Source organism: Streptomyces lomondensis, from assembly GCF_014651035.1.
Lineage (GTDB): Bacteria > Actinomycetota > Actinomycetes > Streptomycetales > Streptomycetaceae > Streptomyces > Streptomyces lomondensis.
This window is the reverse complement of sequence record NZ_BMWC01000009.1, coordinates 230,092-285,731: the sequence shown is the minus strand read 5'-3', so window position 1 is coordinate 285,731 and position 55,640 is coordinate 230,092. Positions and strand designations below refer to the sequence as shown.

The window sequence follows — 55,640 nt, the reverse complement described above, 5'->3', positions numbered from 1 at the left end:
AGTAGATCCACTTGATCGGATCGGCGTTGATCTCCGCCATCCGCTCGTCCTTGTCGGGGATGACGTTGATGCGGCCGATCTTCCCGAAGTCACCGGACGATCTGATGACATCGGCCGTGCCGTCCCAGTTGTTGCCCACGAACATCACCTCGCGCAACGCGGCGGCGGCGCCCGGGGTGGCCGCCTGGGCGGCGGTCGCGGGGACGGTGGCGGTCAGGGCGAGGGCGGCGCCCAGGGAGCACAAGTGCCGTCGTCGGAAGACGGGCATGGCTGATCCCTCCTCTGCGGTGGGGTGAGGAATCTGAACACACGTGCTTTCAGAGTCAACTTACTGAAAAGTAAGGAAGGGGTGGCCTTCTCCACAAGACCACGTGCACGACAAAATCAGTGTTCGAACAACGAAAGGGGAGCCGGTGCCGGGCAGACTCAAAGCGCCGACCGGCCGCTACGGCGGCAAGACCGCCCAGGAGCGGCAGGCAGAGCGGCGCCGGAGGTTCCTCGACGCCGCGCTCCAACTGTTCGGCGACACCCCCGGCTTCCGCGCCACCACCGTCGCGGCGCTCAGCGAGGCGGCCGGGCTGTCCACCCGACAGTTCTACGAGGAGTTCCGCACCCTGGAGGACGTGCTCGCCGCGCTGCACCTCCAGGTCAACGGCTGGGCCGAGGCGGCGGTGCTGGAGGCCGCCGCCGGCGCGGCGGACCTGCCGCTCGTCGAGCGCGCCACCGCGATCTTCCGCGCCTACGCCGGGAACGTCGCCGCCGATCCGCGCCGGATCCGCATCACCTTCGTCGAGATCATCGGCGTCAGCCCGCGCCTGGAGGAACAGCGGCTGGCCCGCCGCGCGGGCTGGATCGACCTCATCTGCGCCGAGGCCGAGGCGGCCGCCGCGCGCGGGGAGGCGGCACCCCGCGACTACCGCCTCGCGGCGACGGGCTTCATCGGCAGCGTCAACGGCCTGCTGCACGACTGGAGCGCCGGCTGGGTCGACGCCACGCTGGACGAGGTCGTCGACGAACTGGTCCGGCAGCTGCTGGGGATCCTCCGGCCGCCGGGATGGGCTCCGCGGAGCTGAGTCAGACCCGGAGGTGCGCGCGCCCGCTCGCCTGCGCCCCGGGAAAGGCCCGCCGGTAGTCCCCGGGCGACACGCCGAGGTGCTTGAGGAAGTGGTGGCGCAGGTTGTTGGCCGTGCCCAGGCCGCTCAGTTCGCCGACCTTCTCGATCGGCAGATCCGTCGACTCCAGCAGGGACCGGGCGCGCCCGAGCCGCTGGTCGAGGAGCCACTGGAGCGGGGTCGTCCCGGTGGCCGCCTGGAGCCGCCGGTAGAACGTGCGCGGGCTCATCGAGGCCCGGCGCGCCAGGTCCGCGACCGTCAGCGGCCGGTCCAGCCGGGCCCGCGCCCACTCCAGGACGGGGGCCAGCCCCTCGTCGTCGCCGGCCGGCACCGGCAGCTCGATGAACTGCGCCTGCCCGCCCGGCCGGTGGGCGGGCACCACCATGCGGCGGGCCAGCTGGTTGGCGACGTGCGCGCCGAGGTCGCGCCGCACCAGGTGCAGACACAGGTCGAGTCCGGCGGTCAGTCCGGCACTGGTGAGGACGTCGCCGTCGTCCACGTAGAGCACCGACGCGTCGACGTCCACCTTCGGGTAGCGCTCGGCCAGTTGGGCGGTGTGCATCCAGTGGGCGGTTGCGCGCCGCCCGTCGAGCAGCCCCGCCTCGGCGAGCGCGAAGGCGCCGGTGCACAGGGACACCATGCGGGCACCCGCCGCATGGGCGCGGCGCAGGGCGTCGGTCAGCTCCCGCGGCAGCGGCCTGCCTTCCTCGACGCACGGGTCGGGCACGGAGGGCACGATGACGGTGTCGGCGCCGACCAGATCGTCCAGCCCGTAGGGCGTGCGCAGACTCAGGCCCTGACCGGTCGCCTCCTCGGCCCCGGCCGCGCACAGTCTCAACTCGTACCAGGGATCGCCGAGATCGGGCTGCGGTGTGCCGAACACCGTGCAGGGGATGCTCAGTTCGTACAGATCCCACGAGGGGATCCCGATCTCCTCGGTGACCACCACGGCCACGGAACCGGCGCTCATGCCCCGAAGCGTATGGCAGGAATTTGGTGGAGGCCGTCACCACTGTCACTGTTCCGGATCTCCGCGCCCTGCGAGCGTGTTCGTACGTGATCACACGGCACGTACGAACACCCCTGTACACGCGAGGAGTCGCAGCATGACCGCACGACAGCAGGCCGTCACCGTCCTCGGACTGGGCTCGATGGGCTCGGCCCTGGCCGCCGCGCTGCTGGACCGGGGCCACCCGACCACGGTCTGGAACCGGTCCCCGGACAAGGCCCAGCCCTTGGTCGAGCGCGGCGCCTGCGCGGCCGCGACACCCGAGGCGGCGATCGCCGCCGCCCCGCTGGTCATCGCCTGCGTCCTGGACTACGAGGCGCTGCGGACCGTCGTCGACCCCGCCGCGGCGGCGCTCAAGGGCAGAACCCTGGTCAACCTCACCTCCGGCTCTCCCGAGCAGGCCCGGGAGGCCGTCGCGTGGGCGGGCTCCCACGGGGCCGACTACCTCGACGGCGCCATCATGACCACCCCGCCCGGCGTGGGCGACCCCGCCATGATGTTCCTCTACAGCGGCTCCCAGGAGCTCTTCGAGACCCACCGCCCCATTCTGGCGGCCCTCGGCGACCCCCTGTACCTGGGCGCCGACCCGGGCCTCGCCTCCCTCTACGACGCCGCCCTGCTCGGCCTGATGTGGTCCACCATGACCGGCTGGCTGCACGGCACCGCGCTGGTCGGCGCGGAGGGCACGGCCGCGACCGACTTCACTCCTGTCGCGATCCGCTGGCTGACGGCCGTGGCGGGCTTCCTCACCACGTACGCGCCCCAGGTGGACGCCGGCCGCTACCCGGGCGACGACGCCACCGTCGACGTGCAGATCGCGGCCATCGGCCATCTGATCCACGCGGCGGCGGCCCGGGGCATCGACAACGCCCTCCCCGAACTGCTGAAGACCGCGATGGAGAAGGCGAGCGCCGCGGGCCACGGACAGGACAGCTACGCCAGCCTGATCGAGGTGCTGCGCTCCGCGCCGGGGGACTGAGCGGGCCGGCCCGACGCGACCCACGGGCTCACCGGGCTGCCGGTCTACTCGTCCCAGGCCTGCACCAGCGTCTGCTCGGCGATCTTGCCGTTCCGCAGCGAGAGCATCGACTCGGACAGGACGCGCACGCCGTCCGCGTACTCGCAGCTCTCGCTGTAGGCGGCCTCGTCGCCCTGGATGACGCACCGCTCCAGCTTGTGCGTCATGTCGCGGCTGTAGACGTCCTCCAGCATCCGCCCGATCTCGTCCCGGCCGTGCAGGACCTTGGGGTGGCTGGGCTGGGTCATGTGGTCCACGATGCGGAACTTCGCGTCGTCGGCGTAGAGCGAGAGCAGGATGTCCGGGTTCTCCCCTTCCAAGCCCCGGCGAAGTGTCTCTCTGTCGAAGGCTGGCTCTGCGGCGGTTCCCATGATGACCTCCTTCGAAGGGCCTCTCCTCCCGAGCCTCCACCCGCCCGGCGGGCTCGGCAAGCGCAGGGGACGCTGGGCCTGACGGGTGAGCGGGGCCGCACGCCCGTGTCCGCCGAGGCCCCGCCGGCGTTGCGATAGGCAGGATCTCAACACGACGTATCGTCGCCGCCGTTGGTCTCGCCGCGAGTGTCACCGGCCTCGCCGCGCCGATGGCGAACGCGGCCGACGCCGAAGCGAAGAGCCCGCTCAGCCCGATGGCCACGCTCGACTCGCTGACCGTCAGCGACATCCCCGCCGAGCACAAGGACGAGATCCCGCGGCCCTCCTCCCAGCTGGCCGGCCTGAACCGCCTCAACGACCTCAACCAGCTGAACCAGGTCGTCGGCCTGGTCGCCCCGGTGTTCGGCCTTGTTCCGAACGTCCGCTGACGGCCGCGCGCCGCGTGAGGGCTGCCCGGATCGGGCAGCCCTCACCCACGTCCGGGGTCAGTCCGCAGCGGCCAGGAACTGCGTCGCCGCCAGCTCCGCGTAGAGCGGGTCGGCCGTCACCAGCTCGCGGTGGGTGCCGACGGCCCGGACCCGGCCCGCGTCCATCACCACGATCCGGTCGGCCATCGTCACGGTCGACAGCCGGTGCGCCACCACCAGCACCGTGGTCGTGCGGGCCACGTCGGCCACGGTGTCGCGCAGCGCCGCCTCGTTCACCGCGTCCAGCTGCGAGGTGGCCTCGTCGAGCAGCAGCAGCCGGGGGCGGCGCAGCAGCGCCCGGGCGATGGCGACCCGCTGCTGCTCACCGCCCGACAGCTTGGTGCCCCGGTGCCCGACCAGCGTGTCCAGACCGGCGGGGAGCTTCGCGACCAGCCCGTCGAGACGGGTCGTCTTCAGCACCCGCGCCAGGGCGTCGTCGTCCGCCTCCGGATTGCCCAGCAGCAGGTTCTCCCGCAGCGAGCCCGACAGGACCGGCGCGTCCTGCTCCACGTAGCCGATCGCGGCGCGCAGCTGCGGCAGCTCCCAGTCGGCCAGGTCCCGGCCGTCCAGCCGGATCACGCCGGAGTCGGGGTCGTAGAACCGCTCGATCAGCGAGAAGACGGTGGTCTTGCCCGCGCCGGACGGGCCCACGAACGCCGTCATGCCCTGCGCGGGCACGGTGAACGTCACGCCGTGGTGGACGTACGGCAGGTCCTCGGCGTAGCGGAAGCGGACGTCCTCGAAGGCCAGCTCCGCCGGGCGCGTACCGGGGGAGGGCAGCGGCGCGGACGCGGCGGCCGGCTCGGCGGGCAGCCGCAGCGCCTCCTGGATGCGGGTGAGGGCCGCCGCGCCCGTCTGGTACTGCGTGACGGCGCCGACGACCTGCTGTATCGGCGACATCAGGTAGAAGACGAACAGCAGGAACGCGACCAGCGTGCCCACGTCGATCGCGCCGGTCGCGACGCGCGCGCCGCCCACCGCGAGCACGGTGATGAAGGCGATCTGCATGGCGAGCCCCGCCGTGTTGCCCGCGGCCGCCGACCACTTGGCGGCCCGCACACTCTGCCGCCACGACTCCTGCGCCGCCTCGTGCAGCATGATCTCCTCCCGGTGCTCGGCACCGGACGCCTTCACGGTGCGCAGCGCGCCGAGGATCCGCTCCAGCGAGGCGCCCATGACACCCACCGCGTCCTGCGCCTGCCGGCTCGCCTTGTTGATCCGCGGCACGATCACACCGAGGATCACGCCCGCGCCCAGGATCACGGCCAGCGTGACGCCCAGCAGCACGGCGTCCACCAGGCCCATCATCACCACCGTCGCGACGAGCGTCAGACCGCCCGTGCCCAGGCCGACCAGCGAGTCGGTGGTGACCGCGCGCAGCAGGGTGGTGTCGGAGGTGATGCGGGCCATCAGGTCCCCGGGTTCGGTGCGGTCCACGGCCGTGATCCGCAGCCGCAGCAGATACGACGACAGGGCCCGCCGCGCGCCGAGCACCACCGACTCGGCGGTGCGCTGGAGCACGTACGAACCGAGCGCGCCCACCGCCGCGTTGGCCACGATCAGGGCCGACATCGCCAGCAGCGCCCCGGTGATGGCCCGGTCGTGCGCCAGGTCGTCGATGAGGCCCTGCGCCACCAGCGGCAGCAGCAGCCCGGTCGCCCCGGTGACCAGCGAGAGCGCGGCACCCGCGATCAGCGACCAGCGGTGCGGCCGTACGTATCCGAGGAGCTGCCGCCAGGGGGGTGGGGCGGTCTCGGTCTCTGCGATGCTCACGTCGCTCCTTCGGCGTCGGGCGGAGCGTTCAGGCTACGTCGGCGCCGACCCGCCCGGCCTGCCCTTTCACGGACAGCCAGGTGGCCGATCAGCGCCCCTTACCGATCAGTCGCACGTAGGGTCGGAGGGTACGAACCCCGGCCGACGAAGGAGTCAGCACCATGGCGCAGGAAGTACGCGGTGTGATCGCGCCCGGCAAGGACGAGCCGGTGCGGATCGAGACGGTTCTCGTGCCCGACCCCGGCCCGGGCGAGGCGGTCGTGCGCGTCCAGGCCTGCGGGGTGTGCCACACCGATCTGCACTACAAGCAGGGCGGCATCAACGACGACTTCCCCTTCCTGCTCGGCCACGAGGCCGCGGGCGAGGTCGAGGCGGTCGGCGACGGCGTCACCGACGTCGAGCCCGGTGACTTCGTCATCCTCAACTGGCGTGCGGTCTGCGGGACCTGCCGGGCGTGCCTGCGCGGGCGGCCCTGGTACTGCTTCGACACCCACAACGCGAAGCAGAAGATGACCCTCACCGACGGGACCGAGCTGTCCCCGGCCCTCGGGATCGGCGCCTTCGCCGAGAAGACCCTGGTCGCCGCCGGGCAGTGCACCAAGGTCGACCCGGCCGTCGCCCCGCAGGTGGCCGGCCTGCTCGGCTGCGGTGTGATGGCCGGCATCGGCGCCGCGATCAACACCGGGAACGTCGGCCGGGGCGACACGGTCGCCGTCATCGGCTGCGGCGGCGTCGGGGACGCGGCCATCGCCGGGTCGCACCTGGCCGGAGCGGCGCGGATCATCGCCGTCGACATCGACGACCGCAAGCTGGAGACCGCGCGGACCATGGGCGCCACGCACACCGTCAACTCGCGGGAGACCGACCCGGTCGAGGCGATCCGCGAGCTGACCGGAGGCTTCGGCGCCGACGTCGTCATCGAGGCCGTCGGCCGCCCGGAGACCTACAAGCAGGCCTTCTACGCCCGCGACCTGGCCGGCACGGTCGTCCTGGTCGGCGTGCCCACCCCCGAGATGAAACTCGAACTGCCCCTGCTCGACGTCTTCGGCCGCGGCGGAGCACTGAAGTCGAGCTGGTACGGCGACTGCCTGCCCTCCCGGGACTTCCCGATGCTGATCGACCTGCATCTGCAAGGACGCCTGGATCTCGGGGCGTTCGTCACCGAGACCATTCAGCTGGACGAGGTGGAGAAGGCGTTCGAGCGCATGCACCACGGCGACGTCCTGCGCTCGGTGGTGGTGCTGTGATGACCACACGCGTCGAACACCTCGTCACCTCCGGCCAGTTCAGCCTCGACGGCGGCACCTGGGACGTCGACAACAACGTCTGGATCGTCGGCGACGACCACGAGGCGATCGTCATCGACGCCGCCCACGACGCCGACGCCATCGCCGAGGCCGTCGGAGACCGCCGGCTCACCGCCATCGTCTGCACGCACGCCCACAACGACCACATCGACGCCGCCCCCGCCCTCGCCGAGCGCACCGGGGCCACCATCTGGCTGCACCGCGACGACCTGCCGCTGTGGAAGCAGACGCACCCCGACCGGGAACCCGACGCCTGGCTGGTCGACGGCCAGGTCATCGAGGCCGGCGGCGCCGACCTGCGCGTCCTGCACACCCCGGGGCACGCGCCCGGCGCGGTGTGCCTGTACGACCCGGGGCTGGCCACCGTCTTCACCGGCGACACCCTCTTCCAGGGCGGCCCCGGCGCCACCGGCCGGTCCTTCTCGCACTTCCCGACGATCATCGACTCGATCCGCGACCGGCTGCTCACCCTGCCGCCGGAGACCACCGTCCGCACCGGCCACGGCGACTCCACCACGATCGGCGCTGAGGCCCCGCACCTGGAGGAATGGATCGCCCGGGGCCACTGATCGCGTGTCGCCGTAAAAGGCGACAGAAGATGTCCGGCTTACCCGTCACCCTGAGACCGTCACACAGTCGAGGGCACGGGAGGCCGGACATGTCAGCTCCGCTCAAGGGCAAGGTCGCACTGGTCGCCGGGGCGACCCGGGGCGCGGGACGAGGGATCGCCGTCGAACTCGGCGCGGCCGGCGCCACGGTCTACGTCACCGGCCGCACCACCCGCGAGCGCCGCTCGGAGTACGACCGGCCGGAGACCATCGAGGACACCGCCGACCTGGTCACCGAGGCCGGCGGCCGGGGCATCGCGGTCCCCACCGACCATCTCGACCCGGCGCAGGTCCGCGCCCTCGTCGACCGCATCGCGGACGAACAGGGCCGCCTCGACGTCCTCGTCAACGACATCTGGGGCGGCGAGCTCCTCTTCGAGTGGGACAGCCCGCTCTGGGAGCACGACCTCGACAACGGCCTGCGGCTGCTCCGGCTCGCCGTCGAGACCCACGCCGTCACCAGCCACCACGCCCTGCCCCTGCTGCTGCGCCACCCCGGCGGCCTGGTCGTCGAGGTCACCGACGGCACCGCCGAATACAACGGCGCCCACTACCGCGTGAACTTCTTCTACGACCTCGCCAAGGCGTCCGTCCTGCGCATGGCCTTCGCCCTGGGCCACGAACTCGGCCCGCGCGGCGCCACCGCCGTCGCGCTCACCCCCGGCTGGCTGCGCTCGGAGATCATGCTCGACACCTACGGCGTCCGGGAGGAGAACTGGCGTGACGCCCTGGAGCGCGTCCCCCACTTCGCCATCTCGGAGACCCCGCGCTACGTGGGCCGGGCCGTGGCCGCGCTCGCCGCCGACCCGGACGTGGCGCGCTGGAACGGCCGCTCCCTCTCCAGCGGCGGCCTCGCCCCGGTGTACGGCTTCACCGACCTCGACGGCAGCCGCCCGGACGCCTGGCGCTACCTCGTAGAGGTCCAGGACGCGGGCAAGCCGGCGGACACGACCGGTTACCGCTGACGGCGAGGCTCACCGACGGGCCCGCCGGGCCGGCCGTCACTCCCGCAGGTCGACGAAGCGGTCGAGCAGGGCGTCCAGCCCGGCGGCCAGGCCCTCCGGACCGCCCCGCTCGGCGAGGGCGGGGGCGGTCGCCCGGAGCCGGGGCAACTCCCGGAACGGCATGCGGTACAGACCGAGCCGGAAGGCGGGATCGGGCTCGTCGGGGTTGTCCACCATGGCCCGCAGCTCCACCGACACGTATCCGAGGACCCAGGCGGTGAAGGCACGCAGGACCGAGGCGGCGCGGGCGTCGTCGAGGCCCGCTTCCCAGAGGGCGCCGAGCACACGCTCCTGATCCCTGAGGACCGCCGGCGCCCTGCGGGCCAGCGGCACCTCGGTCATGCGCGTGATGATCAGCGGCGCGCCCTCGGGGTGGTCGAGGCAGACCTGGTAGGTGACGAGGGCGATGCGATGCAGTTCGGCCCGCCACTCGGGCGTCCCGGCCCGGGCGGCCGCTTCCGGGGCGGGGGCCCGGGCGAGACGGTCCTCCAGTTGCCGGAAGAGGGCCTCCACCACCCCGTCCAGCAGGGCGTTCTTGCCGGGCGCGTAGCGGTACAGGGACATGGCCTCCACGCCGAGTTCGGCCCCCACGCGGCGCATGGTCAGGGCGGCGAGGCCCTCGCGGTCGACCAGGTCGAGAGCGGTGGCGAGCACCCGCTCGCGGCTGAGCCTGCCGTGGCGGCCGTCGTCGTCGGCGCCCGGCCCCTCGTCGTGCACCATCACCTGCCCGGCCTCTCCAGTTCCCCCCAGACGACGAACCTATGGACGTACGAGCCGTCCCAGCCGCGGTCCGTGCACGTGATCAGCGTGATCCGGGCCTTGTCGGGCCGAACCCCCGGCTTGCCGGGGACGGGGAGAAGCACACCGACGTCGGAGGGCTCCACGACCTTGCTGTGGGTGACCCGGTAGGTGTAGGTCGTCCGCTGCCACTCGATGTCGATCGCGTCGCCCTTCTTCAGTTCCGGGAGCCGATGGAAGGGTTGCCCCCACCCGGTCCGGTGGCCCGCGACCGCGAAATTGCCCTTCTCACCCGGCTGTGCCGTCCCGGGGAAGTGCCCCGGGCCCTTTTCGAGTGCCTTCTGCGACACGCCCTCGACGATGACCGGTGCGTAGTGCGGGCCGAAGCGCGGAACGCGCAGCACCGCGAAAGCCTCTCCGTCGCGACGCGGAGCGGATTTCTCCTCCTCGACCGCGACGTCCCGTGGGGCGGCCGACTGCCGCAGTTCATTGCGCAGTGCCTGCTGGGTGTGGTCGTAGACGTCGTCGGACTGCCGGTCCTGAAGGATCTTGAAGCCGCCCAGGGCCAGTCCGGCGAGGATCAGGCCGAGACTCAGAAGACGGATCACCCTTCTCATACCCGACCTCCTGAAGGGCGGTGGGGCCACTGCCGTGGCCCCGCTCGGGCGACCTTCGTCAGGCGTCGTCCCTGATCTTGCGCGGGATCAGCCGCAGGGCGGCGCAACCCGCCGCGACCAGCACGAAGACGACGATCCAGAACCAGACACTCCCGGGGCCGCCGGTGACCGGCAGCAGCCCCGCGCCGCTGGTCCCGCCTGCTGTGGTGCCCGCGCCTACATAGTTCGCCATGACCTTGTCCTTTCTCTGTGCGGGTTTTCTTCTGTGAGTCGTTCGTGTTCACCAGCTGCGGTCCCTTCGCAGGGCCGTGTCCGCGAGGGCGCGGACGTGGACGCCCTGGAGGAACAGGTCGTAGCACCACTCGGGGAGCACCAGCATCGAGGCGACCGATACACGCCAGCCCCGCGATTTCACGGTGATCGCGCGCTCGATGGCGTAGAAGCCCGTGAAAGCGATCCAGAACGGAGCGATTCTCATGCCCGAGCCGGCAGCGAGGAACCAGATCACGGAACCCACGTAGGCAGCGGAGACGGACGCTCCGAGGAAGGCCACGACCTGCCGGGCCCAGCCTTCCGCGGTGTAGCGGGTGAGGCCGTAGTCGATCAGGTTCTCCAGCGCGCCGCGCTTCCAGCGGAGCCGCTGCTTGGCGAGGGCTCTCCAGGTCTCCATGACCTCGGCGGTCATGGTCGCCCGCGACGGGGCGACGATGCGGTAGTGGAGGTGCTTCAGAGCCAGTGTGAGCTCGTTGTCCTCCGTCAGCGCCTTCGTGTCGTAGACGCCTTGGGCCGGAGGGAGGCGGCCTGATGCGCGCGCCGCGAGGACGTCCTTCGGGCGCCGGCCCGGAAGAGACAGGCCGTGCCGGTCAGGCACAGCACCTTGCCTCTCTTGTGCGCCGTGTCCCGTGCGTACCGGGCGTACTCGTTGCGCTGGAACGCCCCGCAGAGTCTGCCGCCGGAACGGCCGCGGAAGTTCCCGCCGACAGCGCCGTAGCCCTGCGCCATCTTCTTGAGGGTGACCTCGATGAAGTGAGGGTCCAGGTAGGTGTCGGCGTCCTGGACGAGGATCGCGTCCTGATCGGAGACCTCCGGCAGCAGCCCAGGGCCCCGTTGAGGTTGCCGGCCTTCTTGTACCGGTTGCCGGCCGAATGCCAGACCTCGGCCCCCGCCTCGTGGGCGATCCGCTGGAGCTCCGCGGTCCGCCCGCTCTCCTTGTGCGGGTCGAGCGTCACGACGACGCGGTCCGCCGGACGCGTCTGCCGGAGCGGCGCCGCCAGCACCTGCGGGAGCGAGTCCACCTCCCGGTAGGCCGGCACGAGCACGGTCACCCGAGGTGGTGCTGTGGGCGGGGACGTCTCGATCATCACATGCTCCGACGTGCCTGGAGAATCAGTACGTGATGTACGTAAGTTCACTTTGTAAGCCTATGCGTGCAACTTACGGGCGGTGCTGTCGCATGGGGAATGTCACTGTTCCGTCCCGGCGCGGCCGAGCGCACAACCGGAACCGCCGCACGTCCGTCTAGTTGGCAGACATCGCAGACCACTTCCGCGAAAGGGCATGACCAGCCATGGGGGACGTACGCAGACGGGGTGCCGTCACACTCGGGATCACCGCACTGGTGGCACCGCTCACGCTCGCGCTCGGCGCCACACCGGCCGCGGCCGCGAGCTGCACCACGCAGACCGGCCCGTACCAGAAGCAGGTGGAGAAGTTCCTGGGCCGCCCGGTCGACGGCAAGCAGTCCGCCGCCGACTGCAAGGCGATCCGCGCCTTCCAGACCAAGCACGGCATCTCTCCGAACATCGGTTACGCCGGTTCCGTCACCTGGGGGGTGATGGACCTGATGCTGAAGCAGAAGGCCGTCGGGACGAACCCCAACAAGGACGGCAAGTGCCCGGTGAACAAGGGCCGGATCGCCTGTGTGAACCTGAGCCTCCAGCTGAGCTGGATCCAGGACGGCAAGAAGCTCGTCTACGGCCCCGTCCCGGTCCGCACCGGCCGCGACGGCTACGAGACCCGCACCGGCCTGAAGAAGATCTACTGGCGCAACATCGACCACGTCTCGTCCATCTACGACGTGCCGATGCCCTACGCCCAGTTCTTCGACGGCGGCCAGGCCTTCCACTCGGTCGGGGTCAGCATGTGGAACCCGCCGGGCTCGCACGGCTGCGTCAACATGACCAAGACCGACGCCAAGAAGTACTGGTCGCTGCTGAAGAAGAACGACGACGTCTTCGTGTACGGCCGCAAGCCGGGCACCTGATCCAGGCACCCGGCTCGGACCTGCCCGTTACTGCGGCGCGTCCCCGAAGTCCGGGATCTCCAGCCGTACCCCGCCCTGCCGCGCAGACTCGTGCGCGATGATGCCCGGCAGGGTGTAGCGGGCGGCCACCCAGGCGTTCACCGACGGCAGGCTGCGGTCGTTCACCGCGGTCACGAAGTCGTCCACCAGGAAGTGGTGGCTGCCCTCATGGCCGTTGTGGAGATGGTCGAACTCCCGCGGCAGCCGCGCGCGGTCGTGCACGGGAGCCGAGCCGGAGGTGAAGGCGGCCCGCAGTTCCGGCGCGATGTGCTGGAGCGACGGGTCGTCGGGAGACATGGTGGGCTTGGGCTCCAGCAGCTCGCTGATGTCCTTCACCCCCTGCTTGTCCTGCCACAGGGCGACCGTGGCGAGCTGCTCCATGCTCGCCTCGGTGCCGAAGAAGCGGAAGCGGGACTCCCGTATGTGCGAGGGGTAGCCGACCCGCCGGAACTCGTTGGTACGGAACGAGCCGCCGCCCGCCACCTCGAACAGCGCGGTGGCGTTGGAGAAGTCGTTGCCGAACTGGCTGATCTCCTTGTCGAAGACGCCGTCGCCCCGGTCGTCGACGACACCGATCGCCGACACGCTGACCGCGTGCGTCTTCCAGGCGCCCAGCACGCCGCCGACCGCGTGCGTCGGGTACAGCAGCGGCGGATAGCTGGCGGTCGCCTTCCAGTTCTCGCCGCCGCTGTACTGGTACGCCTCGTAGAAGCCCAGGTCCATGTCGTGGACGTAGTCGCCCTCGGCGTAGAACAGCCGCCCGAAGGCGCCCTCGGCGATCTGGTTGCGGGCGTGCACCGTCGCCGGGTTGTACTCGCTGGTCTCGCCCATCATGTACGTCAGCCCGGTGGCCTTGACCGCGTCGATGATCGCCGCGATCTCCTCCGTGCTGATCGCCATGGGCACCGCGGAGTACACGTGCTTGCCGGCGTTCAGGCCCTGGAGTACCAGCGGACCGTGCGTCCAGCGCTGCGTGAAGATCGCGACCGCGTCGACGGCCGGCGACTCGAGCATCGCCTCGTACGACGGGAAGGTGCCCGCCAGCCCCTGGGCGGCGGCGAGTTGCTCGGCCCGCTCGGGCAGCAGGTCGGTGACGTAGACGTCCCGGACGCCGGGATGGGCCTGGAACAGGGTGGCGAACTGGCCCGAGAACTGCCCGGCGCCGACGATGCCGATGGAGAACGTCATGTGAGGCGTGCCCTTCACTGGTGGGGGATCACTGCGAGAGGATCAGGTTGATCTGTTCGTTCGTCTGGTCGAGGCTGCTGACCGGCTTGCCGTTGCCGTAGATGTCCTCCATCGCGGGCATCATGAGCGCCGTCATGTCCGCCGAGTAGCTGGCGATCGGGTACGAGAACGTCCGGAAGTTCTTCTTGTCGGCCACGGGCTCGGTGAACGACGAGACGTCGATGCCCTTCTTCCGGTACGCGGCGACGGCCGCCTCGGTCCCCGCCTTGGTGGCGGGGAAGACGACGCCGTAACCGCCGACGACCTTCTGGCACTTGTCCGAGGCCAGATACGCCACCCACTTCTTGGCGCCCTCCTTGTTCTTGGAGGCCTTGGTGACGGAGTCGGCGAGGCCGTTCATCATGGTGGCGCGCTTGCCGGTCGGCCCGACCGGCGTCAGGGCGGTCTTGATGTCCCGCCCCTTGAAGCCCGCGTAGGACGAGATCATCCAGGCCCCGTCGAACGCGGTGGCGGCCTTCCCGGCGGCGATCTGCGTGTTCGCCTGGTTGGACTGGACGTTGTAGTCGGACAGCGGCGGCATGTAACCCTTCTCCGCCAGGCCGAAGTACCACTTGATGACCGACTGGAAGACCTTGCTGTCGTACTGGTACTTCGTGCCCCAGCGCGGCTTGTCCAGGTAGCTCCAGCCGGCGGACGCGGCGAAGTTGCTCCACTGGGTCTGGCCGTCGCCGAAGCCGCCGCCGTTGGTGGCCAGGCCGTACACCTTGACGTTGTTCTTGTCGAAGCCCGGCTCGTCGCCCCGCTTGCCGTTCCTGTCGATCGTGAGGCGCGCGACGGCCTTCTCGAAGGAGCCGCCGTCCTTCGGGTTCCAGGAGAGGTTGTTCAGCTCGTCGGCGGTGAGACCGGCGTCCTTCGTCATCTTCTCGTTGTAGAACAGCGCGACCGTGTCCCAGTCCTTGGGGGCGCCGTAGCGGTGGCCGTCCTTGCCGACCCAGTTGGCGGCCAGGCCCGGCTGGTAGTCGGAGTCCTCGATGCCCAGGTCGTCGAGCGGTTCGAGGACCTTCAGGTCGGCGTACTGGCCGAAGTTCTGGATGTGGTCGGTGAACACGTCCGGCTGGGTGCCCGCGATGAACCCGGCGGTGAGCTTGGTCCAGTAGTCCGACCAGCCCAACTGGGTGATCTTCACCTTCAGTCCGGGGTTCTCCTTCTCGAACCCCTTCGCGCAGGCCTGGTAGGCGGGCAGCTGGTTGGCGTCCCACAGCCAGTACGTGACCGTGTTCGCGGAGGATCCGGCGGCACCCTGCTGCGCGCATCCGCTGACCAGGGACAGCGCCAGCGCTCCGGCCGCCGCGACGAGCGTACGAATTCGCATCACAGTCCCCTTACTTGATGCCGGTGAAGCCGATGGAGCTGACGATGCGCCGGGCGAAGCAGGCGAACAGCACCAGCATCGGCAGCGCGGCGATGAGCGTCGCGGCCATGAGCCCGGACCAGTCCACGCCGGTCGCCGGGGTCTGCGCCCGGAAGATCGCCAGCGCCACGGTCAGCACGCGCGAGCTGTCGCTGTACGAGACCATCAGCGGCCAGAAGTAGTCGTTCCAGGAGGTGATGTACGTCAGCACGCCCAGCGTGACGATCGGCGTGGACGCCATCGGCAGCACCACCCGGAAGAAGATCTTGACCTTCCCGGCGCCGTCGAGCAGCGCCGCCTCCTCCACCTCCTTGGGGATGTTCATGAAGAACTGGCGCAGGAAGAACACCGCGAACGGCGTCATGAACATGGTGGGCAGCGCGATGCCGAGGAGCGTGTCGACCAGGTGGAGCTGCTTGATGAGCACGAAGTTCGGCAGCAGCGTGAAGATGGCCGGCACCATCATCCCGGCCAGGAACAGCCCGAACACCTTGTCCCGCCCGCGCCACCGCAGCCGCGAGAAGGCGTACGCGGCCATCGCCGAGAAGAAGATCTGGCAGACGGTGATCAGGGTCGAGACGAGCACCGAGTTGAGCAGGTAGCGCCAGAAGTCCAGCCCGCCGCCCGCGCCGCCCTGCGCGATCGCCTCCTCGGCCGACTGCAGGCCGAGCGCCCGCTCGAAGCCGCTGGTGGTGAGGCCCACCGGCAGGGGGTTGGTGGGGTCGGCGTTCAGCCCCGCGTTGGTGGAGAGCGCGGTGCGCAGGATCCAGTAAAACGGCAGCAGGGTGATGAGGACGATCAGTCCCATCACGGTCCAGGCGACGGCCCGCCCGAAGGGGAACCTGCGCCGGGCCGGTCGCACATGCGTCGGCGTCGTTGTCGTCACGGCAGCCATGCCGGTGTCTCCCTTCCGTCAGCCGAGGTCGGTCCGGCCGGCCCGGGTGAGCCGGTACTGGAGGATGGTGATCGCGCTCAGCACGATGAGCAGGGCGACCGACATGGCCGAGGCGTAGCCGAACTGGAAGCGCCCGAAGGCCGAGCCGTAGATGTAGTACTGGAGCACGTTGGTCGCGTTCGCCGGACCGCCCGCGGTGGTCACGGCCACGGTGTCGAACACCTGGAACGACCCGATCACCGTCATGATCAGCACGACCGCGAGCACCGGCCGCAGCAGCGGCATGGTGATCCGCCAGAACATCCGCCACTCGCTCGCGCCGTCCACCCGGGCCGCCTCGTACATGTCGTTCGGGATCGCCTGGAGACCGGCGAACAGCAGCAGGGCGGTGTACCCGACGTGCCGCCACACGTTGATGAGCGCGATCGTCGGGATCGCCCAGGTCTCGTCGGCGAGGAACGGGATGCGGTCGACGCCGAGGGCGCTGATGATCTCGTTGCCGATGCCGAGCTGCGTGTCGAGGATCCAGAGCCAGACCAGACCGGCCACCACGTTCGACATCAGGTACGGCGTGAGCACGATGCCGCGCAGCATCGCCGACCGGGTCAGCCGCTGAAGGAGGACGGCGATGGCGAGCGCCGCGACCGTCTGGACGCCGATGTTGATGACGACGTACTCGACGGTGACCCACAACGAGTCCCAGAAGATGGGGTCGTTGACCATGCGGACGTAGTTGTCCAGGCCCACCCACTCGGCCGGCGTCAGCAGGTTGAAGCGGGTGAAGCTCAGGCAGATGCCCCGCAGCGTCGGCCAGAGCAGGAAGACCACGAAGCCGAGCAGCGCCGGCGCGATGAAGACCGCGGCCAGCCGCCCGTCCCCGCGGTTCTCGCCCACCTCGGTCCGGCGTGTCCTGGTCCTGCTGCGGGCCTCCGCCGCGCCGCCCGTGGGCAGACGCGACGGAGGACTGCTGGAGGCGATGGTCATCGGGAGACTCCCTCGCATGCGGCGGCTCGTCCTCTGGCGGGACTTACTTTTGGTGCGAAACAATTGCGCCGTCAAGAGTGGTGCAAACATCTTTTCGCAGGAACCACCATCGCCTTAGAGTGGTCATGTTGGTTTCAGGGCGAAAAAAAGGCGAGGGGGGTCGCAGCGAGATGACCGCAGGCATCGCCAGCTGGCCGCCGCTGAGCCCGGGTGAGCGCTCGGTGGCGATCGAGGTGCTCGTGCACGGTCCGCTGTCGCGCACCGAGCTCGCCCGCAGGCTGGGACTCTCGGCCGGTAGCCTCACCCGGCTGACCAAGCCGCTGATCGAGTCGGGGCTCCTGGTCGAGGTGGCCGAGGCGGGAGTGCCGGCGGAGGCCCGCCAGGGCCGCCCCTCGACACCGCTCGACGTCGTCGCCGACTCCTGGTCCTTTCTCGGCTTCAAGATCACCGAGGACATGGTCTACGGCGTCGTCACCACGCTCAGAAGCGAGATCGTCGCCCGCCACGACCGTCCGCTCACCACCCACGACCCCGCCGAAGTCGCCGATGTGCTCGGGGAGATGACCGCCGAGCTGACCCGCGACCACCCCCGGCTCGCCGGGATCGGCATCGGCGTCGGCGGCTTCGTCCAGGACCGCGCCGTCGTAGGCGAGTCCCCCTTCCTGCTGTGGCGGGATGTCCCGCTGGCCGAACTCGTCGAGGAGCGCACCGGGCTGCCCGTGGTCGTCGAGAACGACGTCGCCGCCCTGGTCGAGGCCGAGACCTGGTTCGGCGCCGGACGCGGCCTGGATCGGTTCGTCGTCCTCACCATCGGCGCCGGCCTCGGCTACGGACTCGTCCTGGGCGGCAGGCGGGTGCCCTACGCGGAGGAGGACCGCGGCTTCGGCCGCCACTGGATCGTGGACCCGAGCGGCCCGCTCACCCCGGACGGCCGGCGCGGCAGTGCCGTCTCGCTGCTGACCATCCCCAACATCCGCTACCAGATCCGGGCCGCCACGGGACGCGACCGGACGTACGAGGAGATCCTCGCGGCCGCCGCCGCCGGGGATCCGATGCCCGCCCGGGTGATCGACGAGGCGGCCCGCGCGCTGGGCACGCTCGTCGCGCAGATCTCCAACTTCGTGATGCCGCAGAAGATCCTGCTCGCGGGGGAGGGGGTCGGGCTGATGGACGTGGCCGGCAAGACGGTCGAGGAGACCGTCCGCGACAACCGGCACCCCCTGGCCGCCCCGGTCGAAGTGGAGACGAAGGTGTCCGATTTTCACGACTGGGCGCGCGGCGCGGCCGTCCTGGCCATCAAGGTGCTGGTGCTGGGATCGGCCGAAGCGTGAACAGGCTCACGTTTACTGGGAGATGGACGTGATCAGCAACACTGTCCGGAATGACCGTTTAACTCACGATTACTCACATCGTCTTCACCTCGGGCGACGTATGCTTCACATCATGTCCACCACTGTTGAATCCTCTTCCCGGCGGACGGCTGACGAGGTCAACGAGGAGATCCGGGCCCTGTGGCGCCGGTCGGGCGGGACACTGAGCGTCGAGCAGCGCGAGGAGTACCAGCGGCTCGTCCTGGAGTGGGCCGCCGCGGTCCCGCAGTCGCAGCCGGCGGCCTGAGCGTCATCCAGGTCCGCTGACGCATCGGACCCTCGTCCCGGGGCACCCCTGATCCAATGGGTGCCCTTCTCGCACTTTCCTCGGCCGTCGTCTACGGCATCGTCGACTTCACCGGCGGCCTGCTGTCCCGGCACATCCACCACGCCGCCGTCACCTTCCTCGGCCAGCTCGGCGGGCTGCTGCTCGCCTGCGCCGCCGCGCTCCTCCTGCCCGCCGACGCCGTCCGCACCGCCGACCTGCTGTGGGGGGCGCTGTCCGGCGTCGGCAGCGGCGTCGCCATGCGGTTCCTCAACCGCGGGCTGAGCCGCGGCGCGATGAGCGTCGTCGTTCCTGTGAGTGCCGTCACCGGTGTCGCGCTGTCGGTGCTGTGCGGGGTGCTCGTCCTCGGCGACCGTCCCGGAGCCGTGGCCTGGCTGGGCATCGCCGTCACGGTCCCCGCGTTGTGGTTCGTCGCCGGGGGCAGGGCCGACGCGGGCAAGGGCACGGCGGACGGACTGCTCGCCAGCGCGGGCGTGGCCGTGCAGTACCTCGCCCTCGGCCAGGCCGCCTCCGGGAGCGGCCTGTGGCCCGTCGCGGCGGGCCGTGTCGCCGCGGTCCTCGTCCTCCTGCCGGACGCCGCCCGCCACGTCCGCCGGCTGAAGCTGCCGCCGCTGCGCTGCCTCCAGGCCGTCCTCATCGGGGCCGGGGCGGCACTGGGCCTCGTGCTGTATCTGCTCGCCGCCCAGCGGCAGTTGCTGGCCGTGGCCGTCGTCCTCGCCTCCCTCTACCCGGCCCTCCCGGTCGTCCTCGGCCTCGCGCTCCTGCACGAGCGGATCAGCCGCCGCCAGATGATGGGCCTGCTGGGGGCGGGGGTCGCGACGGTGCTGCTCACCCTGGGGTGACCGGGACACGGGAACCGGGATCACCCCCAGGTGGCCGAGTAGTACTGCCGGTACGCCTTGCGGTCCTGCTCGGCGCGGATCCACCGGGTCGCCACCAGGGCGACCAGGCTGCCCGCGATGACCAGCAGGCCCGGACCGACGTTGCGCGGATCGCTGAGCCGGGTCAGCAGGCCCGACACGTCCTCGCCCGTCACCGGAGCAGACGAGCCCGGCGAGGCGGCGGCGCCCTGCGGGGCCGACGGCGCCGGTGAGGCACCGGTGCCGCCGCCCCCGCCGGCCTGCTTGGCCACGATCAGCTTGACGTTCAGCTCCGTCAGCGCCTTCGTCACCGGCTGGAAGAACGTCGTACCGCCCGCCGAACAGTCCCCGCTGCCGCCGGACGTCAAGCCCAGCGCGATGCCGTCGGCGAACATCGGGCCGCCGCTGTCGCCCGGTTCGGCGCACACATTGGTCTCGATGAGCCCGGTGACCGTGCCCTCGGGGTAGTTGACCGTCGCGTTGAGCGCGGTCACCTCGCCCTCGCGCAGCCCGCTCGTGCTGCCGCTGCGGAAGATCCTCTGCCCGACCTCCGGGTCGGCCACGCCCGTGATCCGCACGCCCTTGCCCTCCCCGACGGCCACGACGTCCGCGCCCTCGCCCGCCCGGCCGCTGTCGTACTTCACCAGCGAGTAGTCGTCGCCGGGGAAGCTCCCCCTGAGCGAGGTGCCGACCTGCTTCCGGCCCCGGTCGTCGGCGAACCAGACGGAACCGTCCGGTCCGCAGTGCCCGGCCGTCAGGATGTAGTCGCTCTTCCCGTCGGTCACGTTGAACCCCGCCGAACAGCGCCCGGCGGTCGACAGGATCGGCTCCGCGCCGTTGATGCGCGTCGTGAACGTGCCCTCGGTGCGCTCCATGCGCACGAAGCCGCCGATGTCCTCCGCGACCTCGGTCAGCCGGGACCAGTCGGCGGCGGAGACGGTGCTGTCGCCCCGGACCACCACCTGGTTGCTCTTGTAGTCCAGAGCCCACGACGTCCCGGCGACCCTGGGTGCCGAACGCAGCGTCGCAGTCGCTGACTTGAGGTCGCTCATGCTGTGGCGGACCATCTTCGCCTGGGCCCCGGCGCGCTTCACTTCGGCGGCGGCCTTCTCGTCGGTGACCGCGACGACCGGCCGCCCGGCCGAGTCGACCCAGCTGCCCGCCGTGCGCGAGGCCCCGAGCCGGGACACGAGGTCGGTGCCCATGCCGGTGGCGGGCTGCGCGGAATACGGGACGCCGATGGAGGGATCCGGGGGCTCGCTCGCCACGGCGCGTGTGACCATCGCTCCTCCGAGGAGGAGTCCGCCGACGGCCGCCAGCCGTGTCACTCGCCGGACGACCCGTCGTCGTGCGTGCCTCATGCATGGCTCCCGAACCCGAACATCACGGTGTGAACACCGCGGGGCCCTCCTTGAGTTGAGCGCCCCTCATCCATACGGGCCGCAGCCGTGCCGTGTTCAGCGCACGCGTGATCTCTTGAGCCGTCAGCCGGCGACCGGGGCGGCGAGCAGGGCCCGGCTCCGCGCGTCGCCCCATACCGAGGCGGGGTCGACATAGGGCCGCAGCAGGGCGGTGAGCGCCGGGTCCGAGCGCCCGTTCAGCTCGTCGGAGGCGATCTTGCGGGCGATCCCGGCGAGGAAGTCCGCCACCTGCACCCGCGCGTCCTCGCGCGCGACGACCAGCCGCAGCCCGGCGAGGCCGACCCCGGCCCGCCGGGCCGCCTCCTCGAGCCACGCGATGCGGTCCGGCGTCAGCATGTTCTGCCGGTCGTGCACCAGCCGGACCGGCCGGCCGTCCCCGCTCCAGAGCGCGGCCGTCCGCACGATTGCCGGGAGCAGCGGGTTGAGCACCGGGATCAGGGGCGGCCCGTCGAGGAACCCCGCCCGGTAGGAGACCGCCCGGGGCCGGGTCGCGGCGAGCCGCTCCAGGATCCCCGCCGCGTCCGTGCCCGGGTGCGCGCGGCGCAGGGCGTCCACCGTGCCGTAGAAGGCGTTCACGGGCTCCCCGTCGCCGCGGACCCGCAGCAGCCGGTTGGCCGCCTCCAGGAACGTCCGCCAGCCCTCCTCCCCGAAGGTGGGGGGTCCGGCCCGGAACAGGGCGACGGCCGCGGCCGGATCGTCCAGCAGCAGGCCGACGGCCCGGTCCACCACGAAGAACGTCTTCTCCATGAGATGTACCCGCGCCTGCCCGTGGATCGGGCCGTCCGGCGCGAGCAGCCACTCCAGCACCGCGCGGTGCTTCTCCCGCAGCAGGTGGTTCGCCTTGTACTCCTCGGCCGGTGACCGGATCCGGTCCCGGATCTCCCGTACGGCCGCCGCGGCCTCGGCCACGGACAGCGACACACTGGCGTGCGCGAACACGTCCGTGTTCCCGCCGGTGAGGTTCTCGCCGTCCGACCCCGACTCGTCGCAGGCGATCTCCAGGAACGGGCCCGTGGCCCCTTCCCGCTCCCCGTCCTCAAGATTCCCGGTCACCGCACGGCCCCCTATCGTGTGCCCATGACCAGGATCCCGCACGCGACGTCCGGTGAACCGAATCCCCTGCAACTCCTCACCCTCGACGGCCTCAGGCGCCGTACGAGCATGAAGTGGCGCACCTACCCCGAGGACGTGCTGCCCCTGTGGGTGGCCGAGATGGACGTACCGCTCGCCGAGCCCGTCCTGCGCGCCGTCACCGACGCGCTGGAACTCGGTGACACCGGCTACCCCGCCGGCACCGCCTACGCGGAGGCACTGGCCGCCTTCGCCGGGAAGCGATGGGACTGGGACGGGCTCGCGGTGGAGCGCACCGCGATCGTGCCCGACGTCATGCTGGGCGTCGTCGAGATGCTCAAGCTGGTCACCGGGTACGGGGACGCGGTGGTCGTGAACTCCCCGGTGTACCCGCCGTTCTACCACTTCGTCGCGCACCTGGACCGGCGGGTGGTGGAGGCCCCGCTCGGGGCGGATGCGCGCATCGACCTCGGCGTCCTGGAGGAGACCTTCCGGCAGGCCGTCGCGGACGGGCGGCGGGCCGCCTACCTGCTGTGCAGCCCCCACAACCCGACCGGCACCGTGCACAGCGCCGAGGAGCTGTCCGCCGTCGCCGCGCTCGCCGAGCGGTACGGCGTGCGGGTCGTCGCCGACGAGATCCACGCGCCGCTCGTGGTGGGCGGCGCGGACTTCGTGCCGTACCTGAGCGTCCCGGGCGCCGAGCGCGGCCTGTCGCTGATGTCGGCCTCGAAGGCGTGGAACCTGGCCGGACTCAAGGCCGCCCTCGCGATCGCCGGACTCGGGGCCGCCGCCGACCTGGCCCGGATGCCCGAGGAGGTCGGGCACGGGCCGAGCCACGTCGGCATCATCGCCCACACCGCCGCCCTGCGCGACGGCGTCGCCTGGCTGGACGCCCTGCTGGCCGGGCTCGACACCAACCGGCGGCTGCTCGCGGACCTGCTGGCCGAGCACCTGCCCGGGATCCGCTACCGCCCGGGCGACGCCACCTACCTCGCCTGGCTCGACTGCCGCGCCCTCGGCCTCGGCGACGACCCGGCGGACGTCTTCCTGCACCGCGGCCGTGTCGCCCTCAACTCCGGCCTGCCCTTCGGCACCGGCGGCGCCGGCCACGCCCGCCTGAACCTGGCGACCTCGACGGAGGTGATCACGGAGGCGGTGCGGAGGATGACGGCGGCACTGCACTGACCCGGGGGGTACGCCACACGAACACCCGCTCGTACACTGCCCGCCATGGACGACACGGCGCTGGACCGACTGGGCGCGGGCACTTACCTGCTGATCACCAGCTACCGCCGGAACGGCACGCCGGTCGCCACCCCGGTCTGGGTGGTACGGGACGGGGACGCGCTCGGCGTCTGGACCCCCGCCGACTCCTGGAAGGTGAAGCGGATCCGCAACCGCGCCGACGTCCTGGTCGGCCCCTGCGACCGGCGCGGCAACCCCACCGGCGACCAGGTGCCCGCGACGGCCGAGATCTGCGACCCGGCCACCACCGCCCGCTACCGCAGGCTGATCGCCCGCAAGTACGGCCTCACGGGCCGGCTCACGCTGTTCGGCAGCCGGCTGCGCCGGGGCCTGGACGGCACCGTGGGCATCCGCGTGACGCTCTGACCCCCGCTCGGCAAGCGCTTTCGCGCCCGGGGGAGTGGACGCCCCGTCCCCGGGAAAGGCCACCTGCCATGAGCCGAACTCCCGTCCTGCGCGCAGCCGTCGTCGGCACCGGCCACCGGGCCCGGTTGTTCACCCGCGGCCTCGCCGAACGCCCCGGCCACGTCGTGGCCGCGCTGTGCGACCCCAGCCCGACCCGGATGGCCTTCCACAACCGCCTGCTGGCCGAGGCCGGCGCCCCCGCGGCCACCCCGTGGGAGCCGGACCGCTTCACCGACCTGCTGGCGAAGGAGGACATCGACGAGGTCGTCGTCACCACCGTCGACGCCGAGCACGACCGCTACATCGTCCCGGCCCTGAAGGCGGGCTGCCGGGTCGTCACCGAGAAGCCGATGACCGTCGACGCCGAGCGCTGCGCCCGCATCCTGGACACCGTCCGCGAGACCGGCAACTCCCTGACCGTCGCCTTCAACTACCGCTTCAACCCCGTGCACGAGAAGGTCCGCGCCCTGCTCGCCGGCGGCGCGATCGGCGAGGTGCTGTCGGTGCACTTCGAGTGGCTGCTCGACGTACGGCACGGCGCCGACTACTTCCGCCGCTGGCACCGGGAGAAGCACCACAGCGGCGGCCTCATGGTGCACAAGTCCTCGCACCACTTCGACCTCGTCAACTGGTGGCTCGCCGACGCGCCCGAGGAGGCCTTCGGCTACGGGCGGCTCGGCTTCTACGGCCGCGAGGCCGGGCAGCGGCACGGACTGCGGCGGGAGTACGACCGCGCCCACGGCTCCGACCGGGCCGCCGACGACCCCTTCGCCCTGGACCTCGCGGGCAACGACACCCTGCGCGCCCTCTACCTGGACGCCGAACGCGACGACGGCTACCTGCGCGACCGGAACGTCTTCGACGGGCCGATCACCATCGAGGACGACATGTCCGTCCTCGTGCGCTACGCGCGCGGCGCGACGATGACGTACCACCTGACCGCCTACTCCCCGTGGGAGGGCTACCGGGTGATGTTCAACGGCAGCGGGGGCCGGCTGGAGCTGGAGGTCGAGGAGAGCCGCTGGCAGCCGCCCCTGACCCGGGCCACCTCGGCGGCCGGCGCGGTGCACGGCGACACGGCGGCCGAGCACGCGGGCGGCGCCCGCCTCACCCTGCGCCCGCTGTGGCGGCCTCCGGTCGACGTGCCGCTCGCGGTCGCCCACGAGGCCCACGGCGGCGGTGACCCGCGCATGCTCGACGCGCTGTTCGGCCCCGCCGACCCGACCCGTGCGGCGGACGCCGCGGCAGCGACCCACCCGACAGCCACCGAGCGCGACGGAGCGCTGGCCCTGGCGGTGGGCCTGGCGGCCAACCGGAGCTTCGAGACCGGACGGCCCGTGCGCACCGGCGAACTGATCCCGGGCTGAGGGGACGTCAGCTCCAGGCCCGGTACGGCTCGTCCAGCAACTGGAAGACCGGCTCGCCCCGGACCGGGTCCTTGGCCGTGGACAGCCGGACCCGGTCCCCGCTGTGGATGCCGATGGGCGGGCCCATCACCCGGCCGCGCACGACGAACCCCTCGGACATCTCGATCAGGGACACGTTGCGCGCCGCGGGCGTGTTGCGGTGCACCACCGTGGAGTGGCGCACCGTGCCCGTGCCCTCGGCGCGCTCCGTACGCAGCTCGCTGCCCCGGCAGACCGGACAGAGCAGCCGGTGGTACATGGCGGTGCCGCACCAGGTGCAGCGCTGGAAGAGGATGGCCTCCGTGTCCTGGCCCCTCGGGTCGAGGAGACCCGTCGCGGAGCCGGCTGCCTGCTGAGCGACGCTTCCTGAGTGGTGGTACACGCTGGTCAACTCCCTGCACTCGGCCGGAATCCCGTGGGCGCGGTCACCCGCGCACAGGCGTGCGCGGTTCGCCGTGCCACCGTGCACGGAGCACAGCGTATGGCACTCAGTGCCACTCGTAAAGGCACTCCGTACCCTCAATCTGGGGCGCTCAGGACCGCCCCAGCGTCGCCTCGATCTCCTGCACCACCCGCCACAGGGGCGCTCCGCGCCGCGAGACGACGACCACCACGTCCTCGGGCCGCTCCCCGGCCGGAGGCACCGGCGCCTCGCCGAAGGCGGACTGCACGTACGCCAGCGCGTGGTCCACCGCCGCGCTCGCCTCGCCCTGCCCGTCCGAACGCAGCCAGGAGCGCAGCGCGTTGTTGTGCGCCGCGACCACCGCCGCCGCGATCACATCGGCCTGGAGGGTCCCGTCCCGGCGGGCCGCGAAGCGCCGGCGCAGGTAGGCGGCGAGGGCGCGCTCGTAGCGCCACACCACCGACAGCTCGTAGGCGCGCAGCCCGGGGACCTTCCTGGTGAGGCGGTAGCGCTGCACCGAGAACGTCGGGTTCTCGGCGTACATCCGCAGCACCAGCCGGGCCGCGTCGCAGACCCGCCGCACGGGCTCGGCGTCGTCCGCGCCCGCCGCGAGGAAGGCCGTCATGTCGGCCAGGCACCGCTCGTGGTCGGGGAAGACCACGTCCTCCTTGGAGGGGAAGTAGCGGAAGAAGGAGCGCCGTCCCACCCCGGCGAGCGCCACGATGTCGTCGACGGTGGTCTGCTCGTACCCCCGCTCGAGGAACAACTGGAAGGCCGCAGCCACCAAGGCGTCCCGCATGGGCGGCTTTCCGGTCCCGGCGCCGGCTTTCTCGGAGCTCATGGCCTGGAACGTAGCACCCGCGGAGTCCCGCATGGCACTCAGTGCACTCTTCGGAAGGAACTGAGTGCTCCGCGCCCCGGACCCGGGTGCTCTCTGAACTCCCGGCGCGGGAGCCGCGTATCTAGCGGCAGGACGATCCCAGAAGACGGGCGCCCCCGAGCCCGGACGCAAGGAGAGCACGCGTGTCGACACCGTCCGAGCCCCGGCCGCCGCACGACGGCCCGGCCCTGGAACCCATCCGCGTCCTGCGGCCCCGCCGCACCGACGCGCTCGCGGAGCTGATGCGGGAGTTCCGCGAGGAGACCGGCGTGGCCTCCTCAGCGTCCCGCGGCCACGAGCCGGGCGGCTACGAGTCCGTCGCCCTGCCGCGACCGCCGGCCGGCTCAGAGGCCCTGACCCAGGAACTCCCGCCCGTAGCCCGGGAGACCCGCCGGTACGGGGACGGCTCCGCGGGACTCCCGGGAGCCGGACTGCGCCGTGCCGCCGTCGCGGTGGCCGTCGTCGCGGCGGCGGTGATCGGCTTCGGCGGCGCGCTGCTGCTGCGCGGCGAGAACACGGACGACAAGGCGGCCCCCGCACCCAGGCCGCCCGCCTCCGCCTCCGCCTCCGCCGCTGCCCCCACCCCCACCCCGCCGGCCACGGCACCGGTGGACCCCGACGGCGCCGGAACGCTCCGCGAGGGAGCCACCGGCCCCGAGGTCACCGAGCTCCAGGAGCGCCTCCTGCGCATCCCGGACGTCTACCGGGACGGCTCCACCAGCGGCCGCTACGACCCCACCCTCACGGCGGCGGTGGCCCGCTTCCAGCTCTGGTACGGCATCCGCGGCGACGAGACCGGCGTCTACGGCAACGACACCCGCGCCGCACTGGAATCCCGCACCCCGCCCACCACCAGCTGACCGGTCTCGCCCGCCCGGCACCACCCCCCCCGGATGGCATCCACCCGCCCGGCATGGTGAGGTGAAGCCGAGGCTCGGCAGACGTCAGGGTGAAGGAGCGGTGTCGACATGGCGGGCATGGAGGCGTTCATCGACCGGCTGGACCCGGACATGTGCGTGGTCACGGCCGTCGCGGGCGGTGAACGGGCGGGCTGCCTGGTCGGGTTCGCCTCCCAGTGCTCGATCCGGCCCGTGCGGTTCGTGGTGTGGCTGTCCGAGCTGAACCACACCTTCCGGGTGGCCCGGAACGCCGAGGTGCTCGCCGTGCACCTGCTCGCCCGCGAACAGCGCGGCCTCGCCGAGCTGTTCGGCGGCCGCACCGGCGACCGGACGGACAAGTTCCAGGACGTGCGGCTGCGGGAGGCGTACGGCGGGGCGCTCGTCCTGGAGGACGCCCCGGCCTGGTTCGTCGGCCGGATCATGACCCGCGCCGGCGGCGGCGACCACATCGGCTTCGTCCTCGACCCGGTCGAGTGGGGCGGACAGGAGACCTACGACGGGCCGCTGCTGCGCCTCTCCGACGCCGTCTCCATCCCGCCCGGTCACCCGGTCGACTGACCTCGCGTCCCGCATATCGAACGCGGGGCAAGGGCTGGGAAAAGCGGCGGAACGGCGGCCCCGCCCGGCGTCACCCTGGGCCGGGGCGACGCGCGAGGCGCCCGATCCGCCACGAACCGAAGGCCACGCCCATGAACGGCTCCCGCATCCCCGGCCTGGTGCTGCCCGTCCTGTTCCTGCTGGCGCTCGTCGTGGGCCTGTGGTGGTACTGGCGGCATCGCGGTGACTCGTGACCGCGGGCTCGACGCCCGCGCCTACGGTTCCTGAACCCCCGGCACCCGGACGTCCACGACACACACGTCGTCGCGCCGCTCCTCCGGCAGCATCCGCGCGAGCAGCGGCCCCAGCGACGCGGGCCCGTCGGTGTGCGGGGCCGCCACGGCCTCGGCGAGACGCTCCAGACCGAGGTCGATGCTCTCCGGAGGGTGCTCGACCAGGCCGTCGGTGTACAGGATGAGCCGGTCGCCCGGGGCGAGAGAGCACTCGGCCTCCTCGAACACCGGCGTCGCGGTCGCCCCGAGCAGCATGCCCCTCGGGCGGTCCAGATACCGGGCCGCGCTGTCCCGCAGGAGCAGGGGCGGAGGATGCCCGGCCTGCGCCCAGACCAGGCGACGGCGCCGCCGTTCGTAGCGGGCCAGCACCATCGTCGCGGTCGCGTGGGAGTCCCGGGAGTGCAGCAGCAGCGTGTTCAGCCGGGCGAGCGCGCCGGTCAGCGACGAGCCCGTGATGACCATGCCCTTCGCGGTGAACCGCAGCTGGGCCATCGTGGCGACCGCGTCGACGCCGTGCCCGGCGACGTCGCCGACCACCAGCAGCGCGTCCCCGTCGGGCAGTTCGATCGCGCTGAACCAGTCGCCGCCGACGTGCACGTCCGACTGGGCCGGCAGATACGCGACCTCGACGCGCAGCCCGGCCAGGTGCACCGGCCGGTTCGCCATCGGCAGCAGCGCGTGCTGGAGCCGGGAGGCCAGGGTCCGTTCGGCCTGGAGCACGTCGTGCTGCGTGAGGATCGCCCGCTCGCTCTCGACCAGGGCCAGCTCCGCCCGCCGCCGGGCGGTCATGTCCTGTACGAAGCCGTGCACCTCGACGGGCGTGCCCTGCGTGTCGGCCACCGCCTCGGCCACCAGCCGCAGATGCCGGATGCCGCCGCTCGTCCTGATGCGGAACGGCACGTCGAACGCCCGCCCCTCGCGGACGAGTTCACCGACGGCGCGGGTCAGCGCGGGCGTGTCCTCGGGCAGGGCCAGCTCCGGCACCTCGGTGAGGCGCACCGGGCCGTCCGCGGGGGCCCGGCCGAGGAGGGTGAACACCTGGGTCGACCAGGAGCCCTCCAGCGTGACCAGGTTCCAGTTCGCCCAGCCGAGATTGCCCAGCCGCTGGAGGTCCGCCAGCCGCTGCTCCTGCCGGTCGGAGGAGCCGTGCCGGATCCAGGAGACGACCAGGGCGTCGCCCAGCGGCGCCACCCGGGCCGTGTACATGAACAGCTCCGCGACGCCCGCCGCCTCCTCCTCGTGCGCGTACGGCTCGCCCTCGTACGGCTCCCCGGTGGCCAGTACACGCAGGCAGCCCCGCCACAGTGGCCCGCCCGCCAGGGCCGGCCGGAACTCCAGCAGCCGCCGCCCGGCCGGCTCCTCGCCGGCTCGGCCCAGCAGGTCGCCCACCTGGGCGGTCGCGGCCTCCACCCGGAAGTCCTCGGTCTCACCCGACGCGGCCCGCACCGGCGTGAGCAGCATCGCCGCGACCGGCAGGGCATCGAACAGCGCCTGGACCGCGACCGTGGCGGCGTCGCCGGACCGCTCGGCCGGGGCGTCGAGGGCGCGCAGCCGGCCGGCGCACAGCCCGGTGACGCCCCGCAGGTGAGCGCGGTCGCGAGGGGTGAACGACCCGGCACGGACGCGGAGCACCCCGATGCAGACCTCGGCCGAGCCCGCACTGAACACGGGAAGCCAGGCCCGCGACCGCCACCGCTCGGGCGGATCCCCGATCAGCAGGTACCGCCCCACGTCCGAGGGGAAGTCCTCCAGCCAGCGCGGCTCGCCCGCCCGCAGCGCCTCCAGCGCAGCGATCCCGCTCAGCGGCGGCACCCGGCGCCACTGGGAGGCCAGCTTGTCGTCGATGCCCGCGTGCCCGATCAGTTCGAGGCCGCCGTCGGGCCTGCGGGCGTAGATCATGACGGCGTCCGCCGCCATGTCCGGCGCGAGATGCTCCAGCAGGCACCGGGCGAGGTCGTGCGGTGTCATCACCCGAACGAGGGCCTGGCCGAGGCGGGCCAGAGCGGCGGCGACGTCGTCCGGTGCGCCCGACGACTCCAGGAGGCCCGCATCCGAGCCGGGAGCGTCGATGCCGACGGGCTCGCTCGCCTCACCCGGGGCGGGCGCCGTCGGGCCCAGGCTGCCGAGCGTGATCCAGCACTCCTCCAGCAGGGTGCGACGGGCCGCCTTGGCCCGCTGGAGCAGCCGCTCGCCCGCGGCGTCCGCGGAACACCCGGTCAGCGCCATCACCGCGCCCTTGGCCCGCTCCACGACGGCCGACGTCGCCGCCTGGTCACGCAGCCGGTCCAGCTCGGCCCGCTGGCGGGCGACGACTCTGGCCAGTTCGGCCAGGTCCGGTGCGGCACCGGGCTCGGCCGGTGTCACGGGCTCGCTCGTCACGCGTTGAGCATCGCACACGCGGCCCGATTCGAGACGGCCTCGTGCTCGCGGAGTGCTCACGCAACCCTGGGGCCCCATCCGTCACATCGGCCCTGGCGGTGCCTCAGTGGCCGTCGTGTGGGTAGAGCCACTGCCGCAGCAGCCGGCTGAGCCGAGGCATCACCAGGTACGTCAGCACCGGCAGCAGCACCAGCGGGAACACGGCGGCCCGCAGCGGCATCGGCCAGCCCGTGGTGTGCGGTGTCACCAGCCACTGGATGAGCACGACGAACGGATAGGCCCCGAGGAAGGTCGTGAGGACCATCTTCCAGCGGGGCGGGGCCTGCACGGTGGTGCCCGGCAGGCTGAACCAGGTCTCCATGCCGGTCGTCGACTGGCGTTCGCTGCTGACCTCGGCGGCGATGCCCTCGATCCGCCGGTGCCAGTGCGCCCGTTCCTCGGACTCCAGCCAGGCCGCGAGCCGGTGCTGGTCGGACCAGCGCAGCACCGCGTGGTAGCGGTGGCCGTCCTCCGGCGTCAGCCAGGAGACGCCCTCGTTGCCCGGGAACTCTCTGGCGCAGCGGGTGATGCCGCGCGTCCACTCCTCGAACTGCCGCTCCCGGCCGGGTCGCACCTGCCAGGTCAGGACCGTGGTCACCGGCTCGCCGCGGCGGACTTCTGTGGTGCTCATTCACTCCCGGGTGCCACGCGCGGCCCGGATCATGCCCGCCCGGTCACGGCTGGCGGTTCGCCTCCACCAGGGCCTGGGTGACCGCCCGTACGCCGCGCGCGATGTGCTGGAGCTGCATGACCTCGGCCGCGTACAGCTTGATCGTGTGCTCGATGACGCCCTCGTGCAGTCCGAGCCCGGGCAGGTCGGCGCGGGCGGTCTGGAGGGCGGTGCGGGCGACCCGGATCTCGTGCTGGACCTGGATCTGGGCGTGCCGGGCGAGGAGCACGGGGTGGCGGATGAACACGGGGTAGCCGGCGTAGCGCGCGGGGACCAGCTCGCGCAGCCACTTGGCCGCAGAGCGCTCCCAGTCGTAGCTTCCGGGGGTCTTGACCTGGCGGGGCCAGTCCGGGCTGATGCGCGTGGACGTCAGGGGCATGATCATCGCTTCCGGGTGTGCGGCGTCGTGAGGGTGGACGACGGGGTCGGGGCGGCCCCGGCCTAGGGGATGACCGGGGCCGCCACGGACACCCGGGGCGCCGAAGCGGGTAGGACCCGGCCTCCTCGGGTGCGGAACGGATCCGGAACGGCCGGGTCTCGATCCGTGAGCAGTATTTATATATGCCATCCGGTTTTCAAGGAGCATGAAAACATTCATGCGTGCTTTGTTGTGGATGCTCCACGTGAGTAGTCGGGTGGCTGCCGCTCTTCCCGGAGGAGGTCAGTCCCGGAGAAAGAACTGGTGCTGGTCGGCGACCTGTTCGTACTCCTCCAGCCGGGCCTGCGTCCGCTCCGGATCCGCGTCCGTCATGGCCTGGAGCAGCGCCGAGCACATCACGCCCGGGGCGGCGTAGGAGTCGAAGACCAGGCGCGATCCGGTCCCGGTGGCGAAGGCGACGTCGGCCTCGTCGGCGAGCGGCCCGAGCGCCAGGTCGGTGATCAGGGCGACCTTCAGCCCGGCGCCCCGCGCCACCCGGACGGCCGTCAGGGTCTCCTGGGCGTGCCGGGGCATGGAGAACGCCAGCACCCAGGTGCCGCCCGCCTCGCGGGACTGCAGCAGCGCGTCGTAGGCGACGCTGCCGCCGCGGGTCACGAGCCTGACGTCGGGGTGGATCCGGCGGGCGGCGTAGGCGAAGTACTCCGCGAGCGAGACGGAGATGCGCAGGCCGAGGACGGTCAGCGGTGTCGACGACGACAGTTTGCGGCCGATGTCGATCACCAGGTCCGGGTCGGCGAAGTCCCGCCGCAGGTTCTCCAGGTTCTCGATCTCGGCGTCGACGGCCGCCTGCAGCTCGTTGCCCCGGTTCTCCTCGGCCGGCCCGCCGGCGAGGGTGCCGAGCGCGATCGACTGGAGCTTCTCCCGCAACGCCGGGTAGCCGCTGAAGCCGACCGCGGAGGCGAACCGCGTCACCGAGGGCTGGCTCACCCCGGCCCGGTCCGCGAGATCCGTGATCGACAGGAACGCCGCCTCGGTGATGTGCTCGATCAGGTACTGGGCGATGCGCCGCTGGCCCGGGGACAGCCGGGGCCGGTCGAAGAGCGTCCTGAGCTGGGCGGACGGGGAGACCTCCGCTTCCGGGGCGGCCTTCCCCGAGGTGATCGCGGATGCCTGTGCGCGTGCCTGCTGCGGCGATGGCACCGGTGCGCCTCCTTCGTCTCCCAGGGACGTTCAACATAGCTCACGCACCGTGGTGACCAGGGCTTCTTCACGGGAGCACATGAGGTGCCCGGCAGGTGGATACCCGAGCGCCGGGCGGGAACCCGCCGCCGCAGAAGATCCCGTACGACGGACGAGGAGCCACCGGCATGACCGTCCCCGAGGAGAACCGGCCGAAGACGGCGACGACCGACGAGGTCCTGGAACACCAGGACGAGAACCGGAACCGGCCGCCGGGCGCGACCGGCCGCACGATGCGCGAGGCCCTGGAGGAGGCCGAGGTGCGCCCCGACGACTACGACAAGCGGTAGCACACCCCCGGCCACCGCAACCGAACCGACGACGTTTCCGGCAGGTGAGACCGCATGGGCGCCCTGAGCGCGCTGGAAGAGACCCTGGAGAGCCGATGGGAGGCGCTGTGGGCGCGAGTCCTCGACAAGGAACCGGTCGAGGTCGTCGACGCCCTGCGACGCGAGTGCGACGAGAACGCCGTGGTGTGCCGTGAGGGCCGCGTCATGGTCCCCAACGCCTACGACGTGGAACTGCCCGACGACGTACACGAACACCTGACCCGCAGCGGTACCGACGTGGGCCAGGCCCTCACCGACAGCCTGGCCCGCCACGCGGAACGCCGTGGCTACGAGTGGGCGGGCCCCCTGGCGGTCCACGTGGCGAGGTGCCCCGACGTCCCCAACGGCCGCTACAAGGTGGCCAGCAGGGTGATGCCCAACGTAAGCACCGACGGCTTCTTCCACGCCGCACACTGAAACGCCCTTCTTTTAGGGGCGCGGGGAACTGCGCGACCAGCCACAGCGAACCCGCAGCCGACAAGTAAGGGACGCTCAACGGCGATAGATCGTGATCGAGTACCCGACATGATCAACGGGGCGGCTACTGCCGATCAACTCGGCCAGCCGCCCCGTAGCCTTCGCGGCAGCCGAGTCCGACACCACCAACACCCCGCGCACGTCGCCGACAGGCACCCCGCGAGGATCGGCACTCCTGATGCCGTAGAACCCCGGCACCCCACTCCCCTTGTAGACAAGCCACACCCGCTCACCCGCATACCGCTCCCGCAGCCGATCCGCGAGCCGCCCGAGATCCTGCCCCCAGTCCACGTTGGAGTCGTGCAACCACTCCCGGGTCCTGCCCGGCCCCCCGAACGCCTCGTTGGAGTACGGCAGATAGTAGGGAAACGTCCGCAGCGAGCTGACCGCGACGAACGCCACCAGCACGGCCACCCCGGCCGGCACCCACCGCCGCCGCACCACGAGCAGGCCCCCCGCCGCCACCGCGAGGAACAACGGCAGGAACACCGCGTAGCGGGTCCCGAGATCCCGCGTCCCCTGCATGGCCGCAGCCAGCAGCACCAGGGGAGCGGCCAGTACATAAGGAGCGGCAGGTCGCAGCCGCCGTACCGCCACCACCACAACGGCACCGGCGACCCACAGCGCGAGCGCACCCAGCGGCGTCTTCACCAGCAGCGCGGCCGGCAGGTAGTACCAGAGCGAGCCGTCGTACAGCCGCCCGTACAGAAACCCCTGCCACGGCCGGTTCTCCAGTGCGAACTGCACGCGCATCCCGTCCCGGTAGGCCTCCGGGAACGGCAGCGCCTCGACCAGCAGACCCCGCATCCCGTGCACCACCGGCACATGCTGCTCCGGAGTCCAGCGCAGCCGAGGATCGACGACCAGATACGCGGCCCACACGACCGCGACCGCGGCCAGGGCCACCAACCCCGCGCCGGCCACCGCACGTACCAGGCGCCGGCCCCCCGCGCACCCGTGCCACACCGACACCGCGGCCAGCGCCATCAGCACCGGAGCGGCGGGCAGCGTACTCATCTTTGTAGCCAGTGCGGCGCCCAGCGCCACCCCGCGAGCGGGACGTACAGCCCGGGCCTCCGGCGGGCCCGCCACGCCAGCCACGCCGACGTCAGCACGAACCCGGCGGCCGGCACATCGAGCGTGGCGAGGGAGCCGTGGGCGATGACGTCGGGGGAGAAGCAGTACAGGGCGAGCGCCGCCAACGCGCCGACGGGCCCGGCCAGTTCGCGGGCGAAGGCGAACACCACCAGCCCGAACAGCAACGTCAGCGCGATCACCGGAAGGCGGGCCCACAGCGTCAACCGCCACGGATCGTTGCCCGACTCGTAGAGCAGCTGCCGCCCCACCCGGCCCTGGTCCCCGGTGAAGGACGAGTCGATGTGCGGATCGGCGAGGGCGACTCCCGCACCGATGACCAGCTTGCCGAGCGGCGGGTGCTCGGGGTTGTGGCGCAGCCGGTGCTCGTGGACGTACTCCGCGGCCGCGCCCACGTACACCGGTTCGTCGATCGTCGGCGTCTGCCGCACGGCGGCCGTCACCATCGCGAGGGCCATCTGCCCGAGCAGCAGGACCACGAGGAGTAGCACCGGCCACCGCCTGCCCGTCCGCCGCACGGCCTCCGGGGGCACCGGGGGCGGGAGCGACAGCGGCCGCGGGACGGCGGGAGCGGTCCAGAGGTCCCTCATGGACCCACTCTGCATCAGCCCCCGCCGCGCACGGCGTCACCGCCGCACGAGTCGCACCGACAGTCCGTCAGCCGTGTGGACGGGCACGGCCCGCAGGGTCGTCGAGTCCAGCTCGACCCGGTCGAACCGGCCGCGCAGTGACGGAGCCGACAGCACCGGGACGGTCGTGCCCGCGACCGGCGGCCGCTCGGTGTCGAGCCGCAGCGACAGCACACTGCCCTCGCCCAGCAGGGCGCGTCGGCTGACCGTGAGGGCCGGGCCGTGGTGCTTGCGCAGCAGCAACTCCAGCGTCGCCCCGCCCTCCTGGACGTACGAGCCGCGCACCCGCAGGACCTGGTCCGCGCGGAGCGTGCCGCCGGTGACCCGGACGTCGCCCTGGCCCAGGGCGTTGGGCGACCCGGCGACCAGCGTGCCGGCCTCGACGACCGTCCCGCCGTGGTAGCGGTTGTGGCCGGTGAGGGTGAGCGTGCCCGTGCCGCGCTTGGTCAGAGCGCCGTCGCCCTCGATGTCGTTGCGCCAGCTGTCGGCCGCGTGGAAGCCGCCGGCCGCCGCGTCCAGCGTCACGGTGACGTCGGTGTCGAAGGCGCCGTACCCGTCCGCCGCGGCGAACAAGTTCAGCCGGCCCCACTGCTCGAAGCCGTCCAGCAGGACGTACCCGGAGGGCAGCCCGGTCGTGCGCAGCACCTCGCGCCGCTGCGCCGCGGTCAGATACGGCAGCCGCGTCTCCAGCAGCACCTCCGCGCCCTTCGGCACGGTGAGCGGGTCCTTGCGGCCGCGGCGCGGCAGGACGTACGTCAACTTGGGCCCGACCGCACGGGCGTTGGCCTCGCGGTCGGCGTACGCGTCCCCGGCGCCCGGGTGGGCGTAGGCGTACAGCGTGTCCGCCGTCGTGCCGGTCCGCCGCGTGAAGTAGGCGAGGGCCTGGGTGCGTGCCGCCGCCTTCAGCTCCGCGTTCGCCGGGTCGGCCAGCGCCGCTGCGGTCAGCGCGGTGGCCATGATCCGGCCGCCGACGACGTCGACGGTGGAGTGCATGCCCGCCATGATCCGGGTGTGGCTGAGCTCGAACGCACGCGTCACCAGCTCCTGGAAGCGCTCGGGCACCGCGTACGCGAAGGCCAGCGCGGCCAGGTGGAAGGCGTTGGTGTGGCCGCTGGGGAAGCCGCCGTCCTCCTCCGCGTTCTCGGAGCGCTGGCGCAGCAGTTGCGGGGCGACGACGACGTCCGAGTCGTACACCGGGTAGCCGAAGGCGTCCTTCTTCCCGGTGTCGACGACCTCGCTGTCCTCGTTCATGCGCCACGGACGCGGGTACTGGAAGGCGAACTTGGCCGGGTTGCCCGAGGCGAACGGGCCGCGCACGGTGTCGACCAGCTTCGCGACCCGGCCCAGCTCCGAGTCGTACGAGCCCGCCCCGAGCGCGGACCCGGCCGGGGCGTCGGCGGGCAGGGTGTCGCTGATCTTCCCGGGCGGCGTGCCGTCCGGGGCGCCGGTGATCGACGTGACCGCCTTGGCGCCCGCCTTGTACAGGTCGGCGAGCGGGCCGAGGCCGGCGATCATGGCGTAGCTCTGGTGCTGGCGGTCGTAGAGGAAGGCCTCCTTCGCCTGCGCCTCGGTGCGGGCCTGCGTGACGCGGGCGCAGTAGCGCATGTTGGCGCGCAGCACCTCGCGGTCCAGGACCAGGCCGGTGTCCCAGGCGTCGCCGGTCTTCCACACCTTCGCCATGCCGCCCAGGATCCGGACGACCGCGTTGGTCTCGGGGGTCTGGTTCGCCACGACGTTCGACTTGTAGTCGTCGACGAACGCGGCGAAGCCCGTGGCAGCCTTCGCGTCCGCGGCGCCCAGCCAGGTGACGAAGGCCGGAGCGGCGAGCACGCCCGCCGAGGCCCCGAGGGAGGTCTTGAGGAAACCCCGCCTGTTGACGGCGGCGGTGCGGTGCCCGGCTGATGACGGCATGGGGGTGCCTCTCTTGAGTTCTGCCAAGGGGTTCTGCTGCGCGACTTCGGCCGTGCGGCCGGGGTGACGAGCGAAGATCTACGGCCGTGTCGTGACCCTTCGGAGAGGGTCCGGCCACGGAGCGGTGTCCGGAACGTGAACGGCGACCGCCCGGGTCACAGAAGAGAACGGGCCAGCGCCACCGCGCCCTCGACCGGCGGCACGCGCAGGGGCTGCGGGCGGGCTCCGGGCAGGGCTTCGGCGAGCGCGGCGGTGAACGCCTCGTACAGCGCGGGCTGGGCGAGTACCGTGCCGCCCGCCACGACCACGTCGTCCACCGCGACCCCGCGCGCCGCGAGCCGTACGACGAGCGCGGCGAGCGCCCGGCCGCCGTCGGCGATCACCGCGCGGGCGAGCGGCGAGCCCGCCGCGGCGGCCGTGAACACGACCGGTGAGTGCCGGCCCCACTCGGCGGAGACGTCCGTGGCGGCCTCCAGCGCCGCGCCGAGCGCGGGCACCTCGGCCACACCGAAGGCCTCGACCAGTCCGGTCGCCAGCGCGTCGGGTTCCTCGCCGCGGTCGTGTGCCGCCCAGACGGCCCGCGCGGCCTCGCGGACGAGTCCCGCCGCGCCGCCCTCGTCACCGAGTACGGCGCCCCAGCCGCCGACCTGGACCGGGCCGCCGTCGGGCAGCCGACCCACCGCGACCGAACCGGTGCCGGCCACCAGGCCGACGCCCTTCTCCAGCCCCGCGGCGGGCACGAGCAGCTCGGCGTCGCCCACGACCAGCGCGGGCACCCGCAGCCGCTCCTGAAGCGCGGCCCGGATCCCCGCGCACTGGCGCGGCGTCTCACAGGCGTGACCGCCCACGGCGACGGCGGACGGGCGTGCGCCCGCCGGCAGGGCGTCGTGGACCAGCGCGGCCAGCCAGTCGGCGGCGGCCCCGGGGTCGTGCGGCCGCCAGCCCGTACTGCCGCGGACGCGGTCGGTGACGGTCCCGCCGTCCGCGAGGGCGCGCAGCTGCGTCTTGGTGCCGCCCACGTCGATGCCGACCACGGAGGGCGTGGAGTCCTGCACGGGTCCTCTTTCGTCGTTGCGCGGTCCCGTCGGACGGCAGGCGAACCGTACGTCGGACCACGGCGGTTGAAGAGGTAGGGAAGCCCCGGGACGGGCTTCTGCGGGCCACGGCAGGCGAGTACCGTGAAGTTCGTTAGGAAGTTAACTAACGAAGTAGGGTGCGTCAAGAGGCACGGAATTCCCGGTGCCACGCGACCCTCGCGGCCACCCTCCACGGCCGCAGCACGACCTGGGGAGACCATGCACCTGAGTGAGAGTGCCCGTGTGGTGTTCGATGTCCTGGCCGGGGCGGGCACGGCCACCCGGCCCCAGCTGGCGGCCGGTGCGGGCCTTTCCAAGCCGACCGTCTCCACCGCCGTGGCCGAACTGGAGGCCGTCGAGCTCGCCGCCCACTCCGGGCGCGCCTCCGGCTCCACGGGCCGCAGCGCCGCGGTCTACCGGCTCGGCCCGGCCGCCGGTGCCGTGCTCGCGGTCGACCTGGGGCCCGCCAGGACACGGGTGCGCGCCTGCGCCCTGGACGGCACCCTGCTCGCCGAGGGCACCGGCTCCCGGCCGGAGGCGGCCGACACCGTCCGCAAGGTCCTCGACGCGCTGCCCGCCGGCGCCCCGCTGCGAGCCGTCGTCGTCGCCGTCGGCGACGTCACCACCCGCGACCGGGAGGGCGCCGGGGAACGCCCCGCGACCGCCAAGGCCGGCCCCGTCTTCGACGCCATGGCCGTCGCCCTCCCGGAGGGCGTCCCCGTCCACCTGGAGAACAACGTCAACTGCGCCGCCCTCGCCGAACTGCACGAGGGCGCCGCCGTCGGCCGCGACACCTTCGGCTACCTGCGCATCGGCGTCGGCATCGGTCTCGCCGTCGTCATCGGCGGCCGGGTGCTGCGCGGTGCGAACGGCGCCGCCGGAGAGGTGGCCCGGCTGCCCTACCCCTGGGACGACGACCGCGCCCCGCGCCACGAGGGCCTGGAGCAGCGCATGGGCTCGCGCACCCTGCTCCGCCGGGCCGCGGAGGCCTGGCGGGACGCCGACGGCCCCCGCCCGCGCACCGCGGACCGGCTCCTCGCCCTCGCCGGGCAGGGACATGCCACAGCCCGTGCCGTGGTGGACGCGCACGCCGCCGACGTGGGCCGGCTCGCCGCCGCCGTCGCCGCCGTACTCGACCCCGGGCTGATCGTGCTGGGCGGCGGTACCGGCGCGGATCCGCAGCTCCTGCCCGGTGTGCGGGCCGAGCTGGCCCGGCTGAGCTGGCCCACCGAGGTGGTCAGCAGCGTCGTGGGGGACACCGGCACGGTGGCGGGCGCCAGCAGGCTGGCCGTGGCCCATGGAATTCAAACCGTGACCGGAGCTGTGCGGGCGAAGCATTGACGGGTGCGCCATCGGTCTGCCAATGTCCGGACAAGCGCTTTCTGAGTCGGTCGGGACACCGACTCCGGGTGAGCCTCCCGCTCGTACGCGAAGTACGGCAGCCGCACGAGGGCGTGCTTGTGCGACGTCGGCCGTCATGGCCGGGGACCCCACCCGTCAGGGCGACGCGGCCGGGCGAGGCCGTGCCCCCGGAAAGCGAAATCTCCCGCAAAATGCACCTGTGCCGCCTCGGCTGGCGCCGTGCTTCTTCCGCTACGACGAAAAGGGACTGAAGATGACCAGTCTGGGTGTACGGCGCTCCCGCCGGCTCGGCCACGGCGGCATACGCCGCGTTGTTCCCCTCGCTGCCGTCGCCACGGCAGGTGCCCTCCTGCTCTCCGCCTGCGGCGGCTCGGACTCCGGCTCGGGCGGGACGTCCAAGTCGCTGACGTTCTGGATCTCCACGGTTCCGGGGCAGGACGCGGGCTGGAAGAAGATGGTGACGCAGTACAAGAAGGAAACCGGCGTCACGGTCAACCTCGTCAACATCCCCTACGACGGGTACGACGCGAAGCTGCGCAACGCCGCGCAGGCGAACTCCCTGCCCGACGTGGCGGCGGTGCCGAAGCTGGACCCGATCTGGGCGAACAAGCTGATCGACCTCAGCTCCATCGCCAACAACAAGAGCAACAAGATCAACAAGAACTTCATCGCCAAGGACTCGTCCGGGAAGGTGCTGTCCATCCCCTCGGACATCACCGCGTCCGGCCTGTTCATCAACAAGTCGCTGTTCGAGAAGGCTGGCGTCTCCTTCCCGACCTCGCCCCAGAAGACCTGGACCTGGACCGAGTTCGTCAAGGCGGCGGACCAGGTTCGGGAGAAGACCGGCGCCAAGTACTCCCTGACGTTCGACCAGTCGCCGTCCCGGCTCCGCGCCATGGTGTACGAGCTCGGCGGGAAGTACGTCCACGCGGACTCCTCCGGCAAGTTCTCGGTGGACGCCGCGACCAAGAAGGCCGTGCAGCGCTTCGTCGCGATGAACGACGACAAGACCATGCCGAAGTCGGTGTGGACCAGCGGCGCCGACCCGTCGGCCATGTTCCAGAGCGGTGACGTGGTCGCCTACTGGTCCGGTGTGTGGCAGGTGCCCGCCTTCGCGGAGAGCATCAAGAAGTTCGAGTGGGCGAGCGTCCCGACTCCCGCCGAGCCGGTGCAGGCCAGCGACGTCAACAGCGGCGGCATGATGGTCGGGTTCAACAACAACGGAGCCGCGGCCACCGCCACGGAGAAGTTCATGTCCTGGCTGTACGAGCCGGCCCACTACCAGGCGCTGTGCGAGGCGTCCGGGTTCCTGCCCGTCGAGAGCGGTCTGACCCCGAAGTACCCCTTCAAGTCCGAGGCGGCGCAGGCGGCGTTCAAGCTGTACAACGAGTCGATCCCGCTGTACGCCCCGATCTCCGGCTACTTCAACACCGCGCAGACGAACTGGGTGCTGAAGGGCAAGAGCCTCACCGAGGACCCGACCAAGACGGAGCTCGGCAAGGCGATCAACGGCCAGCAGTCGGCCGACAAGGCCCTGGAGAACATCGTGGCCGGCTACAACCAGCAGGTCGGCGGCTGATCGTAGGCCGACGGGCCGGGCGGCGGGGTCGAGACACCGCCGCCCGGCCTCGGGACCCACGCGATGCCGGGCTCATGGCCCGAGCCCACAGGAACCCATTCCACCAGCACGGAGTCAGGAAGATGACCAAACGCGCCCCGGACGTGTCCGCGAGCCCGCCCAGGAGACGCAGTAAGTACACCCTTGCGCCGCTCGTCCTCATCGCGGCCAACGTCGTGCTCTTCGCGCTGTTCTTCCTCTGGCCGGCGGTGATCGGGCTCGTCTACTCCTTCACGAACTACACGGGCGTGGGGGCGTTCCAGTTCATCGGACTGGACAACTACCAGCGCCTGTTCGGGGACTCCACCTTCTTCGACGCGCTGACCCGGACGCTGCTGTACACCGTGCTCTTCGTCCCGCTGAACTTCGTGTTCTCGCTGCTCATCGCCAACGTGCTGGTGAGCAGGCACGCCAAGGGCGCGTCGGTCGCCCGCGTCTTCTTCTTCATCCCGTGGCTGCTGTCGCCCATCGTCGTGGGTGTCCTGTGGCGGTGGCTGTTCGGTGAGAACTTCGGACTGGTCAACTACCTCATCGAGAAGTTCGGCGGAAGCGCCGTCCCGTGGCAGTCGAACGCGGACCTGTCACTGATCGTGGTGGTGGTGGCGGCATCCTGGGCCTGGACGGGCTTCTCGATGCTGCTGTTCATCGCGGCGATCAAGAACGTACCGGTGTCGTACTACGAGGCGGCCTCGCTCGACGGCGCCGGTCCCTGGCGCCAGTTCGTCAGCATCACCCTGCCGAGCATCGCGCCCACGTCCTTCATCGTCATCCTGCTCAACACGATCCACGCGATGAAGGAATATCCGCTGTTCGCCTCCCTCAACAACGGCGGACCCGGAACGTCGAACAACCTGCTTGTCCAGTACATCTACCAGACCGGCTTCAAATCGGGCCAGATCGGCTACGCGAGCGCCGCGTCGTTCGTGCTCATGCTCATCCTGATGGCCGTCGCGATCATCCAGCTGGTCGTCAACCGGCGGGTGGAGAACCGATGACAACCACAGACATGCCACGCAAGGTCGACGCCGGGCCCGGACGGGCGGTTCCCAGGAAGCGGTCGCGCGGCGCGGCGAGCGGCGGGCTTCGGCGGGCGGTGCCCGCGACGACACTGCTGTGGGTCCTGGCGGCCGTCTACGGGTTTCCGGTGCTGTGGTTCGTCCTCAGCTCCTTCAAACCGGCGGGAGACCTGTTCTCCTCGCTGACGCTGTTTCCGGACGACCCCACCCTGTCGGGCTACAAGGCAGCGTGGGACGGCGCCAACTTCTCCCAGTACTTCATCAACACGACCATCGTGTGCGTGATCGCGACGATCCTCACGGTGGGGGTCAGCTGCTGCACCGGGTACGCGCTGGCCAAGTACGACAACAAGTGGCTCAAGGTCTTCTTCGTCGGCATCCTGGCCACCACGATGCTGCCGGGCGAGGTCATGCTCGCCCCGCAGTTCCTGGTGGTCCGCGACCTCGGCCTCTACAACTCGCTCGCCGGCATCATCCTCCCGGCCGTGCTCACCGCGACCGGGTGCTTCATGTTCCGCCAGTTCTTCCTGACGGTCCCCGACGAGCTCATCGAGGCCGCCCGCATCGACGGCGCCCGGGAACTGTCGATCTTCCTGCGGATCATGGTGCCGATCTCCCGGCCCATCATGCTGACGCTCGCCATCCTGTCGTTCCAGTGGCGGTGGAACGACTACATCTGGCCGCTGCTGATGCTCAACGACCCCGAGAAGTTCACCGTGCAGATCGGCATCCAGAGCCTCGTCGGGGCGCAGAACATCAACTGGTCGGTGGTGCTCGGCGGATCGGTCATCTCCATGATCCCTCTGATCGTCGTCTTCCTGGTGTTCCAGCGTTACGTTATGAACGCCAACATCAACGCCGGACTGAAGGACTGACCCACCCGTGCATCTCCCTCATCAGCGCGGTCCGTTGCACGACCTCGCCGACACTCCGGAGGCGTACGACGCCGTCCTCGCGGACGTCACCGAGCAGGCCCTCGCCCGGATGACGCCCGAGGGCAGCCTCGAACACCCCGACTGCGTCGACGACATCGGCGACACCTCCCTGGGGGTCACCTCCCTGCTCGCCCTCGCCTGGCAGCGGAACAAGGACCCGCGACTGCCGGAGGCGGTGCGCCGCAGCCTCGCCTTCCACCTGAGCGAGCGGGTGTACACCGAGGACAACCCGGGCTATCCCAACCTGCGGATTCGCGGCTCCGGGCTGCCGTACGCCCGTTACACCCTGGCGGCCGGCGCGCACCCCATCGGCGACTGGCCCAGCACGGTGTGGGCGCTGCTCCAGGCGGTCAACATCCTGGACGCGGCGGACGGTCTCGTCGACGACGGACAGCGCGCCGAACTCCTCAAGGTGGCCCACGGCTACTGGCGCTGGCTGACGGAGGCAACGTTCTTCAACCCGCAGGAGGCCGGCAACCAGGCCATCGGCTGCGTCGTCGGCGGCCTGATGCTGGCCCGGCATCTGCCGTCCGCCGAAGGCGACGCCGTGCGGCGCACGGCCCTGCGGCTGTACCAGGACGAGATCCGCGCCCACCGGGTCGCCGACCGGGGCGCGCTCCTGCCGCCCGAGCACGGCGGCGCCTACGACAACAACTACGGCCCGATCTCCCTGTCGTTCCTCGCCCAGGCCCACCGGGTCAGCGGCGAGGAGGTCTTCGCCGAGGACGGCGACGCGCTCGCCCGCTACATCGACGCCCGCCTCACCAGCGGCGGCTTCGACAACGGCGGCCCCCGTTACAGCGAGCAGCACTCCGCCTTCGAGTCGGTGCTGGGCCTGCGCTACTTCAGCGCCCGCGTCGGCTCCGACCTGGGCCGCTACCGGGGCGACAGCCGCTGGGCCCGGCACGCGTGCAAGGCGGACGGCGGGGTCGACGGCCACTTCGCGTGGATGCTGGTCTGGCAGATCCAGGACACCACGCGCTGGCACCGCACCCCCTCGGCCGCTCCGGCCCGCCACCAACTGCGCGCGGGCTCGGTGTCGGTGGCCTTCGACGACCGTATGACCCCGTCCCTGGTCGAGGCGGCCGGCACGTACTACCTGCCCGCGGCCGTCAACCGCCAGCACGGCTTCGGCCCGGTCACCGACGGCTTCCTGCTGTGCCGCCCGATGGGTGAGGTCCGGGTGCGGGACGTGGCGTCCGGCGGCCTGAAGGCCAAGCTGGTCACCAAGCCGGTCGTGGGCCGCGACCACGTCCTGCGGCACGTCCAGTCCCTGTACGTCACCGACGGCACGACCCTGTGGACGACGGTCGCGGTGGAGCGCCTCCCGGGCACGCCGTACCTGCTCGCCGGGCTGCCGTACGCCACCGACGACGGCGACCGGGTCCGCAGGACCGCCGAACCCCGGGCGGCGTCGGCGGCCGGGCTGCGGCTGACCCACCCCGCCCCGGACGACCCGCACCACTTCGACGCCCGCGCGGACCTCACCCAGGAGCAGGCCGCCTTCGCCCTGGCCGCCGACCCCCGCGGCTACGGCAACCCCGACGAGGGCTGGCGCCACCTGGTCGCCTCCACGGCTCTGGAGGCCGCGCCGGTCCCCGGAGCCCCCGAGGACCTGCACGTCTTCGCCGTGCGCTACGGCCCCGGCGACGACGCGTTCACGCCCGCGTTCGAGCGCGAGGGAACGGCCCTGAGGGTCCGTACCGAGGCGTTCACGGCGCTGATCGGCGACGCGGCGGGCGGCACCGACGCGGAGCCGGAGCTCGCGCTGACAGCCTGAGGCGGAGCCGGAGCTCGCGCTGACGGCCTGTGGCGGCCCGCGGTGACGATGCGCGGGCGGGCCGGGCCGGAAGCGGAGCCCGCCGGCCAGGTCACGCCCGCGCGTCCACCCGCGGCAGCGCCGACTCCGGCACCACGAGGTCGGCGCGGTCCCGGGTCGTGGCGACCAGCTCGGCGTTGCGCTCGTCCGAGCGCAGCACCCACGCCACCGCCTCCTCGTGGCTCTTGCCGAACTCCTCGTGCCGGGCGACCAGTCGGCGGACCCGCTCGCGCTCCGGGACCTCGCAGAACCACACCTCGTCGAGGAGCGGCCGGACGCGGGCCCAGGCGCCGGTGTCCAGGAGGAGGTAGTTGCCCTCGGTGACGACCAGCCGGGCCGCCGGCGGCACCGGGATCGCCCCCGCGATCGGCTGCTCCAGGACGCGTTCGAAGCCGGGCGCGTACACCACCTCGTCGCCCGGGTCCTCGCGCAGCCGCCGCAGCAGCGCCGCGTACCCGGCCGCGTCGAAGGTGTCGGGCGCGCCCTTGCGGTCACGGCGGCCGAGCCGCTCCAACTCGGCGTCGGCGAGGTGGAAGCCGTCCATGGGGACATGCGCCACCCAGGGATCGCCCGTTCCGTTCAGTTCCCGCACCAGGTGCCGGGCGAGCGTCGACTTGCCCGCACCAGGGCTGCCGGCGATACCGAGGATCGCGCGCCGGCCGCCCTCGGTGAGGGCCCGGGCGCGGTGGACCAGGTCGTCGAAGGTGAGCCGCACAGAGGAAAGTGTGTCACCCGGGTCCGCGCAGGTGCGCCGAGAGCTCCGCACCCCTACGTACCCCCGCGCGTGTGGCGTGCGCCACTCACTGGACCTCTCCGGTCGGGGAACCGGACCTGTATGACGCAGCTCGGCCTACCCGACGACATCCACGCCTGCCTCTTCGACCTCGACGGCGTCGTCACCCGGACGGCCGTCGTGCACGCGGCCGCCTGGAAGGAGATGTTCGACGCCTTCCTGCGCGAGCGGGACGGCGCGGACTTCCGGCCGTTCGACGCGGCCGACTACGACGAGTACGTCGACGGCCGGCCACGCGCCGACGGCGTACGCACCTTCCTCGCCTCCCGCGGCATCGACCTGCCCGACGGGAACCCCGACGACCCACCCGGCGCGCGGACCGTCCACGGGCTCGGCAACCGCAAGAACGAGCTGGTCCTGGAGAAGATCCGCACCGACGGCGTCGAGGCCTACGACGGCACCCTGCGCTACCTGGAGGCGGTCCGCGCCCACGGCTTGAGCACCGCGATCGTCTCCTCCAGCGCCAACTGCCGCGACGTGCTGCGCTCGATCGGCGCCGAGCACTTCTTCGACGTACGGATCGACGGCGTGGTCGCCGCCGAGCGCAAGCTCCCCGGCAAACCGCACCCCGACACGTTCCTGGCCGCCGCCGAGGACCTCGGCGTCGAACCGGCCCACTGCGCCGTCTTCGAGGACGCCCTTGCCGGCATGGACGCGGGCCGCGACGGCCGGTTCGGATACGTCGTCGGTGTCGACCGCGTCGGGCAGACCGACGCGCTGTACGCGCACGGCGCCGACATCGTGGTCAAGGACCTCGCCGACCTGGGGGAGACGAAGTGATCGCACAGCGGGCGTACGGCGTCGAACCCTGGACCGTGCGTGAGACGGAACTCAACCTGGACCTCCTGGCGCAGAGCGAGTCCGTGTTCGCCCTGTCCAACGGCCACGTCGGCTGGCGCGGCAACCTCGACGAGGGCGAACCCCACGGCCTGCCCGGCTCCTACCTCAACGGCGTCCACGAACTGCACCCGCTGCCCTACGCCGAGGCCGGCTACGGCTACCCCGAGTCCGGCCAGACGTCGATCAACGTCACCAACGGCAAGGTGCTGCGCCTCCTGGTCGACGACGAGCCGTTCGACCTGCGCTATGGACGGCTCGTCACCCACGAGCGGACCCTCGACCTGCGCCGGGGCGTCCTGGAACGGGTCTGCCAGTGGACCTCACCGGCCGGCTCGACCGTCCGGGTGCGTTCCACGCGGCTGGTGTCCCTGACCCAGCGGGCGATCGCCGCCGTGGCGTACGAGGTGGAGCCCGTCGACAGCCGCACCCGCGTGGTCGTCCAGTCGGAACTGGTCGCCAACGAGAGCCTGCCCGAGCCCGACGGCGACCCGCGCGCCGCCCGGGCGCTGAAGTCGCCGCTGGAGCCGGAGGAGGACATGGCCTCCGGGAACCGGCTGCGCCTGGTCCACCGCACCCGGCGCAGCGGCCTGCGGGTCGCCGTGGCCGCCGACCACGTCGTCACCGGCCCCGAACGCACCACCACGAGCAGCGAGAGCAACGTGGACGTGGCCCGGCTGACCATCACCTCCGTCCTGGAGCCGGGGGAGCGGCTGCGGGTGGAGAAACTGGTCGCGCACGGCTGGTCCGGCGCCCGCTCCCGGCCCGCGATGAGCGACCAGGTCGAGGCGGCGCTCGCGGCGGCCGCGCACAGCGGCTGGTGGGGGCTCCTCAAGGACCAGCGGGCCTACCTCGACGACTTCTGGGCGCGCGCCGACGTCGAGATCGACGGCGACGAGGAGATCCAGCAGGCCGTCCGCTTCGCCCTCTTCCACGTCCTCCAGGCCGGCGCCCGCGCCGAACAGCGCGCCATCCCCGCCAAGGGACTCACCGGCTCCGGCTACGACGGCCACGCCTTCTGGGACACCGAGGCGTTCGTGCTGCCCCTGCTGACCTACACCGAGCCGCACGCCGCCGCCGAAGCCCTGCGCTGGCGCCTCGACACCCTGCCCGCCGCCCGGGAGCGCGCGGCCCAACTCGGCCTGCGCGGCGCCGCGTTCCCCTGGCGCACCATCGAGGGCTCGGAGGGCTCCGCGTACTGGCCGGCCGGCACGGCCGCCTTCCACGTGGGCGCCGACATCGCGGACGCCGTGGTGCGGTATGTCGCGGTCACCGGCGACGAGGACTTCGAACGCGAGGTCGGCGTGGAACTGCTGGTGGAGACCGCCCGCCTGTGGCGCTCCCTCGGCCACCACGACGACCGGGGCGTCTTCCACATCGACGGCGTCACCGGACCGGACGAGTACAGCGCCATCGCCGACGACAACACGTACACCAACCTCATGGCCCGGGCGAACCTGCTGGCCGCCGCCGACGCCTGCAAACGCCACCCCGACGAGGCCGCGCGGCTCGGCGCCGACGAGGAGGAGCGCGCCGCCTGGCGGGACGCCGCCGAGGCCGTGCACGTGCCCTACAACGACGAACTCGGCGTGCACGAACAGCACGCCGGCTTCACCCGCTACCAGCGCTGGGACTTTGAGCGCACCGGCCCGGACCAGTACCCGCTGATGCTGCACTTCCCGTACTTCGACCTGTACCGCAAGCAGGTGATCAAGCAGGCGGACCTGGTACTGGCGATGTACACCTGCGGCAGCTTCTTCGAGGAGGCCTTCGACAACGACGCCGAGGAGCAGATCGCCCGCAACTTCGCCTACTACGAGCCGCTGACCGTACGGGACTCCTCCCTGTCCGCCTGCGTCCAGGCCGTCATGGCCGCCCGGGCCGGCCACCTCGACCTGGCCTGCGACTACACGGCCGAGGCCGCGCTGATGGACCTGGGGGACCTGGAGCACAACACCCGCGACGGACTGCACATCGCCTCGCTGGCCGGCACCTGGATGGCGCTGGTCGCCGGGTTCGGCGGCATGCGGTGCACGGACGGCACCCTGCGGTTCGCCCCCCGCCTGCCCGAGCGGTACAGCCGGCTGGCCTTCACGGTCGGGTTCCTCGGCAGGTGCCTGCGCGTGGAGCTGACGGCCGACCGGGCCACGTACACCCTGCGCTCCGGACCTCCGCTGACCATCCGTCACCACGGCACCGAGCTGACGGTGAGCGAGGACGCCCCCGTCACCCGGCCCGTCCCCCCGCCGGCCCGGCGCCCGGCCCCGAGCCAGCCCCCGCACCGGGCCCCGAACACTCACTGACCTCGCGAGTTCCGGTCACGCACTTGGCCGTATCCCACCCTGCATCGCCCCACCCCGCGGGTTAGCTTGGCCGTGTTTCCTGATCATCCGGCTTTCAGCCCTACGGGTGGGAGGTCGTAGCGGCCCTACGGCAGGTAGGGGAAGGGGTGGACGATGGCCGACGGCGCGAACGCCATCCTCGTCCGGATGCGAAGACGCGAGCAGACCGACGCGACGGGGACGGCCCGCAGACGGCGCGTCGACCGGCCGCTCGCCGCGCTGGCCGGCGTCTTCACGCTCGCCCAGCTCGTCCTCGTACGGCCCGTACTGGGCCTCGGCTGGGACGAGATCGTCTACGTCAGCCAGGTCACCTCCCACACCCCGGCCGCCTTCTTCAGCGCACCGCGCTCCCGGGGCGTCTCCCTGCTCGTGGCCCCGATCGCGTCCTGGTCGTCGTCCACGCCGCTGCTGCGCGTCTACCTCGCCCTGCTCTCCGGCCTCGCCCTCTACCTGGCCCTGCGCACCTGGCGGGGCCTGTTCCCGACCCGCGTCCTGGTCGTCGGCGGCGCCCTCTTCGCCTCCCTGTGGGTGACCCTCTTCTACGGCCCGCAGGCCATGCCCAACTACTGGGTGGCGATCGGCGCCCTGATCAGCGTGGGCTGCTTCCTGCGCGCCCGGGCGGAACGTTCCGCCCGGGCGGCCCTGTGGGGCGTCGCGGCAGGCGCCGCGCTCATGGCGTGGATGCGGCCCACCGACGCGGTCTACGTCACCGTGCCGCTGCTCGTCCTCGCCCTGGCCCGCCGCCACTGGCGCCCGCTCCTCGCGCTCGTGGCGGGCCTCGCGGCGGGCGCCGTCCCGTGGGTGATCGAGGCGTACCTCGGCCATGGCGGCCTGGGGCAGCGGCTGTCGGACGCCTCCCGCATCCAGGGCGGACTCGGCTGGCAGATCGCCGTCGACGACCAGCTGCGCAGCCTGGGCGGCCGGGCCCTGTGCCGGCCGTGCACCGGGACGATGCCCCACCCCCTGGTCACCCTCTGGTGGTTCGTCCTGCCCGTCCTGGCCGGCCTCGGCCTGCTCGTCGCGGCCCGGGCCCGGCGCCTGGGACGGACCCTGATCCCGCTGGCCTGCGCCGCCACAGCCGCCCTGCCCTACCTCTTCATGATCGGCTACGCGGCGCCCCGCTTCCTCCAGCCGGCCTACGCCCTGCTCGCGATCCCGGTCGCCGACGCCCTGTGGTACCTGGTCAAGACGCCCCGCGGGAAGTGGCGCCCAGTGGCCGCCGCGCTGGTCGCCGTCGGCCTGGCCGGGCATCTGGCGGTGCAGATCGCCGTCCTGGAACGCACCGTGGCCCGCAACACCGACAGCCGCCGCGACTGGGACCGCACCGCCGGTGAACTGCACCGCCTCGGCGTCCGCCCGCCCTGCCTGCTCACCGGGCACGAGGCCCTCCCGATCGGCTACTACGCGGGCTGCTCCTCGGGTGCGACCGCCGGCCACAACGAGAACACCACCGCCGCGGACATCCTGCGCACCGCGGAGCGCCTCCCGGTCGCCCACCTCGCACCGGCCGGCGGCACACCGCCCGGCTACGCCCGCGCCTGGCCCGTCCACCGCATCTCGGACCTGGACGTCCGCGTCGCACCGCAGGCGCCCCCCAGAACACCGTGACCTCGTCCGCGTTTCCCGCCCGCCCGGTTCAGGCAGGACAGGTAGGACTCGCCTGACCTTCAGGCGCTGTACGACGCGGCCGACGACGACTCCGCGACCAGAGTTTTCGGTTCCATGGGCAAGACCTGTCGCGGGCTTTACTGCACATCACTTGCAGGTGCTGGAGGATGACGCGAGGCTGTTCACCGCAGCCGTCCGTCCGACAGAAAGACCTTCCCCCCGATGACGGCCGCCCCTGAGTCCACTCCGCCCCTCCCCGCCCAGCGCACGGCCTGGCACCGCGTCCGCACCTCCATGACGCGGCGGGAGTGGACCAGGGTCGGGGGGATGGCCGCGTTCATCGTGGCCCTGCACGTGATCGGCTGGTTCACCCTCGTCGCGATCGTCGCCCCCGAGCACCACGCCATCGGCACCCAGACCTTCGGCGTCGGCATCGGCGTGACCGCGTACACGCTCGGCATGCGGCACGCCTTCGACGCGGACCACATCGCCGCCATCGACAACACCACCCGCAAGCTGATGGGCGAGGGACAGCGGCCGCTGTCGGTCGGTTTCTGGTTCTCCCTCGGCCACTCCAGCGTCGTCTTCGCCCTGGCCTTCCTGCTCACCCTCGGCGTGAAGACCCTCGCCGGACCGGTCCGCGACGACGGCTCCGCGCTGCACGACGTCACCGGCCTGATCGGCACGACCGTCTCCGGGACGTTCCTGTACCTCATCGCGGCCGTCAACCTGGTGATCCTGGCCGGCATCTGGAAGGTGTTCCGCGCCATGCGCTCGGGCCGCTACGACGAGGCCGCCCTGGAGGAGCAGTTGGACAACCGCGGCTTCATGAACCGCCTGCTGGGCCGCGTCATGAAGTCGGTGTCCAGGCCCTGGCAGATGTACCCGCTGGGCATCCTCTTCGGCCTCGGCTTCGACACCGCCACGGAGATCGCCCTGCTCGTCCTGGCCGGCTCCGGCGCCGCCTCCGGACTGCCCTGGTACGCGATCCTGTGCCTGCCCGTCCTGTTCGCCGCCGGGATGTGCCTCCTGGACACCATCGACGGCTCCTTCATGAACTTCGCCTACGGGTGGGCCTTCTCCAAGCCGGTGCGCAAGGTCTACTACAACCTCACGATCACCGGCCTGTCCGTCGCCGTGGCCCTCCTCATCGGCACCGTCGAACTCCTCGGCCTGCTCGCCGAGAGGTTCGGCCTCCACGGTCCCTTCTGGGACTGGATCTCCGGCCTCGACCTCAACATCCTCGGCTACGTCGTCGTCGCCCTGTTCTTCGCGACCTGGGTGGTGGCGTTGCTGGTGTGGAAGCTCGGGCGCATCGAGGAGAAGTGGTCGGCGGACCTGGCCCGCCCGCTGTCGTGACGGGTGGGTAACCTCGTCCGCCGAGGTTAGAGACGGCGTAACGGGAAACGCGGAACGGACAGGTGAGACGAACGAGTCGACGCAGCGCGACAGGGAGGCAGAAGTGATGGGCACGGAACCGATGCGCTCCGAACCGATGGCGGACGACGTGTACCAGCCCACCGGGACGAACGAGGAGCAGGAGGACGCCGCGCCGCTGGACCTTCAGGACGCCGTCGACGAACGCACCTACGACGACACCCTCGACGAGGGCTACTCCCCGCCGGAGAAGCCGCTGGGCGTCACCAAGCGCGGCACCACCGCCGCGGAGCAGCACGAGGGCGAGACCCTCGACGAACGGCTGTCCCAGGAGGTCCCCGACGTGTCCGCCGAACCGGTCGGGGACGGCGTGGGCGACACCCCCGAGGGCGACGGCGAACCGGTGGACCCCGAGGCGGGCACCGCCCGCGCCGGCCGCCTGGTCGCCCCGGACGAGGGCGCCCACCCCGACACCACGAAGGAGACCATCGCGTCCGACGTGGGCATCGACGGCGGAGCGGCCGGCGCGGAGGAGGCGGCGGTACACGTGGTGGAGGACGACGGGGTCCTGCCGGAGGAGAACGACAGGGCTTGAGCCGCGGCGGGGTCCGGCCTTTCGGCACAAAGCATCCCCTGCCGCCCCCGTGACCACGCCCGAGCCACCACCCCCGCGCACACCCCGCGCCGGGCCGGTGCTCTCGGGCTTGTCGAGGGGCTACGGCATGTCGAGGGGCTACGGCAGGATCTTCTCCAGCGCCGCGGACCCCTCCGCCGCCAGCTTGCGCTTGGCCCACTCCAGGTTGCGCGGGGTGAGGTCCTTGCCCGAGGCGAGGACCAGGTCCTCCGGTGACACGTCGGTGCCCGTACGGGCGTGGAGCAGGCGGTCGGGGGTGGTGCGGTCCTCGGGCGGCCGGGACGCGGGGGGCTGTGACGTCGACATGTTCTCTGCTCCTAGGGTCCGGATCGCTGGTGCGGCCCCGGTGCTGAAAAAACGGGTCCGATATCACCATTCCCCCCAGGAGCCCGGCGTGCACCCGGAGAGCGCGGGAGAGGCCCCTGGAGACCGTCCGCACCCCGTTCGAAACGCCCACCGATGTCGCGTCGCGCAACTCTGGGTGACGGTAGGAACACGTGTCCCTGCGAATGACAGAGCTTTTCCATGCGTCACGTGTGACCGCCGCGGTCGGCTTGGCCTGCGCCGCCCTGCTGGCCTTCGCCGGTACGGCGAGCGCCGACGACGGCACCGTCGGTATCGCCAGCCACAGCCCCGGCGTCCTCTCCGGCAACGTCATCCAGATCCCGGTCAACATCAACGCCAACGTCTGCGGCAACTCGATCAACGTGGTCGGGCTGCTCAACCCCGCGTTCGGCAACGAGTGCGTGATCAAGGACTGACGCACCGGTCGTACGGCCTGCCGCGGCGGCCCGCGGACATCGCGGGCCGCCGCCGGCCGCCGTCAGGGCCCGCCTCGCGGGCGGGGCGCGAGTACGAGCATCGTGACGTCGTCCCGTACGTCCGGGCTGTACCGGACGAGGTCGGTCCACACCCGCTCGGCCAGGGCGGCCGGGTCCTCGGCGGCGAGGCCCGGCAGCCGCTCGGCCAGCGGATAGAAGGCCCCGTCGGCGTCCCTGGCCTCGGTGACACCGTCGGAGGCGAGGAAGAGCCGGTCACCGGCGCGCAGCCGCACCGAGACGACCCGCGGAGCCGTCCCGGCGAGGCCCAGCCCGAGCGGTGTGCACGGCTCGACGTCCAGCTCGACGGCCCGCCCGTCACGGAGCAGCAGCGGGCCCTGCTGCCCGCACGCCACGATCCGCACCACGCGCGCGTCGGGGGAGAAGTCGAGCAGCACCGCCGTGGCGAACAGCTCGGCATGCGGCTCGTCCGCGGAGTCCACCGCCATCCTCCGGTCGAGCCGGGCCGCCACCGCCTCCGGGTCGGGCAGGTCCAGCACCGCCTCCCGGAAGGCCCCCAGCAGCGACGCGACCGTGGCGACGGCCGACAGCCCGTGCCCCTGCACATCGCCCATGACCGCCCGTACGCCGTAGGGGCCCGCCCGTACGTCGAAGAAGTCGCCCCCGACCAGCGTCCCGCGCTGCGCGGCCCGGTACAGCCCCGCGCACCGCACCGGTCCGACCCGCTCCGGCAGCGGCGGCACGACGGCCCGCTGCGCGGCCTCGGCGACAGCGCGCTCGGTGACCAGCTGCGCGTCCCGCCTGCTGCGGACGAACGACAGCAGCACGCTCAGCACCGAGACGAAGCACACGGTCAGTAAATCGGTGCTGCCGGGGGCGTTCAGGTTGAACACCGGGACGCTCAGCACGACCACCACCAGCGCGCCCAGCACCGCCGTCGCCGCCGGCCCGTGAGCCAGGACGGCCAGTGGCGGGATGGCGCCCAGCAGGAAGCCGATGTCGAGCGGCTCCGGGCTGATCAGCTCCGCCGCGCACACGCCGGCCAGCAGCGCGGACGGCAGCATCCGGGCCCAGACCGGCGGCGGTGCGCCGCGCAGCCAGCCGGGCCCGCCCCGGTCGGGGGCCCGGCGGAACCGGCCGTGCGCACTGCTCACACCACCACGCTGCTACTCCCGGCGGACCGCCGCACTCCGGGCCCGTGCCCGCTAGAAGGGCGTGAGCGTCAGCCGGATGCCCGTGGGCGCAGTGTCCTGGATGTACGAGGCGAAGTCGGCCACGTCGTCGAAGGCGAAGCCGTACGCCCTGCCGTCCTGGCTGGCCGCGTGCATGGCCTTGGCGTAGTGGTTGGCGAGGCCGGTCCGGTAGAAGGACGCCGCGTCGGTCGTCGGCTGGGCCGCGTCAGCGGCAGGGCGGCCGCTGCCTTCGCCGTGCTCACGGCCGTCTCCGCGAGGGCGTGGGGGGCCAGCGCGGCGACGGCCGGAGCGGCGACCACGGCGCCGCCGAGTACATCCCTTGAAACGGCACCCAGTTGGCGCCTCAGGGATCGCTTGACCGGCTCTTAAGGGCCACTTGAGCTCAGCCGCGAATTCGATGGACGGCCCGCCGGTGATCCCGTAACGTGTGGCGCGCCACGCCCCGAGACCAGCGGAAGGAGGGCAGAGCCGTGCAGTTCACACCGTTCCCGCGCTCCCTCCCCGCCGTCCCGGCGTGCCTCGACTGACCGACCGGGAGCGCTCTCCGCAGTTTTCGCCTCCCGGAGGAATTTCCATGACCGATCCGGTCATCCGCGCGCTCGACACGAGCGACGCCGCTCTCTTCGACACCCTGCCCGACCCGCTGGGCAACCGTGCGGGCCACCGCCTGACCCGGCACCGCCCCGACTGGAAGCGCGTGGCGCTGCGCGACGGCCGCGTCGTCGCCCGCGGTGCCTGGTGGGGCGGCCCCGACGACACCGAGCCCGTCAACCTCAACTGGTTCGACGTGGCGGACGGCGAGGAGGAAGCGGGCGCCGCGCTCCTGCGCTCCGCGCCCTGGCAGGTCGAACTGGAGCTGGACCTGCCCGCGGGCTGGCGCGACGACCCGGCCCTGCGCACCGCGGCCGAGACCCGCTTCACCGCCGCGCGCACAGCGGGCTACGACCTGCTAGCCGAACGCCTCCTGTACCGCTGGACTCCCGGCCATGGCCTGCCCGAGCGGCCCGGGCGCCTGGAGTTCCGAGCCGAGGCGGAGGACGCCGTGTTCTTCGACGCGCTGCGCCGCATCCACTCCGCCACCCTGGACGCCCACGCGCTCAAGGCCATCGAGCAGGGCGGACTCGACCAGGCGGCCCAGGAGGAGCTCGACTTCTTCCACTGGTGCCCCTCACCCCGCGAGTGGTGGCAGATCGCGTACACGCCCGGGGGCGAGATGGCCGGCAT

55 protein-coding genes and 2 pseudogenes (2 of these 57 only partly in view) are annotated in these 55,640 nt (G+C 72.0%); 29 read left to right on the top strand and 28 right to left on the bottom strand.

Annotation, left to right across the window (positions count from 1 at the left end):
* Nucleotides 1-268, bottom strand: partial view of a YncE family protein gene (locus IE255_RS28250; protein WP_190053192.1) — the start only. Its footprint begins 989 nt before the window's first position; only the first 268 of its 1,257 coding nucleotides appear in the window; the start codon lies at nt 266-268; the stop codon falls past the left edge of the window.
* Between the two features lie 145 nt (nt 269-413).
* On the opposite strand from IE255_RS28250, the gene IE255_RS28245 reads away from it, so the two are divergent.
* Complete coding sequence (locus IE255_RS28245) at nt 414-1,073, top strand: TetR/AcrR family transcriptional regulator (protein WP_190053191.1); 660 nt, start codon at nt 414-416, stop codon at nt 1,071-1,073.
* Nucleotide 1,074: 1 nt separating this feature from the next.
* On the opposite strand, the gene IE255_RS28240 is transcribed toward IE255_RS28245, so the two are convergent.
* Nucleotides 1,075-2,061 (bottom strand): GlxA family transcriptional regulator, encoded by a 987-nt coding sequence (locus tag IE255_RS28240; protein ID WP_443732522.1) that lies wholly within the window; start codon nt 2,059-2,061, stop codon nt 1,075-1,077.
* A gap of 157 nt (nt 2,062-2,218) precedes the next feature.
* Between IE255_RS28240 and IE255_RS28235 the strand changes: the two genes are divergently transcribed.
* A complete protein-coding gene (locus IE255_RS28235; RefSeq protein WP_190053189.1) occupies nt 2,219-3,100 on the top strand; it encodes an NAD(P)-dependent oxidoreductase in 882 nt (293 codons plus the stop codon).
* 44 nt (nt 3,101-3,144) lie between these two features.
* Here IE255_RS28235 and IE255_RS28230 read toward each other — a convergent pair whose 3' ends face one another.
* Nucleotides 3,145-3,510 carry a nuclear transport factor 2 family protein gene (locus tag IE255_RS28230; RefSeq protein WP_190053188.1) on the bottom strand — a complete coding sequence of 122 codons (366 nt, stop codon included), beginning with the start codon at nt 3,508-3,510 and terminating at the stop codon, nt 3,145-3,147.
* Between the two features lie 143 nt (nt 3,511-3,653).
* Between IE255_RS28230 and IE255_RS28225 the strand changes: the two genes are divergently transcribed.
* Nucleotides 3,654-3,938: a hypothetical protein gene (locus IE255_RS28225; RefSeq protein WP_190053283.1), complete on the top strand. Its 285-nt coding sequence runs from the start codon at nt 3,654-3,656 to the stop codon at nt 3,936-3,938.
* A gap of 57 nt (nt 3,939-3,995) precedes the next feature.
* Here IE255_RS28225 and IE255_RS28220 read toward each other — a convergent pair whose 3' ends face one another.
* The gene (locus tag IE255_RS28220) at nt 3,996-5,750 is read right to left on the bottom strand and encodes an ABC transporter ATP-binding protein (protein ID WP_190053187.1); all 1,755 of its coding nucleotides are present in this window, start codon (nt 5,748-5,750) and stop codon (nt 3,996-3,998) included.
* Nucleotides 5,751-5,911: 161 nt separating this feature from the next.
* Between IE255_RS28220 and IE255_RS28215 the strand changes: the two genes are divergently transcribed.
* From IE255_RS28215 to IE255_RS28205, 3 genes are all read left to right on the top strand, one after another.
* Nucleotides 5,912-6,997, top strand: coding sequence for an S-(hydroxymethyl)mycothiol dehydrogenase (locus IE255_RS28215; RefSeq protein WP_190053186.1), 1,086 nt, complete (start codon nt 5,912-5,914; stop codon nt 6,995-6,997).
* A complete protein-coding gene (locus tag IE255_RS28210) occupies nt 6,997-7,626 on the top strand; it encodes an MBL fold metallo-hydrolase (protein ID WP_190053185.1) in 630 nt (209 codons plus the stop codon). Before IE255_RS28215 ends, IE255_RS28210 begins: the two co-directional genes overlap by 1 nt.
* Nucleotides 7,627-7,715: 89 nt before the next feature.
* Nucleotides 7,716-8,630 carry an SDR family oxidoreductase gene (locus IE255_RS28205; RefSeq protein ID WP_190053184.1) on the top strand — a complete coding sequence of 305 codons (915 nt, stop codon included), beginning with the start codon at nt 7,716-7,718 and terminating at the stop codon, nt 8,628-8,630.
* Between the two features lie 36 nt (nt 8,631-8,666).
* Here the strand turns inward: IE255_RS28205 and IE255_RS28200 are convergent, their stop codons facing one another.
* From IE255_RS28200 to IE255_RS40430, 5 genes are read right to left on the bottom strand one after another with little or no spacing between them, the layout of a single operon-like run.
* The gene (locus IE255_RS28200; RefSeq protein WP_190053183.1) at nt 8,667-9,389 is read right to left on the bottom strand and encodes a TetR/AcrR family transcriptional regulator; all 723 of its coding nucleotides are present in this window, start codon (nt 9,387-9,389) and stop codon (nt 8,667-8,669) included.
* Entirely contained in the window at nt 9,389-10,024 is a 636-nt protein-coding gene (locus IE255_RS28195; protein WP_190053182.1) for a class E sortase, read from the bottom strand. Before IE255_RS28195 ends, IE255_RS28200 begins: the two co-directional genes overlap by 1 nt.
* A 58-nt stretch (nt 10,025-10,082) precedes the next feature.
* On the bottom strand, nt 10,083-10,256 hold the full coding sequence (locus IE255_RS28190) for a hypothetical protein (RefSeq protein WP_190053181.1): 174 nt from the start codon (nt 10,254-10,256) through the stop codon (nt 10,083-10,085).
* Between the two features lie 48 nt (nt 10,257-10,304).
* Complete coding sequence (locus IE255_RS28185; protein ID WP_190053180.1) at nt 10,305-10,895, bottom strand: glycosyltransferase family 2 protein; 591 nt, start codon at nt 10,893-10,895, stop codon at nt 10,305-10,307.
* Nucleotides 10,781-11,047, bottom strand: a complete 267-nt coding sequence (locus IE255_RS40430; protein ID WP_372487575.1) for a glycosyltransferase family protein — start codon at nt 11,045-11,047, stop codon at nt 10,781-10,783. The genes IE255_RS28185 and IE255_RS40430 overlap by 115 nt, the downstream gene beginning before the upstream one ends.
* A gap of 544 nt (nt 11,048-11,591) precedes the next feature.
* Between IE255_RS40430 and IE255_RS28175 the strand changes: the two genes are divergently transcribed.
* Nucleotides 11,592-12,287 carry a L,D-transpeptidase family protein gene (locus IE255_RS28175; protein WP_190053179.1) on the top strand — a complete coding sequence of 232 codons (696 nt, stop codon included), beginning with the start codon at nt 11,592-11,594 and terminating at the stop codon, nt 12,285-12,287.
* Between the two features lie 27 nt (nt 12,288-12,314).
* Here the strand turns inward: IE255_RS28175 and IE255_RS28170 are convergent, their stop codons facing one another.
* From IE255_RS28170 to IE255_RS28155, 4 genes are read right to left on the bottom strand one after another with little or no spacing between them, the layout of a single operon-like run.
* A complete protein-coding gene (locus IE255_RS28170) occupies nt 12,315-13,514 on the bottom strand; it encodes a Gfo/Idh/MocA family protein (protein ID WP_190053178.1) in 1,200 nt (399 codons plus the stop codon).
* Between the two features lie 28 nt (nt 13,515-13,542).
* Nucleotides 13,543-14,886: an ABC transporter substrate-binding protein gene (locus tag IE255_RS28165; RefSeq protein WP_190053177.1), complete on the bottom strand. Its 1,344-nt coding sequence runs from the start codon at nt 14,884-14,886 to the stop codon at nt 13,543-13,545.
* Nucleotides 14,887-14,896: 10 nt separating this feature from the next.
* Nucleotides 14,897-15,820, bottom strand: coding sequence for a carbohydrate ABC transporter permease (locus IE255_RS28160; protein WP_190053176.1), 924 nt, complete (start codon nt 15,818-15,820; stop codon nt 14,897-14,899).
* Between the two features lie 18 nt (nt 15,821-15,838).
* Complete coding sequence (locus IE255_RS28155) at nt 15,839-16,804, bottom strand: carbohydrate ABC transporter permease (RefSeq protein WP_190053175.1); 966 nt, start codon at nt 16,802-16,804, stop codon at nt 15,839-15,841.
* Nucleotides 16,805-16,974: 170 nt separating this feature from the next.
* Between IE255_RS28155 and IE255_RS28150 the strand changes: the two genes are divergently transcribed.
* The 3 genes from IE255_RS28150 to IE255_RS28140 all read left to right on the top strand — a co-directional run bounded on the left by IE255_RS28150 (nt 16,975) and on the right by IE255_RS28140 (nt 19,302).
* Nucleotides 16,975-18,135, top strand: coding sequence for an ROK family transcriptional regulator (locus IE255_RS28150; protein ID WP_190053174.1), 1,161 nt, complete (start codon nt 16,975-16,977; stop codon nt 18,133-18,135).
* A 100-nt stretch (nt 18,136-18,235) separates the two neighbouring features.
* On the top strand, nt 18,236-18,421 hold the full coding sequence (locus tag IE255_RS28145) for a hypothetical protein (protein ID WP_190053173.1): 186 nt from the start codon (nt 18,236-18,238) through the stop codon (nt 18,419-18,421).
* A 56-nt stretch (nt 18,422-18,477) separates the two neighbouring features.
* A complete protein-coding gene (locus IE255_RS28140; protein WP_190053172.1) occupies nt 18,478-19,302 on the top strand; it encodes an EamA family transporter in 825 nt (274 codons plus the stop codon).
* A gap of 20 nt (nt 19,303-19,322) precedes the next feature.
* On the opposite strand, the gene IE255_RS28135 is transcribed toward IE255_RS28140, so the two are convergent.
* Together IE255_RS28135 and IE255_RS28130 are read right to left on the bottom strand one after the other, a co-directional pair.
* Nucleotides 19,323-20,681, bottom strand: a complete 1,359-nt coding sequence (locus IE255_RS28135; protein ID WP_190053171.1) for a S1 family peptidase — start codon at nt 20,679-20,681, stop codon at nt 19,323-19,325.
* Nucleotides 20,682-20,804: 123 nt separating this feature from the next.
* Nucleotides 20,805-21,794, bottom strand: a complete 990-nt coding sequence (locus tag IE255_RS28130; RefSeq protein WP_190053170.1) for a hypothetical protein — start codon at nt 21,792-21,794, stop codon at nt 20,805-20,807.
* Between the two features lie 24 nt (nt 21,795-21,818).
* Between IE255_RS28130 and IE255_RS28125 the strand changes: the two genes are divergently transcribed.
* From IE255_RS28125 to IE255_RS28115, 3 genes are all read left to right on the top strand, one after another.
* Entirely contained in the window at nt 21,819-22,997 is a 1,179-nt protein-coding gene (locus IE255_RS28125; protein WP_190053169.1) for a MalY/PatB family protein, read from the top strand.
* 45 nt (nt 22,998-23,042) lie between these two features.
* Nucleotides 23,043-23,423: a PPOX class F420-dependent oxidoreductase gene (locus tag IE255_RS28120; RefSeq protein WP_190053168.1), complete on the top strand. Its 381-nt coding sequence runs from the start codon at nt 23,043-23,045 to the stop codon at nt 23,421-23,423.
* Between the two features lie 68 nt (nt 23,424-23,491).
* Nucleotides 23,492-24,829, top strand: coding sequence for a Gfo/Idh/MocA family protein (locus tag IE255_RS28115; protein WP_190053167.1), 1,338 nt, complete (start codon nt 23,492-23,494; stop codon nt 24,827-24,829).
* A gap of 7 nt (nt 24,830-24,836) precedes the next feature.
* Here IE255_RS28115 and IE255_RS28110 read toward each other — a convergent pair whose 3' ends face one another.
* Together IE255_RS28110 and IE255_RS28105 are read right to left on the bottom strand one after the other, a co-directional pair.
* On the bottom strand, nt 24,837-25,250 hold the full coding sequence (locus IE255_RS28110; protein ID WP_190053281.1) for a Zn-ribbon domain-containing OB-fold protein: 414 nt from the start codon (nt 25,248-25,250) through the stop codon (nt 24,837-24,839).
* A 151-nt stretch (nt 25,251-25,401) separates the two neighbouring features.
* Complete coding sequence (locus IE255_RS28105; RefSeq protein WP_229906634.1) at nt 25,402-26,070, bottom strand: TetR family transcriptional regulator; 669 nt, start codon at nt 26,068-26,070, stop codon at nt 25,402-25,404.
* A gap of 224 nt (nt 26,071-26,294) precedes the next feature.
* On the opposite strand from IE255_RS28105, the gene IE255_RS28100 reads away from it, so the two are divergent.
* Both IE255_RS28100 and IE255_RS28095 read left to right on the top strand, forming a co-directional pair.
* Nucleotides 26,295-27,011: a peptidoglycan-binding domain-containing protein gene (locus IE255_RS28100; RefSeq protein WP_190053165.1), complete on the top strand. Its 717-nt coding sequence runs from the start codon at nt 26,295-26,297 to the stop codon at nt 27,009-27,011.
* Between the two features lie 108 nt (nt 27,012-27,119).
* Nucleotides 27,120-27,608 (top strand): flavin reductase family protein, encoded by a 489-nt coding sequence (locus IE255_RS28095; RefSeq protein WP_190053164.1) that lies wholly within the window; start codon nt 27,120-27,122, stop codon nt 27,606-27,608.
* A 254-nt stretch (nt 27,609-27,862) separates the two neighbouring features.
* Here IE255_RS28095 and IE255_RS28090 read toward each other — a convergent pair whose 3' ends face one another.
* From IE255_RS28090 to IE255_RS28075, 4 genes are all read right to left on the bottom strand, one after another.
* Nucleotides 27,863-30,259: a SpoIIE family protein phosphatase gene (locus IE255_RS28090; RefSeq protein ID WP_229906624.1), complete on the bottom strand. Its 2,397-nt coding sequence runs from the start codon at nt 30,257-30,259 to the stop codon at nt 27,863-27,865.
* A 103-nt stretch (nt 30,260-30,362) separates the two neighbouring features.
* Nucleotides 30,363-30,929: an antibiotic biosynthesis monooxygenase gene (locus IE255_RS28085; protein ID WP_190053162.1), complete on the bottom strand. Its 567-nt coding sequence runs from the start codon at nt 30,927-30,929 to the stop codon at nt 30,363-30,365.
* Nucleotides 30,930-30,972: 43 nt separating this feature from the next.
* Complete coding sequence (locus IE255_RS28080; protein ID WP_190053161.1) at nt 30,973-31,347, bottom strand: hypothetical protein; 375 nt, start codon at nt 31,345-31,347, stop codon at nt 30,973-30,975.
* A gap of 282 nt (nt 31,348-31,629) precedes the next feature.
* Nucleotides 31,630-32,547, bottom strand: coding sequence for a MurR/RpiR family transcriptional regulator (locus IE255_RS28075; protein ID WP_190053160.1), 918 nt, complete (start codon nt 32,545-32,547; stop codon nt 31,630-31,632).
* 95 nt (nt 32,548-32,642) lie between these two features.
* Here IE255_RS28075 and IE255_RS28070 point away from each other — a divergent pair, with 95 nt between their 5' ends.
* Both IE255_RS28070 and IE255_RS28065 read left to right on the top strand, forming a co-directional pair.
* Nucleotides 32,643-32,876, top strand: coding sequence for a hypothetical protein (locus IE255_RS28070; RefSeq protein ID WP_190053288.1), 234 nt, complete (start codon nt 32,643-32,645; stop codon nt 32,874-32,876).
* 54 nt (nt 32,877-32,930) lie between these two features.
* Nucleotides 32,931-33,332 carry a DUF3662 domain-containing protein gene (locus IE255_RS28065; RefSeq protein WP_190053159.1) on the top strand — a complete coding sequence of 134 codons (402 nt, stop codon included), beginning with the start codon at nt 32,931-32,933 and terminating at the stop codon, nt 33,330-33,332.
* Between the two features lie 75 nt (nt 33,333-33,407).
* On the opposite strand, the pseudogene IE255_RS28060 reads toward IE255_RS28065, so the two are convergent.
* The 3 genes and pseudogenes from IE255_RS28060 to IE255_RS28050 form a co-directional block, all read right to left on the bottom strand.
* Nucleotides 33,408-34,945 (bottom strand): annotated as a pseudogene (locus tag IE255_RS28060) (ArnT family glycosyltransferase).
* Nucleotides 34,946-35,113: 168 nt separating this feature from the next.
* Nucleotides 35,114-37,027 (bottom strand): phosphatase PAP2 family protein, encoded by a 1,914-nt coding sequence (locus tag IE255_RS28055; RefSeq protein ID WP_190053158.1) that lies wholly within the window; start codon nt 37,025-37,027, stop codon nt 35,114-35,116.
* A 155-nt stretch (nt 37,028-37,182) separates the two neighbouring features.
* Nucleotides 37,183-38,082, bottom strand: coding sequence for an N-acetylglucosamine kinase (locus IE255_RS28050; protein ID WP_190053157.1), 900 nt, complete (start codon nt 38,080-38,082; stop codon nt 37,183-37,185).
* Between the two features lie 240 nt (nt 38,083-38,322).
* Between IE255_RS28050 and IE255_RS28045 the strand changes: the two genes are divergently transcribed.
* The 5 genes from IE255_RS28045 (at nt 38,323) to IE255_RS28025 (ending at nt 44,814) form a co-directional block, all read left to right on the top strand.
* Nucleotides 38,323-39,444, top strand: coding sequence for an ROK family protein (locus IE255_RS28045; RefSeq protein ID WP_190053156.1), 1,122 nt, complete (start codon nt 38,323-38,325; stop codon nt 39,442-39,444).
* Between the two features lie 274 nt (nt 39,445-39,718).
* On the top strand, nt 39,719-41,044 hold the full coding sequence (locus IE255_RS28040; protein WP_190053155.1) for an extracellular solute-binding protein: 1,326 nt from the start codon (nt 39,719-39,721) through the stop codon (nt 41,042-41,044).
* Nucleotides 41,045-41,166: 122 nt separating this feature from the next.
* Entirely contained in the window at nt 41,167-42,078 is a 912-nt protein-coding gene (locus IE255_RS28035) for a carbohydrate ABC transporter permease (protein ID WP_190053154.1), read from the top strand.
* Nucleotides 42,075-42,974, top strand: coding sequence for a carbohydrate ABC transporter permease (locus IE255_RS28030; protein WP_190053153.1), 900 nt, complete (start codon nt 42,075-42,077; stop codon nt 42,972-42,974). Before IE255_RS28035 ends, IE255_RS28030 begins: the two co-directional genes overlap by 4 nt.
* Nucleotides 42,975-42,981: 7 nt before the next feature.
* Entirely contained in the window at nt 42,982-44,814 is a 1,833-nt protein-coding gene (locus tag IE255_RS28025) for a hypothetical protein (protein WP_190053152.1), read from the top strand.
* 91 nt (nt 44,815-44,905) lie between these two features.
* Here the strand turns inward: IE255_RS28025 and IE255_RS28020 are convergent, their stop codons facing one another.
* Nucleotides 44,906-45,568 (bottom strand): nucleoside/nucleotide kinase family protein, encoded by a 663-nt coding sequence (locus IE255_RS28020; protein ID WP_190053151.1) that lies wholly within the window; start codon nt 45,566-45,568, stop codon nt 44,906-44,908.
* Nucleotides 45,569-45,688: 120 nt separating this feature from the next.
* On the opposite strand from IE255_RS28020, the gene IE255_RS28015 reads away from it, so the two are divergent.
* From IE255_RS28015 to IE255_RS27995, 5 genes are all read left to right on the top strand, one after another.
* Nucleotides 45,689-46,426, top strand: a complete 738-nt coding sequence (locus IE255_RS28015) for an HAD family hydrolase (protein WP_190053150.1) — start codon at nt 45,689-45,691, stop codon at nt 46,424-46,426.
* Nucleotides 46,423-48,786, top strand: coding sequence for a glycoside hydrolase family 65 protein (locus IE255_RS28010; RefSeq protein WP_190053149.1), 2,364 nt, complete (start codon nt 46,423-46,425; stop codon nt 48,784-48,786). The genes IE255_RS28015 and IE255_RS28010 overlap by 4 nt, the downstream gene beginning before the upstream one ends.
* 153 nt (nt 48,787-48,939) lie before the next feature.
* On the top strand, nt 48,940-50,433 hold the full coding sequence (locus IE255_RS28005) for a hypothetical protein (RefSeq protein WP_190053148.1): 1,494 nt from the start codon (nt 48,940-48,942) through the stop codon (nt 50,431-50,433).
* A gap of 222 nt (nt 50,434-50,655) precedes the next feature.
* On the top strand, nt 50,656-51,792 hold the full coding sequence (gene nicT / locus IE255_RS28000) for a Nickel transporter NicT (protein ID WP_190053147.1): 1,137 nt from the start codon (nt 50,656-50,658) through the stop codon (nt 51,790-51,792).
* A gap of 121 nt (nt 51,793-51,913) precedes the next feature.
* Nucleotides 51,914-52,405 (top strand): DUF5709 domain-containing protein, encoded by a 492-nt coding sequence (locus IE255_RS27995; protein WP_190053280.1) that lies wholly within the window; start codon nt 51,914-51,916, stop codon nt 52,403-52,405.
* A gap of 138 nt (nt 52,406-52,543) precedes the next feature.
* Here the strand turns inward: IE255_RS27995 and IE255_RS27990 are convergent, their stop codons facing one another.
* Nucleotides 52,544-52,750, bottom strand: a complete 207-nt coding sequence (locus IE255_RS27990) for a hypothetical protein (protein ID WP_190053146.1) — start codon at nt 52,748-52,750, stop codon at nt 52,544-52,546.
* 203 nt (nt 52,751-52,953) lie between these two features.
* Between IE255_RS27990 and IE255_RS27985 the strand changes: the two genes are divergently transcribed.
* The gene (locus IE255_RS27985; RefSeq protein ID WP_190053145.1) at nt 52,954-53,205 is read left to right on the top strand and encodes a chaplin; all 252 of its coding nucleotides are present in this window, start codon (nt 52,954-52,956) and stop codon (nt 53,203-53,205) included.
* Between the two features lie 62 nt (nt 53,206-53,267).
* On the opposite strand, the gene IE255_RS27980 is transcribed toward IE255_RS27985, so the two are convergent.
* Nucleotides 53,268-54,287 (bottom strand): PP2C family protein-serine/threonine phosphatase, encoded by a 1,020-nt coding sequence (locus IE255_RS27980; protein ID WP_229906633.1) that lies wholly within the window; start codon nt 54,285-54,287, stop codon nt 53,268-53,270.
* 141 nt (nt 54,288-54,428) lie between these two features.
* Nucleotides 54,429-54,626: pseudogene (locus IE255_RS27975) on the bottom strand (beta-1,3-glucanase family protein); the annotation flags it as partial.
* A 364-nt stretch (nt 54,627-54,990) separates the two neighbouring features.
* Between IE255_RS27975 and IE255_RS27970 the strand changes: the two are divergent.
* A protein-coding gene (locus IE255_RS27970) for a GNAT family N-acetyltransferase (protein WP_190053144.1) crosses the window boundary here: on the top strand, nt 54,991-55,640 show its 5' portion. It continues 262 nt past the right edge of the window; only the first 650 of its 912 coding nucleotides appear in the window; the start codon lies at nt 54,991-54,993; the stop codon falls past the right edge of the window.

What these genes read in the sequence shown, in the direction of transcription:
- IE255_RS28235 (WP_190053189.1), top strand. Translation starts at nt 2,219, where the DNA reads ATGACCGCACGACAGCAGGCCGTCACCGTCCTCGGACTGGGCTCGATG.
- IE255_RS28230 (WP_190053188.1), bottom strand. Translation starts at nt 3,510, where the DNA reads ATGGGAACCGCCGCAGAGCCAGCCTTCGACAGAGAGACACTTCGCCGG.
- IE255_RS28215 (WP_190053186.1), top strand. Translation starts at nt 5,912, where the DNA reads ATGGCGCAGGAAGTACGCGGTGTGATCGCGCCCGGCAAGGACGAGCCG.
- IE255_RS28210 (WP_190053185.1), top strand. Translation starts at nt 6,997, where the DNA reads ATGACCACACGCGTCGAACACCTCGTCACCTCCGGCCAGTTCAGCCTC.
- IE255_RS28205 (WP_190053184.1), top strand. Translation starts at nt 7,716, where the DNA reads ATGTCAGCTCCGCTCAAGGGCAAGGTCGCACTGGTCGCCGGGGCGACC.
- IE255_RS28200 (WP_190053183.1), bottom strand. Translation starts at nt 9,389, where the DNA reads ATGGTGCACGACGAGGGGCCGGGCGCCGACGACGACGGCCGCCACGGC.
- IE255_RS28195 (WP_190053182.1), bottom strand. Translation starts at nt 10,024, where the DNA reads ATGAGAAGGGTGATCCGTCTTCTGAGTCTCGGCCTGATCCTCGCCGGA.
- IE255_RS28190 (WP_190053181.1), bottom strand. Translation starts at nt 10,256, where the DNA reads ATGGCGAACTATGTAGGCGCGGGCACCACAGCAGGCGGGACCAGCGGC.
- IE255_RS28175 (WP_190053179.1), top strand. Translation starts at nt 11,592, where the DNA reads ATGGGGGACGTACGCAGACGGGGTGCCGTCACACTCGGGATCACCGCA.
- IE255_RS28170 (WP_190053178.1), bottom strand. Translation starts at nt 13,514, where the DNA reads ATGACGTTCTCCATCGGCATCGTCGGCGCCGGGCAGTTCTCGGGCCAG.
- IE255_RS28165 (WP_190053177.1), bottom strand. Translation starts at nt 14,886, where the DNA reads ATGCGAATTCGTACGCTCGTCGCGGCGGCCGGAGCGCTGGCGCTGTCC.
- IE255_RS28160 (WP_190053176.1), bottom strand. Translation starts at nt 15,820, where the DNA reads ATGGCTGCCGTGACGACAACGACGCCGACGCATGTGCGACCGGCCCGG.
- IE255_RS28155 (WP_190053175.1), bottom strand. Translation starts at nt 16,804, where the DNA reads ATGACCATCGCCTCCAGCAGTCCTCCGTCGCGTCTGCCCACGGGCGGC.
- IE255_RS28150 (WP_190053174.1), top strand. Translation starts at nt 16,975, where the DNA reads ATGACCGCAGGCATCGCCAGCTGGCCGCCGCTGAGCCCGGGTGAGCGC.
- IE255_RS28145 (WP_190053173.1), top strand. Translation starts at nt 18,236, where the DNA reads ATGCTTCACATCATGTCCACCACTGTTGAATCCTCTTCCCGGCGGACG.
- IE255_RS28140 (WP_190053172.1), top strand. Translation starts at nt 18,478, where the DNA reads ATGGGTGCCCTTCTCGCACTTTCCTCGGCCGTCGTCTACGGCATCGTC.
- IE255_RS28135 (WP_190053171.1), bottom strand. Translation starts at nt 20,681, where the DNA reads ATGAGGCACGCACGACGACGGGTCGTCCGGCGAGTGACACGGCTGGCG.
- IE255_RS28125 (WP_190053169.1), top strand. Translation starts at nt 21,819, where the DNA reads ATGACCAGGATCCCGCACGCGACGTCCGGTGAACCGAATCCCCTGCAA.
- IE255_RS28120 (WP_190053168.1), top strand. Translation starts at nt 23,043, where the DNA reads ATGGACGACACGGCGCTGGACCGACTGGGCGCGGGCACTTACCTGCTG.
- IE255_RS28115 (WP_190053167.1), top strand. Translation starts at nt 23,492, where the DNA reads ATGAGCCGAACTCCCGTCCTGCGCGCAGCCGTCGTCGGCACCGGCCAC.
- IE255_RS28105 (WP_229906634.1), bottom strand. Translation starts at nt 26,070, where the DNA reads ATGCGGGACGCCTTGGTGGCTGCGGCCTTCCAGTTGTTCCTCGAGCGG.
- IE255_RS28095 (WP_190053164.1), top strand. Translation starts at nt 27,120, where the DNA reads ATGGCGGGCATGGAGGCGTTCATCGACCGGCTGGACCCGGACATGTGC.
- IE255_RS28085 (WP_190053162.1), bottom strand. Translation starts at nt 30,929, where the DNA reads ATGAGCACCACAGAAGTCCGCCGCGGCGAGCCGGTGACCACGGTCCTG.
- IE255_RS28080 (WP_190053161.1), bottom strand. Translation starts at nt 31,347, where the DNA reads ATGCCCCTGACGTCCACGCGCATCAGCCCGGACTGGCCCCGCCAGGTC.
- IE255_RS28065 (WP_190053159.1), top strand. Translation starts at nt 32,931, where the DNA reads ATGGGCGCCCTGAGCGCGCTGGAAGAGACCCTGGAGAGCCGATGGGAG.
- IE255_RS28055 (WP_190053158.1), bottom strand. Translation starts at nt 37,027, where the DNA reads ATGCCGTCATCAGCCGGGCACCGCACCGCCGCCGTCAACAGGCGGGGT.
- IE255_RS28045 (WP_190053156.1), top strand. Translation starts at nt 38,323, where the DNA reads ATGCACCTGAGTGAGAGTGCCCGTGTGGTGTTCGATGTCCTGGCCGGG.
- IE255_RS28040 (WP_190053155.1), top strand. Translation starts at nt 39,719, where the DNA reads ATGACCAGTCTGGGTGTACGGCGCTCCCGCCGGCTCGGCCACGGCGGC.
- IE255_RS28035 (WP_190053154.1), top strand. Translation starts at nt 41,167, where the DNA reads ATGACCAAACGCGCCCCGGACGTGTCCGCGAGCCCGCCCAGGAGACGC.
- IE255_RS28030 (WP_190053153.1), top strand. Translation starts at nt 42,075, where the DNA reads ATGACAACCACAGACATGCCACGCAAGGTCGACGCCGGGCCCGGACGG.
- IE255_RS28015 (WP_190053150.1), top strand. Translation starts at nt 45,689, where the DNA reads ATGACGCAGCTCGGCCTACCCGACGACATCCACGCCTGCCTCTTCGAC.
- IE255_RS28005 (WP_190053148.1), top strand. Translation starts at nt 48,940, where the DNA reads ATGGCCGACGGCGCGAACGCCATCCTCGTCCGGATGCGAAGACGCGAG.
- nicT (WP_190053147.1), top strand. Translation starts at nt 50,656, where the DNA reads ATGACGGCCGCCCCTGAGTCCACTCCGCCCCTCCCCGCCCAGCGCACG.
- IE255_RS27995 (WP_190053280.1), top strand. Translation starts at nt 51,914, where the DNA reads ATGCGCTCCGAACCGATGGCGGACGACGTGTACCAGCCCACCGGGACG.
- IE255_RS27990 (WP_190053146.1), bottom strand. Translation starts at nt 52,750, where the DNA reads ATGTCGACGTCACAGCCCCCCGCGTCCCGGCCGCCCGAGGACCGCACC.
- IE255_RS27985 (WP_190053145.1), top strand. Translation starts at nt 52,954, where the DNA reads ATGACAGAGCTTTTCCATGCGTCACGTGTGACCGCCGCGGTCGGCTTG.
- IE255_RS27980 (WP_229906633.1), bottom strand. Translation starts at nt 54,287, where the DNA reads ATGCTGCCGTCCGCGCTGCTGGCCGGCGTGTGCGCGGCGGAGCTGATC.